Consider the following 56,410-nt stretch of genomic DNA (forward strand, 5'->3'; position numbering starts at 1 on the left):
GGTCGTTGGCGAAGGCGATCCAGGCCTTGCGGTGGAGCAGGGTATCGATGTTGATGAACGAGGCGATCACATCGTGGCCTTCGGTGGCGCATACCTTGGGTAACGACCTGGGTGGCCCCAAGGGCATCTGCGACACCGGAAAGCGCTGCAAGGTACCTTCCGCCGCTACCTCGTAGGCCTGCCAGATTTCCTGGTCGAGCAGTACGTAGACATAACCCTGGCGCAGGAGGCGCAACTGGTCGGTGTGCATCGGGTGGAAGATGATTTCGCTATCGTCTGCCAGGCGATAGGGGCGCCCTGTATCCGGGCGCGGGGCGTAGGCCTCGCGCAGCAGCAGAATCGGCAGGCCGGAGCGTTCGCAGGCATTACAGGTGCCGTAGGTGTTGGGGATCTCTTCCTGCATGGCGATGTGGATGGCTTTGCTGATGCTCATGAGTAACTCCTTGCCTTCGGCAGGCCGGCGACGATGTGCGACCAGGTGCAGTCGTCGTAGCTGGCGAAGCGGTCCGCCAGGCGCTGCTCGCCGGCCGCTGCCTTTTCCACCTCGTGCTGGATGGTCGGGTGCTGAAGGAGCAGTGGGTGGATCATGAGCATGTGCAGGCTCATGCACTGGATATCGGCGCGGTCGCGCAGGCCCTGCTTGAACGCCTTGAGGATCAGGTTCATGGCATGGGTGGGGGCGTTTTCCGGCAAGCCTGAGGAACCTGCGAAGTGCCAGGGTGCATGGGGATGCTGCACGGCACTCAGGCGATGCCAGGCGCCGAGCAGTTGAATGATCTGTGGTGCGACATGCTGGGTCGCCCTTACGGCCTCGGGGACGGCCAGTTCGCCAACCATGGGTTCTCGCTCGAATACCTCGCAACTGCCACAACCATCGGGATGTAGCCAGCTGCGAACAGGCCCGAGGACTTCGCCTGCGTTTTTCAGAGTCGCGCGTAGCAGCGCCAGCCGCACGGGTTCGAACCAGGCGGTGATACCGTGCGGTTCTGGTTGGTGCAGCACCTGACACTGCTGGCTGATGTGCTGGGCGATGAGGTCGGCGGGTTGATCGCTGGTCAGCCAGCCACACACGTAGTGCCAGGTAGCTGCCGATTCACGAGCGGCGCAGGTCGCACTTAATGGGGCAAGGGCTGTGGGCGCATCGCCGGGTTTGGCGAGCCGCACCAGAGCTGGCCAGCACTCAGGATCCTGCACCAGCCCGCTGCAGTCGACGCGCGTTACGGCATCACTACCCAGCGCTTCGTTGAGGGCAGCTATGGCCAGCGGGTGTTCAGGCGGGCAGCCGGCGAATGGGTCCAGTAAAAGGTAGAGGGCCTCTTCTGGTTGGCGCTGCTGGTTGGCGAAGTGATCGACCGACTGCACGTAGCCCTGCGCGGACTGGCTCGACATGAGAAGTTCCTTTTCTTCTTGATGGCGAGCAGAAACCTAACGGGGAATCAATGCCGCAGGTAGTTATTGGCTTCCTAACCAGTTGTAGGATTTTTCGCTTTCGGACGAGGCAGTCGTATCACTCAGGACCTCGGGGATTCTGTTTCAAAGCATTGGCGCATCACGTCAAGGTAACGCCGGGCGCCCAGGCCCAGCGGGCGCGACTTGACCCAGATGATGTCCACCCACAAGCGCAACCGGCTGGCCATGTTGTCGAAGCGCACCTCCGCCAGCGCGCCCGAAGCAATCAATGGCTCGACCAACGGCTGCGGCAGGTAGGCCCAACCGAGCCCCGATTGCACCAGGTCGAGCGTGGCCAGGTAGCTGTCGGTCAGCCAGATGCGCCGCGACAGCACCATGCGCGGGTCAGACCCGGTGGCCTTGCCCGAAGCCACGATGATTTGCCGCTGTTCGGCGAAAGCCTCTTCCGGCAACGGCATGCCGTTGTTCTGCCCGGCTGGATGACGGGGGGAGGCGACGGCCACCAGCAATTGGCTGTCGGCCTCCAGGAATGACTCGCGCTCGTCTATGCCAGGCCGTTCGAAGACCAGTGCCAGTTGCACGCTGCCGTCATGCAGCAGGCGGATGGCTTCTGCCTGGGTGGCCGAGCGCACTTCGATTTCCAGGCTGGGAAATTCCTGGGCGAGGGTTTCCAGCGGCTGGCTCCAGCGGCCGGTCTGCAGTTCGGGGGCCATGGCGATGGTCAGGCGCTTTTCCAGGCCCTTGTGCAGTTGCAGGGCCTGGGCGTCGAGCAGGTTGAGCTGGCAGATTACCTGCCTGGCCTGAGGTTCCAGGGCCAGGGCGGCGCTGGTGGGCAAGGCTTTGCGCGTGGCCCGGTCGAACAGCACCAGGTCCAGTTCCGCCTCCAGTTGGGCGATGGCCATGCTCACGGCCGAAGGCACACGCCCCAGCTTGCGCGCGGCGGCAGAGAACGAGCCTGCCTCCAGCACCGCGAGGAAGATTGCCAGGGAGTCGCTGGTAAAGGCCATTGTCAGTAAACCTGATGACGAGGAAGCGTTGTGGCCGAAAAGTATGAACACTCCTCGGCCAGCTTCGCAATGCTTTACAGGTCTTCGGAGAGCACCCGATCAATGCTGTCGACAAAGTAGTCCACGCTCGCCCGGGTGGTGCACATCGGCGGCTTGATCTTGAGGATGTTCAGGTAATCACCGGTCGGCTGCATGAAGATGCCCAGGTCACGCAGGCGGTTGCACAGGGCCATGGTTTCCTCGGTTGCCGGTTCCAGCGTTGCGCGGTCGCGCACCAGTTCCAGCCCCAGGTAGAAGCCCGAACCATGTGCCGCGCCGGCCAGCGGATGCTTGTCCACCAGTGCCTGCAGGCGCGCCTTGAAATAGCGCCCGGTGTCGCGGGCGTTGTCCCACAGGCCTTCTTCCTGCATCACATCCAGCACCGCCATGCCGATGCGGCAACTGACCGGGCTGCCGCCGGCCGAGGAGAAGAAGTAGCCCTCGGCCTCCAGCGCTTCGGCGATCTCGCGGCGGGTGATGACCACGCCCAGTGGCTGGCCGTTGCCCATGCCCTTGGCCATGGTGATGATGTCGGGCACCACGCCCTGTTCCTCGAAGCCCCAGAAGTACTCGCCCAGGCGGCCATAGCCGACCTGCACTTCGTCGGCGATGCACACACCGCCCCGGGCGCGGACCTTGGCATAGGCCTCGCGCAGGTAACCGGCCGGCAACGAAATACCACCGGCATTGCCGTACACCGGCTCGCAGATGATGCCCGCCAACTGGCGGCCACGGGCGTCGAGATCGGCCAGCTTGGCGTCGACGTCGCGCAGGTAGTCGGTGGCGCTGTCGGCGCCACGGAAGCGGCCGCGGAAGGTGTTCGGCGCCTCGACCGGGTGCACCCAGTCCGGGCGGGTTTCCAGGGCCTGCGGGTTGTCGGCGATGGAAGTGGAAATGGCATCGGTGGCCACCGACCAGCCGTGGTAGGCCTCCAGCACGCTGAGCAGGTCGCGCCCGCCGCTGTAGGCCCAGGCCAGGCGAATCGCCAGGTCGTTGGCTTCGGTGCCGCTGTTGACCATGAACACCCGGTCGAAGCCTTCGGGTGCCAACTCCAGCAGGCGTTCGGAGAACTCGGTGATGGCCGCGTAGTGGAAGCGCGAGTTGGTGTTCAGCAGCGACCACTGCCGTGCCGACTCGGCGACCATGCGCGGGTGGCCGTGGCCCAGCACCGCGACGTTGTTGAGCATGTCCAGGTACGAGCGGCCCTGCATGTCGATCAGGTAGTTGCGCCAGCCGCGTTCGATGTGAGGCGGTTGCGCGTAGTAGTGCTTCTGCGAGCGGGCGAAGCTGGCATCGCGGCGGGCCAGCAGGGCCTGTGGGTCGGGCAGCGGCTCGGCATTGCAGTCGAAGCCCAGCAACGCAGCTGGTGACGGGCACAGGGCCAGCCAGGCGGCCGCCTGGGATGGGGTGGCGAAGAACGGCGGCTGAATGCCGCTATCCAGGCACAGCTGCACGCTGAGGAAGCCACAACTGCTGCCCAGCGACTGGCCTTTTTCCACGGCCTGGCCATCTGCAGGCGCATCTTCCAGGCCTTGCAGCCACAACGCCCAGTGCGCGCTGCGCAGGCAGCCACGGCCGTCGCCATGGCGCTGCCAGGTGCCGGCATCTGGTGCTTGCACCAGGCTGCCGTTGGGTACATGCAGCTCGACGCCCAGGGCACAGGTGGCGGGCTCTTCGGGGCGGTCGATATGGGTTTGCGACAGGCGATACTGCCCGTGCAGGCTGCAGGCCGGGGCTGGTTGCGTGGTCAGCAGGTGCTGGTCGAAGCCTGGTTGCTCCCAGTTGCCCGCCTCGCAATGCCCGCTGAGCACGCCCAGGTCGACGCGCGTCACTGCGTGCCCATCCAGTTCCGGGAGCAGGGGGGCGCAGCCGCTCAGGTCCGGCGTGGCAGGCTGCAGGCCCGCAGCCTGCAGGATGGCCGCTTCCATCAATGCGAAGGGTACGGCGGTGGCAGTGTCGAAGATTTCCCATTCATGGGCGATGTTGTCGCGGGTGTACTGGTTGCCAGGGTCGACGGCGAGCTGTTGCTCGCTGCTCAGCACCAGCACGGCGGCGCGGTTGAGCACCAGTGGCCACAGCGCCCGCAGTTCGGCTTCGCTCAGAGGGTTGAGCGCCTGGTAGGCACGCACGGCCGGCAGGATGCGCAGCGGGTCGCCCTCGGCGTGATGCAGCAGCGCCGCGCAGGTCACCGACAGGTCGGCGATGCGCCAAGTGCGTAACAGGTCGCCGAAATCGATCACCCCTTGCAACTGCCACTGGCGCTCGCTGTCGCGGGCCCAGACGGCGTTGTCGTCGGTGATGTCCAGGTGCACGGCCTGGCTTGGCAGCTGGTCGACCAGCGGCGCCAGGTGCTCGGCGGCCAGCTGGGTGGCCTGCTCGATGCGGGCGCGATGCTCGGCGTTGCCCAGCACGGGCAGCAGGTGCTGGATCAGTGCCTGGGCATGTTGCGGGTCCCATTGCAGGGTGCGCGTCAGGCCCGGGTGGTCGAAAGTGGCCAAGGCCTTGTCCAGCCGCGCGCAGAGCCCGCCGAGTTCGGCCATCAGGCGTGGTTCCATGTGCTTGAGGCGGGTCAGTGGCTGGCCGTCGATGTAGTCGAGCAGGCGCATGCGCAGCGGTTGCCCGTCTATTTCCAACGCCAGCAGCATCTGGCCATCGCTGGCCGGGCGCACGGCGGGCACTGGCAAGCCCTGTTCGCGCAGGTAGGCCAGGGCCGCGTGCTGGGCCTCGAGTTCCAGCTGGGCGTAGCTGCCGTGGCAGGCCTTGAGCACGAAACGGCCTTGTGGTGCGTCTACACGGAAGTTCAGGTCCTGTTGGCTGCCCAGTGCCGTCAGGTTGCCGGCAATGCCGTAGTGCGTTTGCAGCACGGCATGTGCCTGGGCTTCGCCGAGCGCAGGGCTGGGCAGGCCGGAGCGCTGGATCAGCGTGGTCAGGGCAGGGGAGGCGGGCTGGTGTTGTGGGCTGGACATGGGGCTCTACCGTTGCTGCTGGGGTTGACGGTGGAGAATTTATGCCCGATCTGGCTGATGATGGAAGACGATTGTTGTCAGAAAATTTGATGATGGCTTTCGAGCCGACCTGCCTGTACACCGTTACATTAAATTATTCGCTGCCAATAATTATTGGTATTCAATAATTTCCAATAAAGCCATGATCAACATCTTCCCGCGCCGTGGATTGGCTGCCGACATGGCCAGGCAGCTGTTGAAACCGTCCGCCCTGGATATCGGCCTGAAATCAGGGCTTTTTTTTACGGGCTGCGCAGGACCAGCAGCCGCCGAACGCAGCGTTGATGCGATTACCGGCAGCACCTCATCCGGCCCCATCCCAGACGCAGGTGAGTGAACCAACTGCCGAAGTGCACGAATGAACTACTCGGGCCTGCTGCCCAGCGTTTTGAATGCCTGTGCCGCGACATCCAGCGACGGCAAGTTGCCCGGGCCATCTTTTGCGAGCCGCTTGAGCAAGAATTCGACATAGTCCCTGTCCGGCACGCTTGTGGCACCGGCAAAAGCCTGTTTACAGGACAGGGACCAAGTCGTTCTTAAAAAAGAGGTTTTGCCCTCAAAATTATCGACTGCCCGGACGGGCCCTTTCGCGGGTGAACCCGCTCCCACAGGTACTGCATCTACCTCAAGGCCTGTGGAGATCCTGTGGGAGCGGGTTTACCCGCGAAGAGGCCAGCCCAGGCAACGCAACACTAAAGCCTCAGTGCAAAGTCCGAGGCTCAGCGGGCATCTGCACCTGAACCAGTGCCGACTCAAGCAAAGTCCGAAGCACCTCCAGCTCATGCATCGAGGTCATCATCAGGATCGAAGCCGGCGATTTGGGCTGCAGTAGCAAGGCCTGATGCACCACGGTGGCCGCGCATAGCGCGTAGTCGGTGGCCTGGATTAGGGTGTCTTCGAGGGAATGGGTTCGGGCCGCTTTGCGGCCCATCGCCGGCAAGCCAGCTCCCACAGGGATAGCGCATGGCTTGAAGCCGGCGCGGTCGGTGTGGGAGCTGGCTTGCCGGCGATGGGCTGCGCAGCAGCCCCCAAAAGCTAACTAGCCGCATCCACTTCCAAGAACGCCGCCTCCAGCAACTGCCGGGTATACGGATGCTGCGGCGCATGGAAGATCGCCTGCGCATCCCCTTGTTCCACCACATGCCCATGCTTGATCACCATCAACTGGTGGCTCAACGCCTTGACCACCGCCAGGTCATGGCTGATGAACAGGTAGGTCAGGTTGTATTTCTGCTGCAGATTGCGCAGCAACTCCACCACCTGCCGCTGCACCGTGCGGTCCAGCGCCGAGGTAGGTTCATCCAGCAGGATCAGCGCCGGCTTCAATACCAACGCCCGGGCAATGGCAATGCGCTGGCGCTGCCCACCGGAAAACTCATGCGGATAGCGATGCCGTGTGCGGGGGTCCAGCCCCACTTCCTCCAGGGCCGCAATAATCGCCGCTTCCTGTTCCTGCGCCGTGCCGATGCGGTGGATGCGCAACCCTTCGCCGACAATGTCCTCCACGCACATGCGCGGGCTCAGGCTGCCGAACGGGTCCTGGAACACCACCTGCATTTCCCGGCGCAACGGGCGCACGGCCTTCTGGTTCAGCCCTTCCAGATCCTGCCCATGAAAGCGAATGCCGCCCTGGCTGGAGATCAGCCGCAAGATCGCCAAACCCAAAGTCGACTTGCCCGACCCGGACTCGCCGACAATCCCCAGCGTCTGCCCTTGCGGCAAGCTGAAGTTGATCCCGTCCACCGCCTTCACATGGTCGACCGTGCGCCGCAGCAGGCCCTTCTTGATCGGGAACCACACCTTGAGGTCATCCACCTCCAGCAATGGCGCGCCCACCGGGTTGTGCGCCGGCAGCCCGCTGGGCTCGGCATTGATCAGCATCTGTGTGTAGTGGTGCTGCGGGGCGCTGAACAGCCTGGCGCATTCGGCCTGCTCGACAATCTGCCCGTGCTGCATCACGCACACACGGTGGGCGATGCGCCGCACCAGGTTCAGGTCATGGCTGATCAGCAGCAGGGCCATGCCCAGACGCGCCTGCAGTTCCTTGAGCAGTTCGAGAATCTTCAACTGCACGGTCACGTCCAGCGCCGTGGTCGGCTCGTCCGCAATCAGCAGTTCCGGCTCGTTGGCCAGGGCCATGGCGATCATCACCCGCTGGCGCTGCCCGCCCGACAGCTCATGGGGCAGGGCCTTCAGGCGCTTGCGTGGCTCGGGAATGCCGACCATCTCCAGCAGTTCCAGGGTGCGAGCGGTTGCTTCCTTGCCGGTCAGGCCCTTGTGCAGCAGGAGGATTTCGTTGATCTGCTTCTCGATGCAGTGCAACGGGTTCAGCGAGGTCATCGGCTCCTGGAAGATCATTGCAATGCGGTTGCCGCGAATGCGCTGCATGGTCTTCTCGTTCTGCTGCAGCAGGTCCTTGCCCTCGTAGCGGATGCTGCCGCTGGGGTGGCGGGCCAGGGGGTAGGGCAGCAGGCGCAGGAGCGAGTGCGCGGTAACCGATTTGCCCGAGCCACTCTCGCCCACCAGTGCCAGCGTCTCACCCTTGCGGATGTCGAAGCTGATGCCGTTCACAACGCGGTGGGCCTGGTCCCCGGTGACGAACTCCACCGCCAGGTCGCGCACTTCGATCAGGTTCTGTTCACTCATGTCACTTCCTCGGGTCGAAGGCATCGCGGGCGGATTCGCCGATGAACACCAGCAGGCTCAGCATCAGCGCCAGCACGGCGAAGGCGCTGATGCCCAGCCATGGGGCCTGCAGGTTGGACTTGCCCTGGGCCACCAGTTCGCCCAGCGATGGTGCGCCCGGCGGCAGGCCGAAGCCGAGGAAGTCCAGGGCGGTGAGGGTGCCGATGGCGCCGGTGAGAATGAACGGCATGAAGGTCATGGTCGAGATCATGGCGTTGGGCAGGATGTGCCGGTACATGATCGCGCCGTTGCGCATCCCCAACGCGCGGGCTGCGCGCACGTATTCCAGGTTGCGCCCGCGCAGGAACTCGGCGCGCACCACGTCCACCAGGCTCATCCACGAGAACAGCAGCATGATGCCCAGCAACCACCAGAAGTTGGGCTGCACGAAGCTGGCGAGGATGATCAGCAGGTACAGCACCGGCAAGCCCGACCAGACTTCCAGGAAGCGTTGCCCGGCCAGGTCGACCCAGCCGCCATAGAAGCCCTGCAAGGCGCCGGCGATCACACCGACGATGGAACTGAGCAGGGTCAGCGTCAGGGCGAACAGCACCGAAATGCGGAAGCCGTAGATCACCCGCGCCAGCACGTCGCGGCCCTGGTCGTCGGTGCCCAGCCAGTTGTCCGCCGACGGTGGGGCCGGGGCGGGTACGCGCAGGTCGTAGTTGATGCTTTGGTAGCTGAACGGGATCGGTGCCCACAGCACGAAGCTGTCTTTCTTCTCCAGCAGTTCGCGGATGTACGGGCTCTTGTAGTTCGCTTCCAGCGGGAATTCGCCGCCAAAGGTGGTTTCCGGGTAGCGCTTGAACGCCGGGAAGTACCATTCGCCGTCGTAGCGCACGGCAATCGGCTTGTCGTTGGCGATCAGCTCGGCGCCCAGGCTCAGGCCGAACAGGATCAGGAACAGCCACAGCGACCACCAGCCACGGCGGTTGGCCTTGAAGCGCTCGAAGCGCCGGCGGTTGAGGGGGGACAAGGCCATGTCAGTGCTCCCGGCTGGCGAAGTCGATGCGTGGATCGACCAGGGTGTAGGTCAGGTCGCCGATCAGTTTCACCACCAGCCCCAGCAGGGTGAAGATGAACAGGGTGCCGAAGACCACCGGGTAGTCACGGTTGATGGCTGCCTCGAAACTCATCAGGCCGAGGCCGTCGAGGCTGAAGATCACCTCGATCAGCAAGGAACCGGTGAAGAAGATGCCGATGAACGCCGAAGGGAAACCGGCAATCACCAGCAGCATGGCGTTGCGGAACACATGGCCGTACAGCACCCGTGGCCGGCTCAGGCCCTTGGCCTTGGCGGTGACCACGTATTGCTTGTTGATCTCGTCGAGGAAGCTGTTCTTGGTCAGCAAGGTCATGGTGGCAAAGTTGCCGATGACCAGCGCGGTGATCGGCAGCACCAGGTGCCAGAAGTAGTCCAGCACCTTGCCGGTGGTGCTCAGCTCGTCGAAGTTGTTGGAGGTGAGGCCGCGCAGCGGGAACCAGTCGAAGTAGCTGCCGCCGGCGAACAGCACGATCAGCAGGATGGCGAACAGGAACGCCGGGATGGCGTAGCCGACGATGATCGCCGAACTGGTCCACACGTCGAAATGGCTGCCGTGGCGCACGGCCTTGGCAATGCCCAGCGGGATCGACACCAGGTACATGATCAGCGTGCTCCACAGCCCCAGCGAAATCGACACAGGCATCTTCTCGATGATCAGGTCGATGACCTTGGCATCGCGGAAGAAGCTGTCGCCGAAGTCCAGCCGGGCGTAGTTCTTGATCATGATCCACAGGCGCTCGGGCGGCGACTTGTCGAAGCCGTACATGCGTTCGATCTCGGCGATCAGTGCCGGGTCCAGGCCTTGGGCGCCACGGTAGTTGGAGCCGGCCACGGACACTTCGGCACCGCCACCGGCAATGCGGCTGGTGGCGCCTTCGAAACCTTCGAGCTTGGCGATCATCTGCTCGACCGGGCCGCCGGGGGCGGCCTGGACGATGATGAAGTTGATGATCAGGATGCCGAACAGGGTCGGGATGATCAGCAGCAGGCGGCGCAGGATGTAGGCCAGCATGTTATTCGGCCTCGTCCGCAGTGGTTTCGCTGACGGCCGGGGTTACGCCGGGCTTGATCCACCAGGTGTCGATGCCGATGTCGTACTTGGGCGAGACGTCCGGGTGGCCGATGTGGTTCCAGTAGGCCACGCGCCAGGTCTTGATGTGCCAGTTTGGGATCACGTAGTAGCCCCACAGCAGTACGCGGTCGAGGGCCCGGCAGTGGTCGATCAGGCTCTGCCGCGAATCGGCATTGATCAGCTGTTCCACCAGCTGGTCGATGGCCGGGTCGCGCAGGCCGATGAAGTTGCGGCTGCCGGGGTTGTCGGCGGCGGCACTGGACCAGAACTCGCGCTGCTCGTTGCCCGGCGAGTTGGACTGCGGGTAGCCACCGACGATCATGTCGTAGTCGCGCGAGCGCAGGCGGGTGATGTACTGGGACACGTCGACCCGGCGGATATTCAGGTCGATGCCAAGGTCGGCGAGGTTGCGCTTGAACGGCAGCAGGATGCGTTCGAACTCGGTCTGTGCCAGCAGGAACTCGATGCTCACCGGCTTGCCCTGGGCGTCGACCATCTTGTCGTCGACGATTTTCCAGCCGGCTTCCTGCAGCAGCTTGTAGGCCTGGCGCTGCTGTTCGCGGATCATGCCGCTGCCGTCACTGACCGGGTTGCGGAAGGCTTCGCTGAATACCTGCTCGGGGACCTTGCCGCGCAGCGGTTCGAGGATTTTCAGCTCGCTGGGGCCGGGCAGGCCGCGGGCGGCCATTTCCGAATTGTCGAAGTAGCTGCCGGTACGGGTGTAGGCGCCGTTGAACAGCTGCTTGTTGGTCCACTCGTAGTCCAGCAGCAGGCTCAGCGCCTGGCGCACGCGCACGTCCTGGAACACCGGGCGGCGGATGTTGAAGATGAAGCCCTGCATGCCCGTGGGGTTGCCGTTGGGCAACTCTTCCTTGATCAGGCGGCCATCGCGCACGGCGGGTACGTTGTAGGCGGTGGCCCAGTTCTTCGCGCTGACTTCCAGCGCATAGTCGAACGCCCCGGCCTTGAGTGCTTCCAGGGCGACGGTGGTGTCGCGGTAGGAGTCGAAGGTCATGACGTCGAAGTTGTAGAAGCCACGGTTGATCGGCAGGTCCTTGGCCCAGTAGTCCTTGACTCGCTCGTAGCGCACCGAGCGCCCGGCCTTGACCTCGGCGACCTTGTACGGGCCGCTGCCCAGCGGGATTTCCAGGTTGCCGCGGTTGAAATCGCGGCTTTCGTACCAGTGCTTGGGCAGTACCGGCAGTTGGCCGAGAATCAGCGGCAGCTCGCGGTTGTTCTTGTGCTTGAAGGTGAACAGCACCGTCAGCGGGTCTTCGGCGACCACTTCGGCGACGTCGGCGTAGTACTGGCGGTACAGCGGCGCGCCGTCCTTGATCAGGGCATTGAAGGTGAACACCACGTCGTCGGCGCGCATCGGGTGGCCGTCGTGGAAGCGTGCCTCGGGGCGCAGGTAGAAGCGCACCCAGCTGTTGTCCGGGGCCTTTTCGATCTTGCCGGCCACCAGGCCGTACTCGGTGAACGGCTCGTCCTGGCTCTGGCGCATCAGGGTGTCGTAGATGCTGCCGATGTTCTCGGCCGGCACGCCCTTGTTGATGAACGGGTTGAGGCTGTCGAAGCCGCCGAAGCTGGACTGGCGGAAGGTGCCACCCTTGGGTGCGTCAGGGTTGACGTAGGCGAAGTGCTTGAAGTCGGCGGGGTACTTGGGTGGCTCGTCGTACAGGGTGAGCGCATGTTGCGGTGCGGCCAGGGCGGGAAGGCTCAGGCAGGCAAGCAACAGGCTGCCGGCCAGCCGGCGCAGTCGGTGCGTTGGCGTCATTGGGCTTTCTCCGAAGTCTTGATCCACCAGCTGTTCAGCCCAAGGGTGTAGGGCGGCGTGGTGACGAAGGCGAACCGGTTGCGGTAGGCCAGGCGATGATTGTCGAGGTACCAGTTGGGGATCATGTAGTACTGCCATGAGAGCACGCGGTCCAGTGCGCGGGCGGCGGCGACCTGGTCATCGCGGGTACGGGCGGCGAGCAGGGTGTCGAGCAGATGGTCGACCACCGGGTCCTTGACCCCAGCATAGTTCTTGCTGCCCTTGGTCGTGGCCTGGCTGGAGTGGAAGTACAGCCACTGTTCGAGGCCGGGGCTCAGCGTCTGGTTCAGGGTCATCAGGATCATGTCGAAATCGAACTGGTCCAGGCGTTGTTTGTACTGGGCGCGGTCCACGGTACGCAAGCGCGCATCGATGCCGATGCTGGCCAGGTTTTCGACATACGGTTGCAGGATGCGTTCAAGGTTGGGGTTTACCAGCAGCAGCTCCATGCGCAGTTGCTGGCCCTTGCTGTCGACCAGGCGCTGGCCGTTCAGCTTCCAGCCGGCCTCGGCGAGCAGGCCGAGGGCCTGGCGCAAGGTCTGGCGGCTGATGCCACGGCCATCGGTCTGGCTGACCTTGTAGGGTTCGCTGAACAAGGCGGCCGGCAACTGGTCACGGAACGGCGCCAGCAGCAGCCATTCCTTGCCGGTAGGCAGGCCGGTGGCGGCGAACTCGCTGTTGGGGTAGTAGCTGGTCGAGCGGCGGTAGGCGCCGCTGAACAGCGCGCGGTTGGTCCACTCGAAGTCGAGCATCAGCCCCAGCGCCTGGCGTACCCGTGGGTCGCTGAAGGTGGCCCGGCGGCTGTTCATGAACAGGCCCTGGGTTTGCGTGGGGATGCGGTGCGGGATCTGCGCCTTGATCACCTCGCCCCGGCGCACGGCCGGGAAGTTGTAGCCGTTGGCCCAGTTCTTCGCCTGGTGCTCGATATAGATGTCGAACTCGCCGGCCTTGAACGCTTCGAAGGCGACCGTGGCGTCGCGGTAGAACTCGTATTCCACGCGGTTGAAGTTGTATTTGCCACGGTTTACCGCCAGGTCCTTGCCCCAGTAGTTCTTCACCCGTTCGAACACCAGCCTGCGCCCAGGCTGGACCTGGGTGATGCGGTAGGGGCCGCTGCCCAGCGGGGGCTCGAAGGTGGTGGCCTTGAAGTCGCGCTTTTGCCAGTAGTGCTTGGGCAGCACCGGCATTTCGCCCAGGCGCAGGATCAGCAGCGGGTTGCCGGCGCGCTTGAACACGAAGCGGATGCGCAGCGGGCCGAGGATGTCCACCCGCTGCACTTCCTGCAGGTTGGTGCGGTAGATCGGGTGGCCATCCTTGAGCAGCGTGCGGTAGGAGAAAGCCACGTCTGCCGAGGTGATCGGCTTGCCGTCATGCCAGTGGGCTTCCGGGCGCAGGTTGAACACCACCCAGCTACGGTCCTCGCTGTACTCCACCGAGCGGGCGATCAGGCCGTAGCTGGAGGTCGGCTCGTCGCCGGACGGGTCGTACTGGCCGGTGCCGACCATCAGCGGCTCGTTCAGCTCGCTGATGCCGTATTGCTGGAAATTGGGCGTGGTAATCGGGCTCGACCCCTTGAAGGTGTAGGGGTTGAGGGTGTCGAAGGTACCGAAAGCCATGGCCCGCAAGGTGCCGCCCTTGGGCGCTTGCGGGTTGACCCAGTCGAAATGGGTGAATGTGGCTGGGTACTTGAGCGTGCCGAACTGCGCGTATCCGTGGCTTTCGCTCACCATCGCGGCTGCGGGAAAGCTCAAGGCCAGGCTGAGTGACAGCAGGAGGGGACGTATCAAGTCGGCATCCGATCCAGAGGCGTTGGGCTTTGATCGGGGTACAGTAACAGCTTGGTGGGGTTGGAAAAAGAGAGGTTTTGAAGGTGGGGCGAGTGGTTCAGCCAGTTGCCGGTCGCTGCGGGTGACGCGGTACCTGTGGGAGCGGCCTTGCGTCGCGAAAGGGCTGCATGGCAGCCCCGGCAGTTTACGCGGCGAAGCTGAAATCCTGGGGCCGCTTCGCGCCCCTTTCGCGACACAAGGCCGCTCCCACAGGGCCGCGCAAAGGCCCCGGGCTTCGTATCAATGCGAGAGGTAAACGGTGAGGGTCTGGCCTGGCTTCAGGGCATGGCCGCTGCGCGGGTTCCAGCGTTTGAGGTGCTTCATTTCCACGTTGAAGCGCTTGGCCACCAGGTACAGCGAATCGCCCTTGCGTACCTTGTACTGCGTGGAGCGCTGCCCGGAGGCGGCTACCCGATTGCCAGCAGCGCTTGGCGCGCTGCCACCGCGCAGGGCCAGGACCTGGCCAGCGCGCACGCTGTTGCCGGAGAGGCGGTTCCAGCGCTTGATGTCCTTGACCGAAACGCGGTTGGCCTTGGCGATGGCGCCCAGGTTGTCGCCGCGCTTGACCCGGTAGCTGCGCGCCGCCACCGGGGCCTTGGCTTCGGCCACGGCGCGGGCGAACACCGCCTTGTTCGGCTGCAGGCTGACCAGTTGCTCGGGCTTGAGGTTGGACAGGCTGTCGCTCAGCAGCTGCGCCTTGGCGGTGGGTACCAGCAGCTGCTGCGGGCCATCCACGGTCATGCGCTTCTTGAATGCCGGGTTGAGCTGGATCAGCTCGTCTTCGTCGATGTTGGCGAAGGCCGCTACCCGCGACAGGTCGAGGCGGTCGTTGATGGCCACCGCCTCGAAGTAGGGTTCGTTGGCGATCGGGTTCAGGTTCACGCCATAGGCTTCCGGCGTGAGTACCACCTGCGACAGGGCCAGCAGCTTGGGCACGTAGTCGCGGGTTTCCTGCGGCAGCGGCAGGTTCCAGTAGTCGGTGGGCAGGCCGAGCCGTTCGTTGCGCTCGATGGCGCGGCTGACCGTGCCTTCGCCGGCGTTGTAGGCAGCCAGGGCCAGCAGCCAGTCGCCGTTGAACATGTCGTGCAGGCGGCTGAGGTAGTCGAGCGCGGCGTTGGTCGAGGCGGTCACGTCGCGACGGCCATCGTAGAAGTTGGTCTGGCGCAGGTTGAAGTGGCGGCCGGTGGACGGAATGAACTGCCACATGCCCGCGGCATGGGCGCGCGAGTAGGCCATCGGGTTGTAGGCGCTCTCGATGGCTGGCAGCAGGGCCAGCTCCAGTGGCATGTCACGTTCTTCGAGGCGCTCGACGATGTAGTGCAGGTAGAGGCTGCCACGCTCGCCGGCGCTTTCGATGAAGCTTGGGTTGCTGGCGAACCACAGGCGCTGCTGCTCGATGCGCGGGTTGACGTCGATGTTGTCCTGCAGGGCAAAGCCCTGGCGCATGCGTTCCCACACGTCCTGTGGTGCCTGCTCGGCCGGCTTGACCAGCAGTGGTGAAGGCTTGTGCTTGATCCGCGCCTGGTAGTTGTGCGCGCGAACGCTATCGGATTCGTCGAGCTGACGGGTGCTCTGGCAGCCCACCAAAGTGGCGGCCAGGGCCAGCGCACTGATTTGGGCCAGGCGCGTCAGGGCGACGGAATGAGAGGTTCTGCGGCTACGGGAAGACATCGGCTGACACAGGTTTCCGGGCGAAAAATTTCGGCGATTCTAGAAACCGCTCCGGGCCTGGTCAACCTTTGACCATCGCTTGCGATATATCTTGAGGTTATCAGAAGGCGTCCTTCCAAGACCTCAAGGCAGCAAAAACAGCGACATGCGAGGGGTTTGAATGTCCCTTCCATTCGTCTGCTTTTTGTTTAACTAATGTTTCAGAGGTGCGCAGGAAGGGGTTGGTCAGGCGCTCCAGACCGATCGTTGATGGCAATGTGATGCGATTGTCGGCACGCAAACGGGTAACGTCCTCGAACCGCTGCTGAACGTGCGGGTTGTCGGGTTCCACCGCCTTGGCGAAACGCAGGTTGCTCAGGGTGTATTCGTGGGCGCAGTACACCTCGGTCTGCTCTGGCAGGGCTGCCAGGCGGGCGAGGGCTGGCTGCATCTGTTCGGGGGTGCCTTCGAACATGCGCCCGCAACCGGCGGCGAACAGCGTGTCGCCACTGAACAGCACCGGCGTTGCCGGCTGGTCGCTGAACAAGGCGATATGCCCCAGGGTATGGCCGGGCACGGCCAGCACCTGGAAGGTCACGCCAAGCACCGTCACCTGGTCACCTTCGTCCAGCGCCAGGTCACGGCAGGGAATGCGCTCGTGGGCCGGGCCGCAGACCCGCGCGCCGGTCAGTTGCTTGAGCCGTTCCACGCCGCCGACGTGGTCGTTGTGGTGGTGGGTGACCAGGATGTCGCTCAGTACCCAGCCGGGGTTGGCCGACAGCCAGCGTTCCACTGGGCCGGCGTCACCCGGATCGACCACCGCGCAGCGGCGTTTGGCAGTATCCTGTAACAACCAGATGTAGTTGTCGGAGAAAGCGGGGAGAGCATCGATCTGTATCATGGTGCGGATCCGATTCGCCTAGCGTGGCACATGAAGGCATCTTATCCGCGATGGCGCGGTGCGAGAACCTTCGAGGGAGAGCGCAATGACCGACCAAGCCTTTGCCCAGGCCGACCCGGACTGGGTCAAGCTGATCAGCCTGGCCCGTGAGTGGTTCAACGGCCCACTCGGCCAACTGATGCTCAAGGAGGAGGAAAAACTGCTGGAAGAAGAGCTCGGGCGCTTCTTCGGGGGTTACCTTGTGCACTACGGGCCCTGCTCCGAGCCACCGCCCAGCGCGCCCCAGGTGCAGCGCAACGTGCGCCTCGGTGCCCCGCTGCCGGGGGTGGAGATTGTCTGCGAAGAGCAGGCCTGGCCGCTGAGCGAGCACGCCGCCGACGTGGTGGTGCTGCAGCATGGCCTGGATTTCTGCCTTTCGCCCCACGGCCTGCTGCGCGAGGCGGCCAGCGCGGTGCGCCCGGGCGGGCACCTGCTGATCGTCGGGATCAACCCCTGGAGCAGCTGGGGCATGCGCCATTTCTTCAGCCACGGCGCCTTGCGCAAGGCCCGTTGCATCTCGCCGTCACGGGTGGGCGACTGGCTCAACCTGCTGGGCTTCGCGCTGGAGAAACGCCGCTTCGGGTGCTATCGTCCGCCGCTTGCCTCACCGGCCTGGCAGCAGCGCCTGGCGGGCTGGGAACGGGTGGCCGGCGGCTGGCAGGGCTCCGGTGGCGGGGTGTACCTGCTGGTAGCGCGCAAGATGGTGGTGGGTCTGCGGCCGTTGCGCCAGGAGCGTCGCGAGCCGATGGGCAAGCTGCTGCCGCTGCCACTGGCCAAGGTCAACCGCGCGGCAGCCAACCCGGATACTGAAAAGCACTGAACATGAGTGGTACATGAGCGAAAACGTCGAGATGTTTACCGATGGTGCCTGCAAGGGCAACCCTGGCCCTGGCGGCTGGGGCGTCCTTATGATCTACAAGGGCGTCGAGAAGGAACTGTGGGGCGGCGAACGCGAAACCACCAACAACCGCATGGAACTGATGGCCGCGATCCAGGGCTTGATGGCGCTGAAGCGCGAATGCGAAGTGGTGCTGACCACCGACTCGCAGTACGTGATGAAGGGCATCAACGAATGGATGACCAACTGGAAGAAGCGCGGCTGGAAAACCGCGGCCAAGGAGCCGGTGAAGAACGCCGACCTGTGGCAGCAGCTGGATGAGCAGGTCAACCGCCACAAGGTGACCTGGAAGTGGGTACGCGGGCATATCGGCCACCCCGGCAACGAACGCGCCGACCAGTTGGCCAACCGTGGGGTCGATGAGGTGCGCGCCAAGCGTTGAGCTGGGGTACAATTCCGGCCTTTGTAACTGATGCAAGTTGGAGCGCCCCGCGTGGAGCAGCAGCAAGATAAACGGTTCGTCATTCTCGATACCGAAACCACGGGTATGCCGGTCAGCGAAGGCCACCGGATCATCGAGATCGGCTGTGTCGAGGTCATCGGCCGGCGCCTGACCGGGCGGCACTTCCACGTCTACCTGCAGCCGGACCGCGAGAGTGACGAGGGCGCCATCAACGTCCACGGCATCACCGATGCCTTCCTGGTCGGCAAGCCACGCTTTGGCGATGTTGCCGAGGAGTTCTTCGAGTTCATCCAGGGCGCCACGCTGGTCATCCACAACGCGGCGTTCGACGTTGGCTTCATCAACAACGAATTTGCCTTGCTGGGCCAGCAGGACCGCGCGGACATTTCGCAGCACTGCACCATCCTCGACACCCTGCTGCTGGCGCGCTCGCGCCACCCGGGGCAGCGCAACAGCCTGGATGCGCTGTGTAAACGCTACGACATCGACAACTCGGGCCGTGAGCTGCACGGCGCATTGCTCGACTCGGAACTGCTGGCTGACGTCTACCTGGCAATGACCGGTGGCCAGACCAGCCTGTCGCTGGCCGGGCATGGTGCAGAGGCCGGGGATGAAGGGGCGGGTGCTGGTGGCAGCGAGATTCGCCGTATTACCGGGCGGGCGCCCGGGCGGGTGATCATGGCCAGTGCCGAGGAGCTGGAGGCGCATGCCGAGCGCCTGGCGGCCATTGCCAAGTCGGCGGGTGGGCCATCCATGTGGCAGGCTCTGACCGAGACACCTGCTGGCTGATTTTTCGCCTGCTCCGGCCCTTTCGCGGGTGAACCCGCTCCCACAGGAAATCGACTGGCCTTGAATGCAATGCGGTCCCTGTGGGAGCGGGTTCACCCGCGAAGAGGCCTGCACAGGCAATACAAGGCTCAACTACCCTGAAATGGACGTCATGTCCTTCGGAGGTAGCCACCTGATGTACAAGGACCTCAAGTTCCCCATCCTCATCGTGCACCGCGCCATCAAGGCCGACAGCGTCGCTGGCGAGCGTGTGCGGGGCATCGCCGAGGAACTGCGTCAGGACGGCTTTGCCATCCTCGCCGCCGCCGACCATGCCGAGGCCTGCCTGGTCGCCGCCACCCACCATGGCCTGGCCTGCATGCTGATTGCCGCCGAGGGCGTCGGCGAGAATACCCACCTGCTGCAGAACATGGCCGAGCTGATCCGCCTGGCCCGCCTGCGTGCCCCCAACCTGCCGATTTTCGCCCTGGGCGAACAGGTGACCCTGGAAAACGCCCCCGCCGAAGCCATGAGCGAGCTCAACCAGCTGCGCGGCATCCTCTACCTGTTCGAAGACACCGTGCCGTTTCTTGCGCGCCAGGTGGCGCGTGCCGCACATATCTACCTGGGCGGCCTGCTGCCGCCGTTCTTCAAGGCCCTGGTGCAGCACACCGCGCAGTCCAATTATTCCTGGCACACCCCGGGCCACGGCGGCGGCGTGGCCTATCGCAAAAGCCCGGTGGGCCAGGCCTTTCACCAGTTCTTCGGGGAAAACACCCTGCGCTCGGACCTGTCCGTTTCCGTGCCGGAGCTGGGCTCGCTGCTCGATCACACCGGCCCCTTGGCCGAAGCGGAAGCCAGGGCCGCGCGCAACTTTGGCGCCGACCACACCTTTTTCGTCATCAACGGCACCTCCACGGCCAACAAGATCGTCTGGCACGCGATGGTCGGCCGCGACGACCTGGTGCTGGTGGACCGCAACTGCCACAAGTCGGTGGTGCACGCGATCATCATGACCGGTGCCATCCCCCTCTATCTGTGCCCCGAGCGCAACGAACTCGGGATCATCGGCCCGATCCCGCTCAGCGAGTTCAGCCCCGAGGCGATCCAGGCGAAGATCCAGGCCAACCCTCTCGCCCGTGATCGCGGGCAGCGCATCAAGCTGGCGGTGGTGACCAACTCCACCTACGACGGCCTGTGCTACCACGCCGGCTTGATCAAGCAGACCCTGGGCGCCAGTGTCGAGGTGCTGCACTTCGACGAGGCCTGGTTCGCCTATGCGGCGTTCCACGAGTTCTTCACCGGGCGCTATGCCATGGGCACGGCCTGCGCGGCAGACAGCCCGCTGGTGTTCAGCACCCATTCCACCCACAAGCTGTTGGCCGCGTTCAGCCAGGCCTCGATGATTCATGTGCAGGACGGGGCCAGGCGCCAACTGGACCGTGACCGCTTCAACGAAGCGTTCATGATGCACATCTCGACCTCGCCGCAGTACAGCATCCTCGCTTCGCTGGACGTGGCTTCGACCATGATGGAAGGGCCGGCCGGGCGTTCGCTGCTGCAAGAAATGTTCGACGAGGCGCTGAGCTTTCGCCGTGCCCTGGCCAACCTGCGCGAGCACATCGCCGCCGACGACTGGTGGTTCAGCATCTGGCAGCCGCCGAGCGCCGAAGGCATCCACCGCCTGGCCGCGCAGGACTGGCTGCTGCAGCCGGGGGCGGAGTGGCATGGCTTTGGCGAAGTGGCGGACGACTATGTGCTGCTCGACCCGCTGAAGGTGACCCTGGTAATGCCAGGCCTGAGCGCGGGCGGTGCGCTGGGCGAGCATGGCATCCCGGCGGCAGTGGTCAGCAAGTTCCTCTGGGAGCGGGGGCTGGTGGTGGAGAAAACCGGCCTGTACAGCTTCCTGGTGCTGTTCTCCATGGGTATCACCAAGGGCAAGTGGAGCACCTTGCTCACCGAGTTGCTGGAGTTCAAGCGCCACTATGACGGCAATACCGCCCTGAGCAACTGCCTGCCGAGCGTGGTGGCTGCCGATGCCTCACGCTACCAGGGCATGGGCCTGCGCGACCTGTGCGACCAGTTGCATGGCTGCTACCGCGCCAATGCCACGGCCAAGCAGCTGAAGCGGCTGTTCACGCGCTTGCCGGAGGTAGCCGTGAGCCCGGCCCGGGCCTATGACCAGATGGTGCGCGGTGAGGTGGAGGCGGTGCCGATCGAGGCGCTGCTGGGGCGGGTGGCAGCGGTGATGTTGGTGCCGTACCCGCCTGGTATTCCGTTGATCATGCCGGGGGAGCGGTTTACCGAGGCGACCCGCTCGATAGTCGATTACCTGGCGTTCGCCCGGGCGTTCAACCAGGGCTTCCCAGGTTTCGTCGCCGACGTGCACGGCCTGCAGAACGAAAGCGGCCGCTACACGGTGGATTGCATCAGGGAATGCGAATGATCTCGACGCCGCTGCGCGCCAGTTCGAAGCGGTTTTCACCCAGGTGGTTGACCTTGTCGCCGATGGCCAGGCGATAGGTGGTGATGGGGGCGCCCAGCGTGCTGCCGTCGGTTTGCAGGGTCGACTCCTGGAACTCGTGCACGGGGTAGATGCGGCCTTCGGCGTCACGGGCGTGGAATTGGCCGACCATTACTGCTGCCATTTGGGTGGAAACCTCTGAATTACGTGAGAAATGTCTGCAGGCATAGACCGTGGAACAGCGTCGGAAGTTTTCGCCTTGCGGAAAAAAAACCAAAGCGCCGAGGAACGGTCATCTATAACTACAACGTCCCTTTACCCAGCAGAGGTTGGAAATTGCCATGAGCCAGGTGTATTCGGTAGCAGTGGTCGTCGGTAGCTTGCGCAAGGACTCCTACAACCGCAAGATCGCCCGCGCACTCTCGGAGCTGGCGCCGTCCAGCCTTGCCCTGAAGATCGTCGAGATTGGCGATTTGCCGTTGTACAACGAGGATGTCGAGGCCGAAGCGCCGCCGGAAGCGTGGAAGCGTTTTCGCGACGAGATCCGCCGCAGTGATGCGGTGCTGTTCGTTACCCCGGAGTACAACCGCTCGGTACCTGGCGGCCTGAAGAATGCCATCGATGTGGGCTCGCGGCCTTACGGGCAAAGCGCCTGGAGTGGCAAGCCGGCGGCGGTGGTCAGTGTGTCGCCTGGGGCCATTGGTGGCTTTGGTGCCAACCATGCCGTGCGCCAGTCGCTGGTGTTTCTGGACATGCCGTGCATGCAGATGCCCGAGGCCTACATTGGCGGCGCGGCTAGCCTGTTCGACGATGCGGGCAAGCTCAGTGACAAGACCCGGCCGTTCTTGCAGGCGTTTATCGACAAGTTCGCTTCCTGGGTGAAGTTGAACAGGGCGGTTTGAGGCCTGTTCATTCGGTGTCAGCTTTCAAAGGGGCTGCTCCGCAGCCCATCGCCGGCAAGCCAGCTCCCACACCGACCGCGTTGGCTTTGGAGATTTGCTTCTTCAGGAAATTCACATGGATTGAGAGCGATGCGGTCGGTGTGGGAGCTGGCTTGCCGGCGATGGGCCGCACAGCGGCCCCGGCGGCCTAGCGGAAGCTGTAGGAAACCCCGGCATACACGCCAAAGCCTTCGCCTGGCGTCGAACGGGCCTCATCCTTTCCAGCATCGTTGTAGCCAGGTGTCACCGTCGCCGCATAACGCTTGTTGGTCAGGTTGCGCAGGTCCAGCCAGGTCTGCCAGTCCTGCTTCGGTGAATCCCAGCCCAGGCGTGCGCCGAGCAGGGCATATTCATCGGCGTGGTAACTGTTGGCGTAGTCCACCTGCACCTTCGACGCCATCTGCGTGTTCACCCCCGCGTAGAAACCGCTCGGCCAGTCATAGCGCAGCTCGGCCTGGTAGTAGTGCATCGGGATGCCCGGCAGGCGGTTGTCGCCGAACTTGTCGTCATCGCGGTAGTGGAAGTCACTGAAGGTGTAGGCCTGGCGCAAGCTCAGCTTGCCAGTGCCGGCACGTTCCCACAGGGTACTGTCGAGGCCGGCTTCCACGCCTTGGTGCACGGTGGCGCTGGCGTTGAATTCCGAGGTGAAGTTCGGCACCACTTCCACGGCCAGCAGCTCGTGGCGCACTTGCGAGTAGTACCAGGCCAGGTCCCAGCGGCCAAGCGCCGAATCGCCACGCGCGCCCAGCTCCAGGGTCGTGGCGGTCTGGTTCTGCATCTCGATCGGCTGGATCTGCTTGCCGCCTACTTTGGGCGAGCTCCAGATCAGCGACCACGGGTGAGGTGGCTCTACCGAGCGGCTCAAGTTGCCATACACCTGCAGGTCCGGGCTGATGTCATAGCGCAGCCCCACGCGTGGCGCATAGTCCCAGTTGTGCATGCTCACCTTGCCACCCTCGGCAGGGTAAGTGACATCACTTTCACGACGGGTATAGATCATCGCCAGGCCTGTGGTCAGCCACAGGTTCGGTACCAGCTCCAGGTCATTGCCCACATGCAGCACGGTGTCCGAGCCCTGGTAGGTGAAGTCACGTGTACGCTTGCCGAACACGTCGCCCGTGCGTTCGAACTGTGAAGCACCGCTGTTGGGCAGGTGCTTGGTGGTGCGCCAGCCGACGGTGGTCTTGCTCTCGTGGCCGAACAGGGTGTCGCGGCGGAAGTAGTTCAAGGTGCCGCTCACATCGGTATAGGCCACCTTCAGGCGCATCGGGCCTTCGCGCAGGTCCATCGGGTAGTCGTGGTAGACCAGGCCAGCTTCCAGGCGCGCATCGTCGTCGAGGTAGAAGGTGGTCTTGTTGCCCACCCAGGTACTGCCCGGTTGCGGGCGGCTGTCGTCGCGGGCCAGGTAGGCCGGGTTCGCGGCGCGGGGGTGGTGCTTGATCTGCTCCTTGGTCAGGCGCCCGGCCAACTCGTTCTCGGTTTCCCGATAGCGCAGGTAGAAGCGGGTTTCCAGGTTCGGGTTGAAGCGGTAGCCGACGTTGGCGGCAACCCCCTTGGCGCTGCCGCTGCTGTGCGCCTGGTAGCCGTCATATTCCGAATCGGTCAGGGCCACGTAGTAGTCGAGGTTGCCCAGCACCTGCCCCGAGCTGATGTGCCGGTGCTGGTAGCCGCGGCTGCCGACTTCGTAGCGCACCTGCAGCGGCGCGGCGTCGTAGCCGGTGTGGGTGACGTAGTTGATCGCACCGCCAAGGGCGAGGGACCCGTGGTCGAAGCCGTTGGCGCCGCGCAGCACTTCGGCACGGCTCAGCCACAGCGGTTCGAACAGTTCGTAGGGCGTACCGCCCGGGCCGGTCAGGGGCAGGCCGTCGAACATCGTGTACACCCCGGAACCGTGGGCCCCCGGTGCGCGGTTGATGCCCGAACCGCGGATCGACAGCTTGATGCCATCGTTGCCCGCCGATTGCGCGAATACCCCGGGCTGGTAGGCAAGTACATCCTGGTTGCTGGCAACCCGGCCTTGCCCTACACGCTGCATGTCCACCAGGTTGCTGGCGCCCGGCACTTCGTGCAGGCGTTCGCTGGCGGCGGTCAGGTCGTTCTGCTCCTCATCGGTGATCAGCACCTGGCCCAACTCGACCGAAGGTGCCGCCAGGGCGGGCTGGGAGGCAGCGAAAGCAGCCAGCAGGCCGAGGCAGGATGGTGGGGGCAAAACGCAACGCATTGTACGACTCCAGGCGAAAGGCGAATGGACAACGGCGTTGAGACGAGCGAAATGCCGCTTGGAGCACGAGGAAAGTCGACAAATATCGCGCAACCTTCGTCAGACGGTTTTGTACGAAAGTTCTTTACAAGCCGTAGCGATGGAGCAGGGCGACCCGCGCTTCGTAAGGTGATTGCAGACCGGCAGCGATGCCTCGCTCAATCACCCGTGGAGTTCAAACATGACTGACAACGCACGACACTCGCAGCCCCCCCTGGCGGACGCCCCGGTTCGCCTGACGCCACGTGAACGGCAAGTGCTGTTGTGGTGTGCCTACGGCAAGAGCTCGTGGGAGATTGGCCGGATCCTGGAATGCAAGGAATCGACGGTGAACTTCCATGTGTCGAACATCCTGCGCAAGTTCGATGTGCCCACGCGGGTGGCTGCGGTGATCAAAGCCATTCGCTACGGCATGCTGGCCGAGCAGTGAGGGGGTGAAGCATGGGCAACGATCCTCGGTTACCGCGTTTTGCCGACTGCCATGACCCGTTCTGGCCACGGGTGGACCTGGGCAGGCTGCGTGAGCGCCTGAACCTGCAGCGGCCTGTCAGTGAGGCTGCGCTGGAGGTGGCCGCACGCTGCGCGGCCATCGACGCGGCACGCGAATTCGCGCGCTGGCGCGCGGTGTTGCGAGAACGGGGCTACAAGCGCCTCGAGGATGTGGCCGGGCATGACCAGGGGCGTGCATTGCGGGTGTGCTACATCCGCTTTGTCGAAGCCGCGGTCATGCATAGCCTGGGCTCGACCGCCTACCTGCCCGCCGCACACAGAGGGGCTGCCCATGACTGAAGAATCTGTTTTCGACAGCCTGGCCCCGGCGTTGGTGGAGTTGCTGGGCGTGGATGGCAATGTCCTGTTTGCCGCGCTGCTGGGGGCTTTGCTGGTGAGCGCGGCGCGCGACCGGTTGATCACCAACAAGGCCAGGCGCCTGACGCTGGGCAAGAAACTGTTGCTGGTATTCGTGACCGTGGGGGTGGGCCACCTGTTCGAGCCGCTGGTCTCGTCACTGGTGCCCCTGCTGAGCCGTGGCATGGCGGCGTTCGTGGCTGCCGTGGTGGTGATCCCCATCAGCCTCAAGGTGATGGTCTGGCTGGATACCCTGGACCCGCGCGAACTCATCCAGCGCTGGCGCCGCCGGGGTTAGCCGCTGGCGGCATTGGGCGGGCGACTGGTCAGCGCGCTCAATTGCCGTTCCAGCTGCTGGATGCGTTGCTTGTCCTGGACCAGCAGGAGAACGGCCTGGCGATCGGCAAGCGACAAGGTGCGCAGGCGCGCGAGCATGTCGTGTTCCCAGCCGTCTTCGTCCAGGCCTGCGCGATGTCGTTCGGGTTCACCCAGCAGAAGCCAGTCCAATGAGCATGCGTATTGCCTGGCGATGTCTATGCATAGTGAATAAGGAATGCTGTCGCGCACCTTCCAGCTGCTCAATGTCTGCGGGCTGATCGAAAGCGCTCTGGACAGCTCGGCATCGGATTCCGTAGCGGTCAGAAGCTTCAGCCTGGCCAGCACCGAAGCAAGTACGTGGGTACTCATAACAAATATCCATGACTGGTTTAATGATATTCCATGGGCTTAAACTACTCGTTATGAATACAGCCCTGCGTTTTAAGGAGCGTTCCTGCAATGAGAAGCATCAAACTGAAGAATACACCTATATATGCAGCCAATACTGACAAAACCGGACGATTATTCTCACAGAAGGTAAGCCTGAACAATGTTTGCAGGTATTTGCCGTGAGTACATACAAGCTGGTTTGCCCGCATTGCCACAGCCGGATGCGCATACGCACCAGTGAAGGGCGTCATATTTTCCTGCGGATCGCCTATTTGCAATGCACCAACGAGGCATGTGGCTGGTCGGTGCGCGCCGAGTTCGAAATGACCCATGAACTCTCGCCCAGCGGCATGCCCAACCCGGAAGTGTACCTGCCTTCGGCCAATGGTGATTTACGCAAGGCAGCGCTGCCGGGGTCCGCGCAGGACAATCCCGGTAAATGAGCCTTCATGCTCACGGATAAAAAGCGCGCAGATAAAAAAACACCCCGCATGAGCGGGGTGTCTTGTTTTACCGGGGCGCGATTAGCCGATCAGTTGCAGGCCGGCTTGCTGGACCATTTCCAGCAGCGGTTGCGGGTACACACCCAGCACGAAGGCGAGAATGGCGATGGCCAGCAGCATGACGCCGCCGGTGCGCTGTTCCCACTTCAGCGGGGCGTCGTGGCGACGCAGGTTCGGCTCGACCAGGTACAGGGTGACCATGACGCGCAGGTAGTAGTAGACACCGATGGCGCTACCGATCACCAACGCACCGACCAGCCACCACAGGTGCGACTCGACGCCAGTGGCAATGATGTAGAACTTGCCGATGAAGCCGGCGGTGAGCGGGATGCCCGCCAGCGACAGCATCATCACGGTCAGTACCGCAGTCAGGTACGGACGACGCCAGAACAGGCCGCGGTACTCGTACAGTGCATCGGCGTCACGGCCGCCGTAAGGCGAGGACATCAGGGTGATGACGCCGAAGGCGCCCAGGCTGGTGATCACGTAGGTGACCAGGTACACGCCCATTGCTTCCAGTGCCAGGCCCTTGTTGGCGACCAGGGCGATGACCAGGTAACCGAAGTGGGCGATGGACGAGTAACCGAGCAGGCGCTTGAGGTTGCTCTGGGTCAGTGCCAGCAGGTTACCGATCAGGATCGAGGCCACGGCAATCACCGCCAGCACGGTGCTCAGCACGCCGCTGCTGGCAGCAGGGGAGAGCATGAACAGGCGCACGACCACGGCGAACACCGCAACCTTGCTGGCGGTGGCCAGGAAGGCGGCGACCGGTGCCGGGGCGCCTTCGTACACGTCCGGGGTCCACAGGTGGAACGGTACCAGCGACAGCTTGAAGGCCAGGCCGACCAGCATCATGCCCAGGCCCAGCTGGGCCACCAGGCTTGGCATGCTGGTGGCGGCCAGGGCCTTGCCGATCTGGTCGAAGCTCAGGCTGCCGGCGTCGGCGTAAAGCAGGGCCATGCCGAACAGCAGGAAGGCCGAGCCAGCGGCCGACAGCACCATGTACTTGATGCCGGCTTCCAGCGAGCGCTTGTTGAAGAAGGCATACGCCACCAGGCCGTAGACCGGTACCGACAGCAGCTCCAGGCCGATGAACAGGCCGGCCAGGTGGTTGGCGCTGACCAGCACCAGGCCACCGAGGGCCGACATCAGCAGCAGCAGGTACAGTTCTTCACGGTTGCCCGGGAAGCCCTTGGAGCCTTCGCCGAGGTAGGCGTGGGCGAGGGTGACGCAGGCCAGCGTCGCCACCAGGATGATCGCCATGTACAGGCAGGCGAACTTGTCGATGGTGATCAGCGGGGTGACCGCCAGCGGCGCAACCTTCAGTGCCGGCAGGATCGACAGCAGGGCCAGGTTGAGGCCCACGGTGGACAGCAGGAAGGTCTGCGAGTGGTTGCGCTTCCAGGCGATCGCCAGCATCACCACCACCGTGGTGATGGTGGTGATCAGCATCGGCGCCAATGCGATGAAGTGTTGAGTGGTGAATTCCATAGCGCTCTTACCGGGCCGAAGCGAGTTGAGTGAAAGCGGAACCGAGCCACTGCTGCACACCACTCATGGTGGCGGCAGAGGTGTCGAGGAACGGCTGCGGATACACGCCCAGCAGGATCAGCAGTACCGCCAGACCCAGGACCATGATCAGCTCGCGACCGTCCATGCCGGCCAGCACGGTGTCGGTCTTGGCCGGGCCGAAGTAGGCGCGGTGGATCATGATCAGCGAGTACACCGAACCGAACACCAGGCCAGTGGTGGCGATCACGGTGATCCACGGCACGCTGGCGAAGCTGCCGATCAGGATCAGGAACTCGCCGACGAAGTTGCCGGTACCGGGCAGGCCCAGGGAGGCGGCGGCGAAGAACAGGCTGATGGCTGGCAGGTAGGCGATGCGGTGCCACAGGCCACCCATCTGGCGCATGTCACGGGTGTGCAGGCGCTCGTACAGCTGGCCGGCCAGGATGAACAGCGCGGCAGCGGACAGGCCGTGGGCCAGCATCTGGATCACCGCGCCTTGCAGGGCCTGCTGGCTGCCGGAGTAGATACCGATCAGTACGAAGCCCATGTGCGAGACGCTGGAGAAGGCGACCAGGCGCTTGATGTCGGTTTGCGCGAAGGCCAGGAAGGCACCGTAGAAGATACCGATCAGGCCCAGGGTCATGGCGATTGGCGCGAACTCTGCCGAGGCGTTCGGGAACAGCGGCAGGGCGAAGCGCAGCAGGCCGTAGGCCGCAGTCTTCAGCAAGATACCGGCCAGGTCCACGGAGCCTGCGGTCGGTGCCTGGGCGTGAGCGTCAGGCAGCCAGGAGTGGAACGGCACCACCGGCAGCTTCACCGCGAAGGCGATGAAGAAGCCCAGCATCAGCAGGTACTCGGTACCGGCTGGCAGTTCGGCCTTGAGCAGGTCGCTGTAGTTGAAGGTGATCACGCCGGTGTTGGTGTAGTTGACCAGCACCAGGCCGAGGATCGCCACCAGCATGATCAGGCCGCTGGCCTGGGTGAAGATGAAGAACTTGGTCGCCGCGTAGATCCGGGTCTTCTTGCCGTCCGACGAGCTGTGACCCCAGAGCGCGATGAGGAAGTACATCGGCACCAGCATCATTTCCCAGAAGAAGAAGAACAGGAACAGGTCCAGGGCCAGGAACACACCGACCACGCCGCCGAGGATCCACATCAGGTTGAGGTGGAAGAAGCCGACGTGACGCTGGATCTCTTTCCAGGAGCACAGTACCGACAGCACACCGAGCAGGCCGGTGAGCAGGATCATCAGCAGCGACAGGCCGTCGAGGGCCAGGTGGATGCTGATGCCGAAGCGCTGGATCCACTGGACTTTGTATTCCAGGGCCCAGGCAGGCTCGGCGCCCGGAGCGGGGGCCAGGGTGTAGTCGCCGTTACCCCACAGCCACAGGCCGATGCCGAGCAGCAGGGACATGGTCAGCAGCGCGATCCAGCGCGGCAGGGTGGCGCCGAAGCGCTCACCCAGCCAGCACAGGAAGCCGCCGATGAAGGGGATCAGGATCAGCCAAGGCAAAATCATGACGGGTTCGTTTCCTTTTGCAGGGTCGCAAGGTTCGCAAGGTTCATGGTCATACCGCGGCCACTACCACAGCGCCGAGTACCAGCACTGCGCCAACGGCGATCGAAGCGGTGTACCAGCGCAGCTGGCCGGTCTCGGTCTTGCTCATGGCGACGTGGCCGCCGCGAGCCAGGCGAGGGATCAGGCCGATGCTGCGGTCAACCGGGTCCTTGCGCAGGATGTGGCTGATCAGCAGGTAAGGTTTGACGAACAGCTTGTCGTAGATCCAGTCGAAGCCCCAGGCGGCGAACCACCAGGCCGACAGGACACGACCGATACCGCTGTTGGCGACGGCGCTGACGAAGCGGCGCTTGCCCAGGAACAGCAGGGCCGACAGCAGGATACCGGCGATGGCGATGGCGCCCGAAGTGAGCTCCAGCGCGTGCTTGGCTTCGCCACCGGCGTGGCCGGCGCTTTCAGGCAGCACACCTGCCAGCGGCGGGGTGATCCAGGCGCCGACGAAGGTCGACAGCACGATCAGCACGCCCAGCGGCAGCCAGTGGCTGATGCCGTGGCCAGCGTGGGCTTCGGTCTTGGCTTCGCCGTGGAAGGCGATGAAGATCAGGCGGAAGGTGTACAGCGAGGTCATGAACGCACCGACCAGGCCGGCGTACAGCAGGCCGGTGTTGCCGCTGGCGAAGGCTTCCCAGAGGATTTCGTCCTTGGAGTAGAAGCCCACGGTCACGATCGGCAGTGCAGCCAGGGCAGCGCCACCGACCAAGAAGCTGGCGTAGGCCAGCGGCAGTTTCTTCCACAGGCCGCCCATCTTGAAGATGTCCTGCTCGTGGTGGCAGGCAACGATCACCGCACCGGAGGCAAGGAACAGCAGGGCCTTGAAGAAGGCGTGGGTCATCAGGTGGAAGATCGCCGCGTCCCAGGCGCCAACGCCCAGGGCCAGGAACATGTAGCCGATCTGGCTCATGGTCGAGTAGGCGAGGATACGCTTGATGTCGGTCTGTACCAGCGCGGCGAAGCCGGCCAGTACCAAGGTCACGCCACCGACCACGCCTACCAGGTGCAGGATGTCCGGCGCCAGCAGGAACAGGCCGTTGGTACGGGCGATCAGGTACACGCCCGCGGTCACCATGGTTGCCGCGTGGATCAGTGCGGAGACCGGAGTAGGGCCGGCCATCGCGTCGGCCAGCCAGGTCTGCAGTGGCAGCTGGGCCGATTTACCGACCGCACCACCCAGCAGCATCAGGGTTGCCAGCACCATCCAGGTGTCGCCAGCCTGGAACTTCTGCGGGGCCAGCACCAGCAGCTCCTGCACGTTCAGGGTACCCAGCTGGACGAACAGGATAAACAGGCCGATGGCCATGAACACGTCGCCGATACGGGTGACGATGAATGCCTTGAGTGCCGCGTTACCGTTGTTGCGGTTGCTGTAGTAGAAACCGATCAACAGGTACGAGCACAGGCCCACGCCTTCCCAGCCGAAGTAGATGAACAGCAGGTTGTCGCCCAGCACCAGGAACAGCATGCTGGCGATGAACAGGTTGGTGTACGCGAAGAAGCGCGAGTAGCCGGCTTCGCCACGCATGTACCAGGAGGCGAACAGGTGGATCAGGAAGCCGACACCGGTGACCACGCCGAGCATGGTGACCGACAGGCCGTCCAGGTACAGGGTGAAGTTCGGCGCGAAGCCGTCCACCGACATCCACTGCCACAGCAGCTGGCTGTACGCGCCGCCTTCAGGCGGGGCGACGTTGAATTGCCAGATGACGTAGGCGGCGGTGGCGGCCGAAAGGCCTACCGAGCCGACGCCGATCAGGGCGGACAGGTTCTCCGAGAACCGCCCGCGCGAGAACGACAGCAGCAGGAAGCCGACGAGGGGGAAGACGAAAGTCAGGAAGAGAAGGTTCATCCGCGCATCTCACTGGCAGCATCGATGTCGAGAGTGTGGAAGCGGCGATACAGCTGCAGCAGGATGGCCAGGCCAATACTGGCCTCGGCGGCTGCCAGGCTGATCACCAGAATGAACATCACCTGGCCGTCGGGCTGGACCCAACGGGCACCGGCGACGACGAACGCCAGGGCAGAGGCGTTCATCATGACTTCCAGGCTCATGAGCACGAAGAGGATGTTGCGGCGGACCATCAGGCCAACCAGACCTAAGCAGAACAGGATGCCGGCGACTGCCAGACCATGCTCGAGAGGGATAGCACCCATGATTTACTCCTTCGCCTCGTTGCGGCCCAGGTGGAAGGCGGTGACGGCCGCGGCCAGCAGCAGCATCGAAGCCAGTTCGACCACCAGCAGGTAGGGGCCGAACAGGCTGATGCCGACTTCTTTCGGGCCCACGGTGGTACCGCTGATGCCGGCGCCGCTCGGGGTGACGAACAGCACGTACAGCAGCTCCAGCAGCAGCAGGGCGGCGAGGATCACCGGCCCGGCCCAGATACCGGGCTTGAGCCAGCCCCGTTCCTGGGCGACCGAAGCCGGCCCGAGGTTGAGCATCATCACCACGAACACGAACAGCACCATGATGGCGCCGGCGTAGGCGATCACTTCCAGGGCGCCGGCGAACGGCGCACCCAGGGCGAAGAAGATCATGGCCACGGAAATCAGCGAAATGATCAGGTAAAGCAAGGCGTGCACGGGGTTGGTGCCGGTCACCACCCGAAGGGTGGAGACCACGGCGATCCCGGATGCGAAGTAGAAAGCGAATTCCATCTTTCTGTCCTTATGGGAGCAAGCTCTTCACGTTGATCGGCTCGGCTTCGTTCTGTGCAGAGCCCTTCGGCTTGCCAGCGATTGCCATGCCGGCAACACGGTAGAAGTTGTAGTCAGGGTTCTTGCCGGGGCCGGAGATCAGCAGATCTTCTTTCTCGTACACCAGGTCCTGACGCTTGAACTCGGCCATTTCGAAATCCGGAGTCAGCTGGATCGCGGTGGTCGGGCACGCTTCTTCACACAGGCCGCAGAAGATGCAGCGCGAGAAGTTGATGCGGAAGAACTCCGGGTACCAGCGGCCGTCCTCGGTCTCGGCCTTCTGCAGCGAGATGCAGCCGACCGGGCAGGCCACCGCGCAGAGGTTGCACGCTACGCAGCGCTCCTCGCCATCGGGGTCGCGGGTGAGGACGATGCGGCCGCGGTAGCGCGGCGGCAGGTACACGGGTTCTTCGGGGTACTGCAGGGTGTCGCGCTTGCGGAACCCGTGGGAGAACACCATTGCCAGGCTGCGCAGCTGGGTGCCGGTGCCCTTAACGATGTCGCCGATATACTTGAACATGGGTCAAATCCTCACTGGGCCGCGACGGCTGGCGTGTTGTAGAGCACGATCGCAGCGGTCACCAGCAAATTGATCAGGGTCAGCGGCAGGCAGAACTTCCAGCTGAAGTCCATCACCTGGTCATAGCGTGGGCGCGGGATCGAGGCGCGCAGCAGGATGAACAGCATGATGAAGAACGCGGTCTTCAGCGCGAACCACAGGAACGACAGTTGCGGCAGGATGCCGAACGGGCCGTGCCAGCCGCCGAAGAACAGGGTTACCAGCAGCGCCGAGATGAGGATGATGCCGATGTACTCACCGACGAAGAACATGCCCCATTTCATGCCGGCATACTCGATGTGGTAGCCGTCGGCCAGTTCCTGTTCCGCTTCTGGCTGGTCGAACGGGTGACGGTGAGTCACGGCGACGCCAGCGATGAAGAAGGTGCAGAAGCCGAAGAACTGCGGAATGATGAACCACAGGTTCTGGGCCTGGTATTCAACGATGTCGCGCATGTTGAACGAACCCACCTGCACCACCACGCCCATCAGCGCCAGGCCCAGGAACACTTCGTACGACACGGTCTGTGCCGAGGCACGCAAGCTGCCCAGCAGGGCGTACTTGTTGTTCGACGACCAGCCGGCGAACAGCACCGCGTAGACCGACAGGCCGGCCATGGCGAAGAAGAACAGCAGGCCGATGTTCAGGTCGGCGACGCCCCAGGTCGGGGTGATCGGGATGACCACGAAGGCGATCAGCAGGGCGCTCATGGCCACTACCGGTGCCAGGGTGAAGATCACGCGGTCGACGAAGGGCGGGTTCCAGTCTTCCTTGAAGAACATCTTCAGCATGTCGGCAGCGATCTGGAACATGCCGAACGGGCCGACGCGGTTCGGACCGTAACGGTCCTGCCACCAGCCCAGCAGGCGGCGCTCGACGAAGCTGAGCAGCGCGCCGCAGACCACCACCGCCAGCAGGACCACGATGGCCCGCAGCACGGTCAGGATCACATCGATCACTTCGGGGGTGAACCAGCTCATTGTGCTGCCTCCTGCAGACCTTCGACGGATGCACCGAAGATGGCAGGCGGAATGCCGGCCAGGCCTTTCGGCAACGCGACCAGGCCAGCGCCCAGCTCTTCATTGATACGCAGCGGCAGGCGCAGGGCCACACCGGCAACGTTCAGGCTCAGCAGGGCACCGTCGTTGACGCCCAGGCGGTCGGCTTCGGACTTGGCCAGGGCCACGTAGGCTGCCGGGATGCGCTCTTGTACCGGTGCGGCGCGCGAGGAGCTTTCTTCGCTGCCGAACAGGTGGAAGAACGGTACGGCAGTCCAGGTGCCACGGGCCGGGTTGAAGGCGCCCGGAATGGCGTTGAACCAGTGCAGGCGGTCGCCTTGCGATTCGATCAGGCGTACGCCCGGGTCACCGGCACGCAGGTGGCCACCGACCTCGTCCTGGAACTTGTTCCAGGCTTGCGGCGAGTTCCAGCCCGGCGACCAGGCGAACGGCACCTGCTGGCGCGGTTCGGCCGAACCCGAGTAGCCTTCCATGGAGAAGGCGAACGCGGTGTCCTTGTCTTGCGGGGTACGCGGCTCGTGCACGCTGATGTTGGCGCGCATGGCGGTACGGCCGGAGTAGCGCAGCGGCTCACGGGCCAGTTTCATGCCCTTGATGCGGAACGCGGCGCTTGGCGCGGCGTTGACGATGCCGGCCAGTTGCGGGGCGGCTTCGGCGCAGGCGCTGGTGACGTGGTCCAGCTGGGTCCAGTCGACCGGCTTGTTCAGCAGGGTGGCACGCAGGGCGTGCATCCAGCGCCAGCCTTCGTGGATCTGGATGCTGCTGTCCAGGTATTGCGGGTCGAATACCTGGAAGAAGCGCTGGGCGCGGCCTTCCTGGCTGACCAGGGTACCGTCGCCTTCGGCGAACGAGGCGGCCGGCAGCACCAGGTGGGCGCGGTCGACAGTCGGGGTTTTCGAGTGGTCGGCAACGATCACTACCTTGGCCGCGGCCAGGGCTGCATCGACCTTGGCGGCCGGTACGCGGGCGTACAGGTCGTTTTCCAGCACGACGATGGCGTCGGCCTTGCCGCTGATGACCGCGTCCAGCGCGGCATCGACCGACTCGCCACCGAGCATGGCCAGGCCGAGGCTGTTGGCTTCAGGCACCACCAGGCTCAGCGAGCCGTTCTTCTCGCGCAGTTTCAGCGCCTTGGCGATGTTGGCGGCAGCTTCGATCAGCGCCGGGTCGGCCAGCGAGGTACCAGCTACGACCAGTGGGCGCTTGGCCGCGACCAGGGCGTCGGCGATGCGCTGGGCCAGGGCTTTCGCTTCGGCGTCCAGGCCTTCTACGGCAGGGGCGCTCGGGTCGATGGCGTGGGCCACGGCGAAACCGATGCGGGCCAGGTCGGCCGGGGCGGCGTGCACGCATTCTTCGGCGACGTCGTCCAGCTTGGTTTCAGCCAGCGAAGCGATGAACAGCGGGTACAGCGCGTGCTGGCCGATGTTCTTCACGGCGGCGTCGAGCCACGGCTGCACCTTCATCGCTTCGGCCATGGCCTCGGCCTTGCCCTTGGTGGCCTGGCGCACGGCCAGGGCGACGCGGGCAGCGGTCTGGGTCAGGTCTTCACCGAGCACGAACACGGCGTCGTGGTCTTCGATGTCGCGCAGGGTCGGCACCGGCAGCGGGCTGTTGTTCAGCACGTTCAGGGCCAGGCGTACGCGGGCCAGTTCACCGGCTTCCATGCCCGAGTAGAAGTACTCGGCACCGACCAGCTCACGCAGGCCGTAGTTGCTTTCCAGGCTGGCGCGTGGCGAGCCGATACCGACGATGGTACGGCCGCGCAGCAGGTCGGCGGCCTTGTCCAGGGCGGCGTCCAGGCCCAGCTTGGTGCCGTCGGCCAGGTGTGGCTGGCGTGGGCGATCCTTGCGGTTGACGTAGCCATAGCCGAAGCGGCCACGGTCGCACAGGAAGTACTGGTTGACCGAACCGTTGAAGCGGTTTTCCACCCGACGCAGTTCGCCGTAGCGCTCGCCCGGGCTGATGTTGCAGCCGCTGGAGCAGCCGTGGCAGATGCTCGGGGCAAACTGCATGTCCCACTTGCGGTTGTAGCGCTCGGAGTGGGTCTTGTCGGTGAACACGCCGGTCGGGCAGACCTCGGTCAGGTTGCCGGAGAATTCGCTTTCCAGCACGCCGTCTTCGACGCGGCCGAAGTACACGTTGTCGTGGGCGCCGTAAACGCCCAGGTCGGTACCACCGGCATAGTCCTTGTAGTAGCGCACGCAGCGGTAGCAGGCGATGCAGCGGTTCATCTCATGGGCGATGAACGGGCCGAGGTCCTGGTTCTGGTGGGTACGCTTGGTGAAACGGTAGCGGCGCTCGTTGTGGCCGGTCATTACCGTCATGTCCTGCAGGTGGCAGTGACCGCCTTCCTCGCACACCGGGCAGTCGTGCGGGTGGTTGGTCATCAGCCATTCGACGACGCTGGCGCGGAACGCCTTGGACTCTTCATCGTCGATGGAGATCCAGGTGCCGTCGGAGGCAGGGGTCATGCAGGACATGACGATACGACCGCGGGTGTCGTTCTCGTCGGTGTACTGCTTGACCGCGCACTGCCGGCAGGCGCCAACGCTACCAAGCGCCGGGTGCCAGCAGAAATAAGGGATGTCGAGGCCGAGCGACAGACAGGCCTGTAACAGGTTGTCTGCACCGTTGACTTCGAGCGCTTTGCCGTCTACGTGGATAGTGGCCATTGTTCAAAGTTCTTCGTTGGCCCGCGTGAGCGGGCGTGGCTAATGGAAATCGGTGAGCTTGTGACACGCCACGATTTCTCGGGCCTGCCGCCAAGCTGGCGAGTGGCACGGACCACCCGCCTAATCATCTTGTTATGCGCCGACCACGATCGGCTTCGCCAGGTTCGGACGCAGCGCATCGCCAGCACCAGCTGGAGCGACACCTGCCTCGAATTCCGAGCGGAAGTATTTGATGGCACTGCCCAGCGGCTCGACGGCACCTGGTGCGTGAGCACAGAAGGTACGGCCAGGGCCGAGGAAGTTGACCAGGCCCAGCAGCGTCTCGATGTCTTCGGCGCGGCCCTGGCCTTTTTCCAGTGCGCGCAGCATCTTCACGCTCCACGGCAGGCCGTCACGGCATGGAGTGCACCAGCCGCACGACTCGCGGGCGAAGAACTCTTCCATGTTGCGCAGCAGCGAAACCATGTTGATGCTGTCGTCCACCGCCATGGCCAGACCGGTACCCATACGGGTGCCGACCTTGGCGATGCCGCCGGCGTACATCTGCGCGTCGAGGTGCTCGGGCAGCAGGAAGCCGGTACCGGCGCCGCCTGGCTGCCAGCACTTGAGCTTGAAACCGTCGCGCATGCCGCCGGCATAGTCTTCGAACAGTTCGCGGGCGGTGACGCCGAACGGCAGTTCCCACAGGCCCGGGTTCTTCACCTTGCCGGAGAAGCCCATCAGCTTGGTGCCGTGGTCTTCGCTGCCTTCGCGGGCCAGCGACTTGTACCAGTCGTTGCCGTTGGCGACGATGGCCGGGACGTTGCACAGGGTTTCGACGTTGTTCACGCAAGTCGGCTTGCCCCACACGCCAACGGCGGCAGGGAAGGGCGGCTTGGAGCGCGGGTTGGCGCGGCGGCCTTCCAGCGAGTTGATCAGTGCGGTTTCTTCACCACAGATGTAGCGGCCGGCACCGGTGTGCACGAACAGCTCGAAATCGAAACCGCTGCCGAGGATGTTCTTGCCCAGCAGGCCGGCGGCCTTGGCTTCCTCGATGGCGCGGTTGAGGTTTTTCGCTGCGGTGGTGTATTCGCCACGCAGGAAGATGTAGCCACGGTAGGCCTTCAGGGCGCGGGCGCTGATCAGCATGCCCTCGACCAGCAGATGGGGCTGTTGCTCCATCAGCATGCGGTCCTTCCAGGTGTTCGGCTCCATTTCGTCCGCGTTGCACAGCAGGTAGCGGATGTTCATGGATTCGTCTTTGGGCATCAGGCCCCACTTCACGCCAGTGGGGAAGCCCGCACCACCGCGGCCCTTGAGGCCGGAGTCCTTGACGCTTTGCACGATGTCGTCGGCCGACATCTGCGCCAGCGCCTTGCGGGCGGCAGCGTAGCCGTTCTTCGATTCGTACTCGGCAAGCCAGACTGGCTCGCCGTCGTCACGCAGGCGCCAGGTCAGCGGGTGGGTTTCGGCCGTGCGCGCGATGCGGTTGGCCGGGCCGAAGGAAGTAATGGTCATACGTAACCCTCCAGCAGTTTGGAAACGCCAGCCGGCTGCACGTCACCGAAGGTGTCGTCGTCGATCATCAGCGCCGGGGCCTTGTCGCAGTTGCCCAGGCAGCATACCGGCAGCAGGGTGAAGCGCCCGTCGGCGGTGGTCTGGCCCAGGCCGATGCCCAGTTCGCTTTGAATCTGGCTGACCACGGATTCATGGCCGCCGATGTAGCAGACCATGCTGTCGCACACGCGGATGATGTGGCGGCCGACCGGCTGACGGAAGATCTGGCTGTAGAAGGTGGCGACACCTTCGACGTCGCTGGCCGGGATACCCAGTACTTCGCCGATGGCGTGGATGGCGCCGTCCGGCACCCAGCCACGTTCCTTCTGGACGATCTTCAGGGCTTCGATGGACGCCGCGCGCGGGTCCTCGTAGTGATGCATTTCGTGCTCGATGGCCGAGCGCTCGGTTTCGCTCAGGGCGAAACGGTCTGTCTGGATAAGCGTGCTGTTCATGCTTAGCGGTCCACGTCAGCCATAACGAAGTCGATACTGCCCAGGTACGCAATGAGGTCGGCGACCATGCTGCCTTTGATCACCGAAGGGATCTGCTGCAGGTGCGGGTAGCTCGGGGTACGGATCCGGGTGCGGTAGCTCATGGTGCCGCCATCGCTCGTCAGGTAGTAACTGTTGATGCCCTTGGTCGCCTCGATCATCTGGAACGACTCGTTGGCCGGCATGACCGGGCCCCACGAGACTTGCAGGAAGTGCGTGATCAGGGTTTCGATGTGCTGCAGGGTGCGCTCTTTCGGCGGCGGCGTGGTCAGCGGGTGATCCGCCTTGTACGGGCCTTCCGGCATGTTGCGCAGGCACTGGTCGATGATGCGGATACTCTGGCGCATCTCTTCGACACGGACCATGCAGCGATCGTAGGCATCGCCGTTGTGGGCCAGCGGTACTTCGAACTCGAAGTTCTCGTAGCCGGAGTAGGGGCGGGCTTTACGCAGGTCGAAGTCGCAACCGGTGGCACGCAGGCCGGCACCGGTGGTACCCCAGGCCAGGGCTTCCTTGGTGTTGTACGCGGCAACGCCGATGGTACGGCCCTTGAGGATGCTGTTCTGCAGGGCAGCCTTTTCGTACTCGTCGAGGCGCTTGGGCAGCCATTCGACGAAGTCCTTGACCAGCTTGTCCCAGCCGCGTGGCAGGTCGTGGGCGACGCCACCGATGCGGTACCAGGCCGGGTGCAGGCGGAAGCCGGTGATCGCTTCGATCACGGTGTACGCGCGCTGACGGTCGGTGAAGGTGAAGAACACCGGGGTCATGGCGCCGACGTCCTGGATGTAGGTACCCAGGAACAGCAGGTGGCTGGTGATACGGAAGAACTCGGCCAGCATCACGCGGATGGTGTCGACCTTCTGTGGCACCTTGATGCCGGCCAGCTTCTCGACCGCGAGCACGTACGGCAGGTTGTTCATTACCCCGCCGAGGTAGTCGATGCGGTCGGTGTAGGGGATGAAGCTGTGCCAGGACTGGCGCTCGGCCATTTTCTCGGCGCCACGGTGGTGGTAGCCGATGTCCGGTACGCAGTCGACGATCTCTTCACCGTCCAGCTGCAGGACGATACGGAACGCACCGTGCGCGGAAGGGTGGTTGGGGCCGAGGTTGAGGAACATGTAGTCCTCGTTGGCGCCCTGGCGCTTCATGCCCCAGGCTTCCGGGTTGAAGCGTGCCGATTCCTCTTCAAGCTGCTGCTTGGCCAGGGTCAGGCTGTAGGGATCGAACTCGGTGGCGCGGGCCGGGTAGTCCTTGCGCAGCGGGTGGCCTTCCCAGGTGGGCGGCATCATGATGCGGCTGAGGTGCGGGTGGCCGGCAAAGTCGATGCCGAACATGTCCCAGACTTCGCGCTCGTACCAGTTGGCGTTCGGCCAGATACCGGTCACGGTCGGCAGGTTCAGGTCGCCTTCGCTGAGCGACACCTTGATCATCACATCGCTGTTACGCTCGATCGACAGCAGGTGGTAGAACACGCTGAAGTCGGCAGCTGGCAGGCCGCGGCGCTGGGTGCGCAGGCGCTCGTCGACGCCGTGCAGGTCGTACAGCATGCTGTACGGTTTGGCCACGCCGCGCAGGAAGCTGAGCACTTCCTTGAGCTGCTCGCGCTTGACCCACAGCACGGGCATGCCGGTGCGGGTTTCCTGGGCGACGAATGCTTCGGCGCCAAAACGGTTGTGCAGTTCGACGACCACATCCTGGTCGTCAGCCTTGTAGGGCGGAATGAAAATAGCGTTGTCCGCTGTCATGGTCTCGGTCGCTTTGGGTCAACGTTAAGAATGAAGCCAGGCCGCCGGCTCCAGGGGAGCGGGCGGCAGGTCGCTGGATCAGACTTCGTCGGGGCTGCGCAGGTTGGTTACTGCAATGCGCTGCTCACGACGCAGGTCTTTCTGGGCTGGCATCTCGGCACGGTAAATACCTTGATCACCAACAACCCAGGAAAGCGGGCGTCGTTCTTGGCCGATCGACTCCTGCAGCAGCATCAAGCCTTGCAGGAAAGCCTCAGGGCGTGGCGGGCAGCCAGGCACATAGACGTCCACGGGGAGGAACTTGTCGACCCCCTGAACGACCGAGTAGATGTCGTACATGCCGCCGGAGTTGGCGCACGAACCCATGGAGATGACCCATTTCGGCTCGAGCATCTGCTCGTACAGGCGCTGGATGATCGGCGCCATCTTCACGAAGCAGGTACCGGCGATGACCATGAAGTCGGCCTGACGCGGCGATGCCCGGATGACTTCGGCGCCGAAGCGGGCGATGTCGTGGGGTGCCGTGAAGGCCGTGGTCATTTCCACGTAGCAGCAGGACAGGCCGAAGTTGTACGGCCAGAGGGAGTTCTTGCGACCCCAGTTGACCGCGCCACGCAGCACATCTTCAAGCTTGCCCATGAAGATGTTCTTGTGGACCTGGTCCTCCAGCAGTTGATCGGTGACGGTTTCCCGTTCACCGACCGGGTACTGCTCGTTGGGCGCATCCGGATCGATTCTGGTGAGATTGTATTGCATGCCAAAGCCTCATTGTTTCAGCTTCGCTTGCCGCTTGCGGCGACCTTCGGGAGCCCAATCAAGTGCCCCGACGCGCCATAGGTAGACAAGACCAGCCAACAGAATTGCTATGAAAACGAGTGCTTCGACGAATCCGGTCCAGCCGCTTTCGCGGACGGACACAGACCATGCAAAGAGAAAGAGGGCTTCGATATCGAAGATCACGAACAGCATCGCGACCAGATAGAATTTGGCGGACAGGCGCAGGCGGGCGCTGCCGACGGGCAGCATGCCGGATTCGAAGGGTTCGTTCTTGGCGCGGCCCCAGGCCTTGCTACCGAGCAGGCTGGACAGGCCGAGCATGAAGGCGCACAGGCCGACGACACCCAGGAGGAAGATGGCAAAGCCCCAGTTGTGGGCGATGAGTCCTGCCGAATCGGACATGCTAGAGATCCTTATACAGAGACCCAGCTCTGCAGTCTGAAATAAGTGTAGAGCGGCGACTTGGTGTCGCACATGCAGTGACCAAATGTCGCAGCTGAATCAATCGCGCTGATTTTATGGGTAAACCCCGTGCAAGTAAAATTTCTGTCGCAAATTTATTCGTAGGATTAAGTACAAAAGCCGCTTGTAACTGGCTGAAAGCCTTGAGATTCGGGCATTGCGTGCGGTTTTGTTAATTATGTTTCTTGCGACGGGTAACGAATTGCAAGTTTCGTAATGATAATTGATATCATTTGACCTGGTGCCTGATAATTTCCCTGTTCTGCGTCTTGTAAAGTTCATCTGGCGATTCCCCCTACTTGCAAATGCGAAAAACGCCTGTTCTAGCAGCTTCCGACGCCGCTTGCCCCGCCCTGGGTCAATACTTTATCGATTGATCGATGACTGGCTGATGAAGCGATCGCCCACTGGCCGAGCCAGTAGGTGAGGATGATCAGGTACGGCGCGGCGGCGAACGGGCTGACGAAGCGGTCGATACCGATCAGGCTGTCGGAGAGCACGAACAGGCAGGCGCCGAGCGCGGCGAGCCCGCCGCAGGCCAAGGCGCGCCAGAGCATGGCGCTGATGGCCAAGGCATAGAGCACGACCGGGATCAGTAGCGGGCCGAGGCCGTGGCTGGCCAGTACGCCGAGCAAAGTGATACCGGTGATGGCGCTCAGCAGCAGTGCGGGCAGGGCTGGGCGCAGGGTCTGGCTGCAATAGGCGCGCAGGTAGGCCAGGTGGGCGCAGAGGAAGGCAGCCAGGCCGAACACGAACAGGTCGGCGGGGATGGCCAGCAGGATGTCGCCGAGTACCGAGAATGCCAGGCCGAGGGTGATCCAGCGGCGATAAGGTGTGGCGGGAACACTGCGCAGCCAGGCGATCAGGGCCAGTACCGGGATCGGTTTGGCCAGCAGGGCGAGCAGGGTGTTGTCGCTGGCCAGTGCATATATATAGAGGGCGGCGGCGACCAGGGCGAGAATCATCAGGTGGCTTGGACGAAGCATGGGCGGTCCTTGCGGCTGTGCTGCCTCAAGCATAGACCTGATCGTGGGTTTTGCTTCCTCCTGTACCGGCCCTTTCGCGGGCATGCCCGCTCCCACAGGATCACCACAGTCATCAAGACTTACACAGGCCCTGTGGGAGCGGGTTTACCCGCGAATAGGCCGGTGCAGGCGCTGCCGAAGTGCGGCATAAAACAGATTTGTCCCCTTCCATGTAGGCCATTTCCCAAACATACTCCTGTCGCCTTTTTTCCGTTGCGGCTGTTGTGGCAGCGCTCTAGTCTCGGCGTGTCGTTGCACATCAACGACACGGCTTTGACAGGCCGGAATTGAAAGAAGGTGCACTCGCTTTGCCTCAATGGCGGCTGTGCGTGTGGGCACGCTCGCGTGCGCCGGTCTTTCTTTCTTTCCACCGGTCTGTCAACCCGCGCATAGCTGCCACCCAACCGTTTGACAGCGGGCGGATGGTAGCCAAACAGGAAAGAAAGGAGCGAGTCATGCTGAAAGTTGTCCCCGATCCACCCCACAACCCCCATTCCCTCGAAGACACCCTGATCCAGGCCACCGACTACGCGCTGTGCGCGGCGACCGTGGTGCATCAGGCCTTGCTGCTGCAGCCCAAATCACCGGCGTCGATCCTGATGATGACCTCGATGCATGAGCTTGAGGCGCTGCGGGCTTTGCTTGAGTCGGCAGTGATCCAGGTGCAGATGTCCGCAGAGCCTCGGACTTTGCACTGAGGCTTGAGTGATGTGTTGTCTGGGCGGGCCTCTTCGCGGGTGAACCCGCTCCCACAGGATCACCTCAGTCTTCAAGGCTTGCACAGTCCCTGTGGGAGCGGGTTTACCCGCGAAAGGGCCCGTCCAGGCAGTCGAGAATTTTCAGGGGATTCAAAAATGACCACAGAAGACACCCAATTCACTGTCGGCAAGACCACGTTCTACCAAGGCGAAAACGGCACCCACCCACTGTTCCGCATCGAACCAGGCATTCCCTGTCGAGACGCCCGCGAGCAGTCCTCGGAATTGATGGGTTACGTGCGCGAACTGACCATCACCGGCCTGATGGATGAGAAACCGATGATGATCTGGGCCGCCCACTATCTGAGCGCGATGGCCAAGGCGCTGATGGATGATGCGGAGCTGGGCATGAAGCACTGAGGTACTACCGACAGGCGCGATTTCTCCTGTGGGAGCGGCCTTGCGTCGCGATTGGGGTGCGAAGCGCCCCCGGGATTTATGCATCATCGCAAGATTGCCGGGGCCGCTTTGCGGCCCTTTCGCGACGCAAGGCCGCTCCCACATGTTCGGCGCTAACCTGTTGTCCTTGAAGGGTGTGATACAGACCAAAAAGAAAGGCCCGGGGCTTCAGCAAGGCTCGGGCCTTTCTTCAACAGCAACCCACTATCAGTGGAACTGCTCTTCCTCGGTCGAACCGGTCAGTGCAGTCACCGACGATGCGCCACCCTGAATCACGGTGGTCATGTCGTCGAAGTAGCCAGTGCCCACTTCCTGCTGGTGCGCCACGAAGGTGTAGCCTTTGTTGGCGTCAGCGAATTCCTGCTCCTGCAGCTTCACGTAGGCGGTCATGTCGTTGCGGGCGTAGTCGTGCGCCAGGTTGAACATGCCGTGCCACATGTTGTGGATGCCGGCCAGGGTGATGAACTGGTGCTTGTAGCCCATGGCCGACAGCTCGCGCTGGAACTTGGCGATGGTCGCGTCGTCCAGGTTCTTCTTCCAGTTGAAGGAAGGCGAGCAGTTGTACGACAGGATCTGGTCCGGGTACTCCTTCTTGATCGCTTCGGCGAAGCGACGGGCTTCGTCCAGGTCCGGCTTGGCGGTTTCGCACCAGATCAGGTCGGCGTACGGCGCGTAGGCCAGGCCGCGAGCGATGGCCTGGTCGAGGCCGGCGCGTACCTTGTAGAAGCCTTCACGGGTGCGCTCGCCAATCACGAACGGCTGGTCATACGGGTCGCAGTCGCTGGTCAGCAGGTCGGCGGCGTTGGCGTCGGTACGGGCCAGGATGATGGTCGGCACGCCCGATACGTCAGCTGCCAGGCGCGCGGCCACCAGCTTTTGCACGGCTTCCTGGGTCGGTACCAGCACCTTGCCACCCATGTGGCCGCATTTTTTCACCGAGGCCAGCTGGTCTTCGAAGTGCACGCCGGCGGCGCCTGCTTCGATCATGTTCTTCATCAGCTCGTAGGCGTTCAGTACGCCACCGAAACCGGCTTCGGCGTCGGCCACGATCGGTGCGAAGTAGTCGATGTAGCCATCGTCGCCCGGGTTCTTGCCAGCTTTCCACTGGATCTGGTCGGCGCGGCGGAAGGCGTTGTTGATGCGCTTGACCACGGTCGGTACCGAGTCGACCGGGTACAGCGACTGGTCAGGGTACATGGACTCGGCCGAGTTGTTGTCGGCGGCAACCTGCCAGCCGGACAGGTAGATGGCCTGGATGCCGGCCTTGACCTGCTGCACTGCCTGGCCGCCGGTCAGGGCGCCCATGCAGTTGACGAAATCTTTTTCTGGGCGGAAGGACGGGTGGGCACCTTCGGTGACCAGCTTCCACAGTTTTTCTGCACCCAGGCGGGCCAGGGTGTGCTCCGGCTGCAGGGAGCCACGCAGGCGAACGACATCAGCGGCGGTGTAGGTACGGGTCACGCCTTTCCAGCGCGGGTTCTCGGCCCAGTCTTTCTCGAGGGCTGCAATTTGCTGTTCGCGTGTCAGTGCCATGGAAATAAACCTCGTCGCATCGATCTTGGGGTAATTGTGCTGATGCTCGGAGCAGATCAGGAGCTGGCGGCTGTCCTGTTCGCAGGAGTGCGGCGGCGAACGCGAAGGCTCGAAGGGGAAGGGTGTGCAGGCCAGGCGAAAGGGTGCTCCGGCAGGTTGGCTCGTGGTTGCCTTGCTGCGGTGCTACGCGATTGCCAGTACTGCGGTGATGCGCTTCCGTCCCTCGGGACAACTTCTTCGTTGCAGTCGCAATCCCGTCGAACCGCCTTGTGGGCCGTATAGACACGAGACGCCTCCAGGGGTGGGAGGAGTGCGCCTCGAAGGCCCTTGCCAGGGCCCCTGATTAGCGGGAGCGAGGCCATCATGCCCTTGGGAAAAAGACCCTGTCAAATGTTTTGTAGTGGTTTTTTTCACTTACTACATCTTTGGTCTAATGCGACTTGGCAGTCAGTTTCAAGGCCTTTGGTCGAGGCCTTGAATTGCCTGGGATCAGTCGAGAAGGTCGACTTTGACACGCAAAGTCATGTTTTCACCCCGTTGGGTGCTGTAACTGTGGCTTGACGCGCTACGGTCGGCTTGGCTCTGCTGGTTGTAGCCGGCCAGGGTGATCCATTCTCCGAGCTTGCCGGTGATTGTCGTGTCGGTGCTTTGCACTTTCACTACATCAGCACGTTCCTGGCTGATGCTGTCATTATTGGTGCTTATTTGCAGACGAACCGTATCGCCGCTCAAGCTGGGCGTGACGTAGAAACCCTGGGTCACGTTGCGGTATTCGGTGTTGCTCTGGATGCGCCCGTAGCCGTCGGTGCTGGTGCTGGTGATCGGGATGCTCTGGCCAACCTGAATCAGCGCCGGCTGGCCTTCGCTGGCCTGAATCTGCTGCATGCCGCCGTCACGGTTGCTGGTGCCGTAGTGGATGACACGTGCGTTGCCACGGTTGTCCTGGAAGTTGCTGTCGTTGTTGTCGACGCTGATCAACAGGCGCTTGGGTGCGGTGTCCAGCTGTTGCAGCAGGGTGCGCAGGTCGTCGATGCGCTCGGGGCTGGCGTTGACGATCAGCTTGTTCTCGAAGGCGCTGACCGTGCCATCCTTGCCGATGAAGGCCTGGGCGGCGGGCAGCAGTTCGGCGCTGCTGCGGTGTTGTAGCGGCAATACCTCGGTGGCGGCCTGGGCGGTGAGGCTGGCGGCCAGCAGCAAGGCGGCGAATAGGGGGCGTAGCGGCATGTCCATGATCTCCGCAGGTGGAATCAACATGATGGCAAATTTAGCGGCTGGCTGCCGGATCTGGATCACGTCGGTGATGTGGCTGAATGGGTGATTTATCGGGTTTTATCTTGTAGGCTATAAATTATAGTCATCAAGATAATTGAGGGTAATTGCATGTCACCCATCCGCCCGCTTCTACGTCGTGATCAGTTGGCCAAGGCTCTGGGCCAAGACCTGGCCGGCGAGTCGCTGGTCGATTACAGCTCGGGCATGTTCCTCGCCGCGCCCCGACGTACGGGCAAGAGCACCTTCCTCAACAACGACTTCATTCCGGAATGCGTACAGCGCGGCTGGCTACCGGTCTACGTCGACCTGTGGTCGGACCGCGACGCCGCGCCGGCAGAACTCATCAGTGGCGCCATCGGTGCTGCGCTGGGCAGCTTCGAAGGTGCGCTGGCCAAGGCTGCGAAAAAGGCCGGTATCGACAAGATAAACCTGCTGCGTACCCTCAGCTGGGATTTTACTCGCCCGCAACTGCCTGAGGGGACTACCTTGGCTCAGGCACTTGCCGTGTTGCATCAAGTGTCGGGGCAGATGGTGGTACTGATCATCGACGAGGCCCAGCATGCCCTCAACAGCGAAGATGGCCTGAATGCGATGTTTGCGCTGAAAGCCGCGCGTGACCACCTCAACCGTGGCGACCGCCCGGACGGCTTGCGTCTGGTGTTCACTGGCTCCAGCCGCGACAAGCTGGCCAACCTGGTGCTCAAGAGCAAGCAACCCTTCTTTGGGGCCAGCATCACGCCATTCCCCTTGCTGGGGCGTGAGTATGTCGAGTTCATCACTGATTTGTGGAACCGGCGCCTGGCCGCCAGCAACCAGTTCAAGGTCGAGGACCTTGTGTACGCTTTCGAGTTGGTCGGGCGCCGCCCTGAAATGCTCAACAAGCTGTTGGCCGAAGTGAGCGTGGGCCTGGGTGAGGCGGGCAACCTGGGTGAATTACTGCGCACAGGGGCGCTCAATCATCAGGCGGGCGTTTGGAGTGACTACGAAAGCGCCTGGAACGACCTGTCAGCCTTGCAACAGGCAGTGCTTGAGGTAATGGCCGAGCGCACGTTGGGCCGGCAGCCGTTTTCGCCATTTACCGAGCAAACCCTGGGGGATGTGAGCCGTAAGCTAGAGCAGGCCCGGGCGGAAATCAACGCCAGCACGACCAGCGTCCAGAAGGCCCTCGATGCCCTGCGTGACAAGGAGCTGGTATGGAAGGCCAATCGCGGAGAGTACGCGCTTGAGGATGCTTCCATGGCTGAATGGCTTGCACGGGACAAGGCGGCGGGCAGCAGCTGAACCTTTGATCTACCCCGCCAGTCGCACGCACAGGGATTGAGTGGGGCTGAGTGCATGAAGCGTGTTCTGATCTTGTTGTTGTGCCTGTGCAGCCTTTGTGCCGAGGCTGCAGCTGATTCGTTGCGCATCAAGCAGTTGCAGCGTTGTGGCGACCTGTTTGGCGATGGCCAGCAGCAATGGTGCCTGCGCGCCGAGGGGCTCGGGGCGCAGCTGCCGACGGTCTGGCTCGGTGGTGTGCGGCTGCCGACAGCCGATTTCGAGCGGCAAGGTGACCGGCTTACGCTGAAATTGGCCGAACAAGCCCTGCGCAGTGCTCCGCTGTGGCTGGAGGACGGCGAGCGCACCAGCAACCCGGTTTGGCTGACCCGCCAGCGCAGCCATGTTGTGGCCGCCGGGCCTGATGAAGTGGCGAAGAACATGGATGGCCTCACCACCTATGTGGACCTGGTAAGCCTTTTGATCGAGGAAAAACATGATGGCCTCGGCGAAGCCCGACGGATCGCCGGGAAGTACGGCGCCCAGGTCGTGGGTGCCATACCGCCGCTGAATGTCTACCAGTTGCGCTTGCCGGTGGGCGACCTGGTGCAGCGCGACGCGATGATCCTGCGCATGGGCAGTGAAGTCAGCGTGGATGCAGTGATTGTCGAGGAGTCTGCCCCGGAGCGTGGCGAGGAAGGCAGCGGGCGTGACGCCCTGGCCATCGATCAGGCGGATGAGTGGGCCTCCAACCGCTTCATGGACGCGCTGTACTACTACCAGCGGCGAATTGCCGCTTCCAGCTTGCCGGTGCAACCGGTGCGGGTCGGGGTGATCGAGCGAGAGGTGGACTTCGACGCGCCAGGCTTCAGCCATTATCAAGGGCGCTGCGAGCAGGCGCAGACGTGCCTGTATGCGCGCGACGGTGACCGCCCAGGCAGTCACGGCAACCATGTGGCCGGTATCCTGGCGAACCCGGATGAAGGCTTTTTGCCAAGGCTGGGCAAGCACAGTCCTGGCTTCGAGGTGATTGTCGAGCGCAACTCGGATGCCGGTATCACCGCCAACATCGCTGCATCGGTGAACCTGGTCGAGGATGGGGTGCGGGTGTTGAACTGGAGCTGGGGCATCCATCGGGTAGGGGCGCGCGATGTCAAAGGTGACGAAGTCGATTCGCTGGTGCGTTCCGGGCTGGCCATGAGTGGCTATGAGGAACTGCTCGAGGAGTTCTTCCTGTGGCTGCGCGCCGAGCACCCTGATGTGGTGGTGGTCAACTCGGCGGGTAATGGTGCGTCCTGGTCGGGTACCGATGAATATCGCCTGCCATCGTCGTTCATCACCGAACAATTGCTGGTGGTGGGCGGGCACCAGCGCAGTGACAGGTCAGTGGCGGTCGAACACCCTGGCCATGTGCGCAAGCGTCATAGCTCCAACATCGACATGCGCGTGGATGTCAGTGCGGCGGCCTGCATTCGCCCGGGTGCGGGCGCTGCGCATTGTGGCACGTCGTACGCAACACCGCTGGTGACCGCAACCGTGGCGACGATGCTGTCGATCAACCCGGCGCTGACCCCCGAACAGGTGCGCATGCTGTTGCGGCGCAGCGCCTTGACCCTGGGCGCAGAGCAGGATTTCGAAGCGATGGACGCCGAGGACCTGACGGCGCCGATCCTGCCGTCTGAGCGTGGCGGCCAACTGAACCACCCCGACCTGGGGCGTTCGGCGCGCCTGGACATGCAGCGCGCTCTGGACCTGGCCGTGCAAAGCCGGGAGCGGGTGCGCTGAACGGTGGCCGCTGCCAGACAAATTCCGTAACATCGCGCCCGCTTGTTTTCGATCCGTCCATCCGGACTGCACCACAGGATGCCCATGAAACCCGCCCGACTTCGCGCCGACGTGCTCGCCGGCCTGACCACCTCATTCGCCCTGGTGCCCGAGTGCATCGCCTTTGCCCTGGTGGCTCACCTCAACCCGCTGATGGGCCTGTATGGCGCCTTCATCATCTGCACCCTGACGGCGCTGTTCGGTGGTCGGCCGGGGATGATTTCCGGTGCCGCCGGCTCGATGGCGGTGGTGATCGTTGCGCTGGTGGTGCAGCACGGTGCGCAGTACCTGCTGGCCACGGTTTTGCTGGGCGGCGTGGTGATGATCCTGTTCGGCTTGCTGCGCCTGGGCAAGCTGGTGCGGTTGGTGCCGTACCCGGTGATGCTCGGCTTCGTCAACGGCCTGGCGATCGTCATTGCCATGGCCCAGCTGGAGCACTTCAAGGAGGGCGGGCACTGGCTCGGCGGCACGCCGCTGTACCTGATGATCGGCCTGGTGGCGCTGACCATGGCGGTGGTCTACGTGCTGCCGAAGTTGACCCGTGCGGTGCCGCCAGCGCTGGTGGCGATCCTTGGCGTTGGTTTGCTGGTGTACCTGCTCGGCCTGCCCACACGCACCCTGGGCGACATGGCGCGCATCGCCGGTGGCCTGCCGCAGCTGGCCCTGCCGGACGTGCCGTGGAACCTCGATACCCTGAAGATCATCGCCCCCTACGCGGTGCTGATGGCCATGGTCGGCCTGCTGGAAACCCTGCTCACGCTCAACCTGACCGATGAAATCACCGAGAGCCGCGGCTACCCGGACCGCGAGTGCGTGGCGCTGGGCGCGGCCAACATGGTTTCCGGCCTGTGCGGTGGCATGGGTGGTTGCGCGATGATCGGCCAGACGGTGATCAACCTCAGCTCCAATGGCCGTGGCCGGCTGTCGGGTGTGGTGGCCGGGGTGATGGTCTTGCTGTTCGTGCTATTCCTGTCGCCGCTGATCGAGCGTATTCCGCTGGCGGCGCTGGTCGGGGTGATGTTCGTGGTGGCGCAGCAGACCTTTGCCTGGGCGTCGTTGCGGGTGCTGCACAAGGTGCCGCTGAGCGATGTGCTGGCGATCATTGCCGTGACCGTGGTAACGGTGCTCACCGACCTGGCGGTGGCAGTGCTGTTCGGCATCGTCATCGCGGCGGTGAACTTTGCCTGGCAGCATGCACGGGAGCTGTATGCCGACAGCCATGAGGATGCAGAGGAGGGCAAGCATTACCAGGTGCATGGCACGCTGTTCTTTGCCTCGACTACGGTGTTCCTGAACCAGTTCGACCCGGCTAACGACCCGGCCAAGGTGACCCTGGATTGCCAGCATTTAAGCTTTGTCGATTATTCGGCGATTGCCGCGTTGAAGACCTTGCGGGAGCGGTATGCGAGGGCGGGCAAGCAGTTGCGGGTGGTGCATCTGTCCGAGCGCTGCAAGAAGCTGCTGAAGCGGGCTGGGGAGCAGCATTGAGAAAGGTTGTTGCCTGTGCGGGCCTCTTCGCGGCTAAAGCCGCTCCTACAGGGGTTATGCATTCCCTGTGGGAGCGGCTTTAGCCGCGAAGAGGCCAGCACAGGCGAACGAATCACTCCCCGCGGTTCTTCTTGACGATGGCATCGGCAATGCTCGCCGGTGCCTCGGCATAACGGGTGAACTCCATCGAGAAGCTGGCCCGGCCCTGGGTCATGGAGCGCATCGAGGTGGCATAGCCGAACATCTCGCCCAGCGGCACCTCGGCACGGATCACCTTGCCGGCCGGCGTTTCGTCACCGTCCTGGATCATCCCGCGGCGCCGGCTCAGGTCGCCGAGGATGTCACCCTGGTACTCCTCCGGGGTCACCACTTCCACCTTCATCACCGGCTCCAGCAACACCGCCCCACCTTTCTGCGACAGCTGCTTGGTGGCCATCGAGGCGGCGATCTTGTAGGCCATTTCGTTCGAGTCGACATCGTGGTACGAGCCATCGAACACCGCCGCCTTCAGGTTGATCAGCGGGTAGCCGGCCAGCACGCCGTTCTTCATCTGCTCCTCGATGCCTTTCTGGATAGCCGGGATGTATTCGCGTGGTACCACGCCGCCAACGATCTCGTTGATGAACTCCAGGCCCTCCTTGCCCTCGTCGCCGGGGGCGAAGCGGATCCAGCAGTGGCCGTACTGACCTCGGCCGCCGGACTGGCGGACGAAACGGCCCTCGATCTCGCAGGTGTTGCGGATTTTCTCGCGGTAGGCCACCTGCGGCTTGCCGATGTTGGCCTCGACGTTGAACTCGCGGCGCATGCGGTCGACGATGATGTCCAGGTGCAACTCGCCCATGCCCGAGATAATGGTCTGGCCGGTTTCCTCGTCGGTGCGCACGCGGAATGACGGGTCTTCCTGGGCCAGTTTGCCCAGGGCGATGCCCATTTTTTCCTGGTCGGCCTTGGTCTTGGGCTCCACTGCCACGGAAATTACCGGGTCGGGGAAGTCCATGCGTTCGAGGATGATCGGCTTGTCCATGTCGCACAGGGTGTCGCCGGTGGTCACGTCCTTCATGCCGATCAGCGCGGCGATGTCGCCGGCGCACACATCCTTGATTTCAGCCCGCTGGTTGGCATGCATCTGCACCATGCGGCCGATGCGTTCCTTCTTGCCCTTTACCGAGTTGAGTACCGCGTTGCCGGAGCTGAGCACGCCGGAGTAGACCCGGGCGAAGGTCAGGGTGCCGACGAACGGGTCGGTGGCGATCTTGAATGCCAGGGCCGAGAACGGCTCGCTGTCGTTGGCGTGTCGCTCCAGGTGCTTTTCTTCGTCATCCGGGTCGGTGCCCTTGATGGCCGGAATCTCCGACGGGGCTGGCAGGTAGTCGATGACTGCGTCGAGCATCAGCGGCACGCCCTTGTTCTTGAACGACGAGCCGAGGATGGTCGGCACGATTTCATTGGCGATGGTGCGTTGGCGCAGTGCGGCCTTGATCTCGTCGATGCTCAGTTCCTCGCCATCGAGAAACTTCATGGTGAGCTCGTCATTGGCTTCGGCGGCGGCCTCGATCATGTGCGCGCGCCATTCGTCGGCCAGTGCCTGCAGCTCGGCGGGTATGTCTTCTTCGCGGTAGCTGGTGCCCTGGTCGGCATCGTTCCAGTAGATGGCCTTCATCTTCACCAGGTCGATCTGGCCGATGAAGTTCTCTTCGCTGCCGATGGCCAGCTGGATCGGCACCGGGTGGTGGCCCAGGCGCTGGTCGATCTGCTTGACCACGCGCAGGAAGTCGGCGCCCTGGCGGTCCATCTTGTTGATGTAGGCCAGGCGCGGCACGTGGTACTTGTTGGCTTGGCGCCATACGGTCTCGGACTGCGGTTCGACCCCGTCCGCGCCGCTGAACACCACTACCGCGCCATCGAGCACGCGCAGCGAGCGCTCCACCTCGATGGTGAAGTCGACGTGGCCCGGGGTGTCGATGATGTTGAAGCGGTACTTGTGGGCGAACTGCTTGGTCGAGCCCTGCCAGAAGGCAGTGGTCGCCGCCGAGGTGATGGTGATGCCGCGCTCCTGCTCCTGGGCCATCCAGTCCATGGTCGCGGCACCATCGTGCACTTCGCCCATCTTGTGGTTGACCCCGGTGTAGAACAGGATCCGCTCGGTGGTCGTGGTCTTGCCGGCGTCCACGTGGGCGACGATACCGATATTGCGGTACAGCTCGATGGGCGTTGTACGGGCCATGGCGGACTACCTGCGGATGAGCGGATTCTCCCACGGTAGCAGAACGGGAGAATCCTGCTTTACCGCCGGGCCGTCAGTCGGCCTGGGCTTGCAGCAGCCACTGGCCATCCACTTCGCGGGCCAGGCCGCTGGCAGGCAGCAGGGCCAGCAGGCGCGTGTGCAGGGCGGCTTCGGTGAAGGTCTTGAGGGTGGCCAGGTCCAGTGCGCCGATCAGGTTGAGATCGGCCTTGGTGTACGAAAGCCAGGCCTTTTTCAGGGCCTGGGCGACGTCGCTGCCGGAGGTGCTGGCAAAGCGGCGGTGCCATTGGCGGCCGTCGAAGGTGAAGGTGTGGGCGTGGCTGTAGGTGCCTTGGTCGCCACCTTCGGTGCAGCGATGGCAACGGCACGGGCCTTCGCCGAAGGCGTTGCGCAGGTAGCTGTTGAAGTCCACCACGGGCTTGAGGGACAGGCGTTTGTCGACCTCGAACAGGTCGGCGATCAGGGGTTCTTCGGCGCTCACTCGGGATCCTCGTGTGGTGTGGCGTGCATCGGCGGGCACCCTAACAGATCGGGCCCTTCAGATCACCTTTTGCAGGCCCGGCCTCTTCGCGGGCTCGCCCGCTCCCACAGGGACCGCACATTGCCCAAGGCGTGCGCAGTACCTGTGGGAGCGGGCGTGCCCGCGAAGAGGCCGGTAGAGACAATGGAGATCACCTGCCGTACTCTACGCGCCCATACGCCTACACACCCACAGAGGTAACCCGCTTGAGCACCAAGTACCCGTACATCGCCACCATCACCGTCAGCGCCGAAGACCGCGGCGGCGACGCCGAGGCCTCGGAAAACCCCAACATGCGCGTTGGCCTGGAAGCGGTGACCGAAACGCTGAAGAAGGTGCATTTCGTCGGTACGCTCGCAGCCCCCGAAAAGAACGCCACGCACATCTGCGTGACCCTGGAGAACGGCCTGACCTACTACGGCCCGATCGTCAACGGCCACGCCGAACTCGAAGGCGGCTGGATTGCCTTCGAGTCCGACATGCTCACCCCGCAGGAACTGGGTCTTTAAGCCCCCGTTCCTCTCAGGCGCCCAGCTCCGCCAGGCACTGCTCGAGGATATCCAGGCCTTCCTCGAGCACTTCGGCCTCGATGGTCAGCGGTGCCAGCAGGCGGATGATGTGCCGCGCCTTGCCGCTGGGCATCAGCAACAGGCCCTTGGCCCGCGCCGCTTCCATCACCTTGGCCAGTTGCGCCGGTGCCGGGCTGCCGTCGGCGTTGACGAACTCGATCCCGCGCATGGCGCCGACGCCGGTCAGGCGGCCGATGAACGGGCTCAGACCCGAGGCCTTCCAATGCTCGAAACGGCGCACGATTGCCTGCTCCTGGCGCTCACCCCAGGTAGCGATGTTCTCGTCGGTCATCTGCGCCAGGCTGGCCAGGGCCGCTGCGCAGGCGATCGGGTTGCCTGAATAGGTGCCACCCAGGCCGCCCTTGGGCAGCGCTGCCATCAACTCCTTGCGCCCGACCACCGCTCCCAGCGGCATGCCGCCGGCAATGCTCTTGGCCAGCAGCAGCAGGTCGGGCTCGATGCCCAGACGCGGGAAGGCGAAGCGCTGGCCGGTGCGGCCGAAGCCCGACTGGATCTCGTCGATGATGATCAGGATGCCGCGCTCGTCGCAGAAGCGGCGCAGGGCCTGGGCGAAGGCTGGGTCAAGGGCGAGGAAGCCGCCTTCGCCCTGCACCGGCTCGAAGATGAACGCCGCGACGTCCTCCACTGCCAGCTCGACGCTGAACAGGCGGTCCATGGCCTTGAGGGCCTGTTCGCAGGTAACCCCGGTGTCGGCGCTGGGGTAGGGCAGGTGGTACACCGGCCCCGGCAGCTCACCGACCCGCTGCTTGTACGGGGCGACCTTGCCGTTGAGGTTCAGGGTGGCCAGGGTGCGACCGTGGAAGCCGCCGTCGAAGGCGATGATGGCGCGTTTGCCGGTGGCACCACGGGCCACTTTCAGGGCGTTTTCCGCAGCTTCCGCGCCGCTGTTGGTGAGCATGCCGGCCAATGGGTAGCTGACCGGTACGAATTGGCTCAGTTGTTCCATCAGCGCCAGGTATGGGCCGTGGGGGGCTGCGTTGAAGGCGTAGTGGGTCAGGCGAGCGGCCTGGGCCTGGATCGCCTCGACCACGGCCGGGTTGCAGTGGCCCAGGTTGAGTACACCGATACCGCCGACTAAGTCGATGTAACGTTTGCCGTCAGTGTCCCAGACTTCGGCATTACGGCCATGGGAAAGTGTGATCGGGTGAACGATGGCAATGGATTGGCTGATACTTTCCTGGTTCATGGGCACGCGGACCTTTGTTCGAATTTCTTATTATCCAAGCGTGTTGGCAGGTTATTCCGCAAACGAATTATTCGATTGCGGTCATTCCCTGGATTCTTGATCTTGGCTGATTTTGTATTGCTGGCACTGGCCTCTTCGCGGGTGAACCCGCTCCCACAGGTACGGCGCCACGCTTGAAAGGTGTGCGATCCCTGTGGGAGCGGGTTTACCCGCGAAGAGGCCCGCCCAGGTGATATCAATCCCCCTCGGCCACCCGCTCCCGAATCCACTGCACGAAGGCCCTGACCTTGGGCACTTCGGCCGCATGCTCGGCATGGGCGATGAAGTGCCGGCCATTGCTCGCCACCGGGTGGTCCCAGGCCACCACCAGTTTGCCCTCGCTCAGCTCTTCGGCCACCAGGTAGCGCGGAATCAGGGCGATACCGCAGCCGGCAATGGCTGCGCGGATGCACAGGTAGAACGTGTCGAAGCGGGGCCCGTGGTAGCTGTTCTGGCTATGCAGCCCCAGCCCCAGGAACCATTCGTGCCAGGCCTCCGGGCGCGACACGCACTGCAGCAGGCGGTGTTCGGTCAGCGCCTGGGCGCTGTCGAACCGGTGGTTGGCCAGCAGCTGCGGGCTGCACACCGGCACCACTTCCTCGCTGAACAGCTCGATGCAGGTTGCCCCGGGCCAGGTGCCCTGGCCGAAGAAAAACGCAATGTCGGCCTTGGCCTGCACCAGGTCGAACGGCTCCAGCTCATTGCGGATATCCAGGTGAATGCGCGGGTAGCGGTCGCCAAAACCCTTCAGCCGGGGTACCAGCCAGCGCGCGCCGAAGGTGGGCTGGGTGGCGATGCGCAGCACTTCGGTCTCGTCGCCGTAGCTGAGGATGTAGCGGCTGGAAATGTCGATCTGGGTGAGGATCTTGTTCACTTCGGTGAGGTACAGCGCGCCTGCCGGGGTCAGGTGCAGGCGCCGGCGAATACGCTGGAACAGCGAGTGCG

Annotated in this window: 51 protein-coding genes and 1 pseudogene (1 of these 52 cut by a window edge); 16 read left to right on the forward strand and 36 right to left on the reverse strand. The window is 63.6% G+C overall.

Annotation, left to right across the window (positions count from 1 at the left end; translation table 11 throughout):
• The 4 genes from RYH74_RS19365 to RYH74_RS19380 form a co-directional block, all read right to left on the reverse strand.
• On the reverse strand, positions 1-433 hold a 433-nt coding region (locus RYH74_RS19365; protein ID WP_317409938.1), incomplete at its 3' end, for a toxin VasX.
• Positions 430-1,389, reverse strand: coding sequence for a hypothetical protein (locus RYH74_RS19370; RefSeq protein ID WP_317409939.1), 960 nt, complete (start codon positions 1,387-1,389; stop codon positions 430-432). The genes RYH74_RS19370 and RYH74_RS19365, both read right to left, overlap by 4 nt.
• A 122-nt stretch (positions 1,390-1,511) precedes the next feature.
• Positions 1,512-2,417, reverse strand: a complete 906-nt coding sequence (locus tag RYH74_RS19375; RefSeq protein WP_317409940.1) for a LysR family transcriptional regulator — start codon at positions 2,415-2,417, stop codon at positions 1,512-1,514.
• A 74-nt stretch (positions 2,418-2,491) separates the two neighbouring features.
• The gene (locus tag RYH74_RS19380; protein ID WP_286100225.1) at positions 2,492-5,422 is read right to left on the reverse strand and encodes an aminotransferase; all 2,931 of its coding nucleotides are present in this window, start codon (positions 5,420-5,422) and stop codon (positions 2,492-2,494) included.
• Positions 5,423-5,603: 181 nt separating this feature from the next.
• Between RYH74_RS19380 and RYH74_RS19385 the strand changes: the two genes are divergently transcribed.
• Positions 5,604-5,798: a hypothetical protein gene (locus RYH74_RS19385; RefSeq protein ID WP_237140949.1), complete on the forward strand. Its 195-nt coding sequence runs from the start codon at positions 5,604-5,606 to the stop codon at positions 5,796-5,798.
• Here RYH74_RS19385 and RYH74_RS26580 read toward each other — a convergent pair.
• The 9 genes and pseudogenes from RYH74_RS26580 to gloB all read right to left on the reverse strand — a co-directional run.
• Positions 5,723-5,971, reverse strand: a pseudogene (locus RYH74_RS26580) (ATP-binding protein); the annotation flags it as partial. The gene RYH74_RS19385 and the pseudogene RYH74_RS26580 overlap by 76 nt on opposite strands.
• A 190-nt stretch (positions 5,972-6,161) precedes the next feature.
• The gene (locus RYH74_RS19390; protein ID WP_075045822.1) at positions 6,162-6,392 is read right to left on the reverse strand and encodes a hypothetical protein; all 231 of its coding nucleotides are present in this window, start codon (positions 6,390-6,392) and stop codon (positions 6,162-6,164) included.
• A gap of 104 nt (positions 6,393-6,496) precedes the next feature.
• Positions 6,497-8,107: an ABC transporter ATP-binding protein gene (locus tag RYH74_RS19395; protein WP_038409989.1), complete on the reverse strand. Its 1,611-nt coding sequence runs from the start codon at positions 8,105-8,107 to the stop codon at positions 6,497-6,499.
• Position 8,108: 1 nt separating this feature from the next.
• Positions 8,109-9,128: an ABC transporter permease gene (locus RYH74_RS19400; protein WP_013973404.1), complete on the reverse strand. Its 1,020-nt coding sequence runs from the start codon at positions 9,126-9,128 to the stop codon at positions 8,109-8,111.
• 1 nt (position 9,129) lies between these two features.
• Positions 9,130-10,203, reverse strand: coding sequence for a microcin C ABC transporter permease YejB (locus tag RYH74_RS19405; protein WP_009686399.1), 1,074 nt, complete (start codon positions 10,201-10,203; stop codon positions 9,130-9,132).
• 1 nt (position 10,204) lies between these two features.
• Positions 10,205-12,040: an extracellular solute-binding protein gene (locus RYH74_RS19410; protein WP_317409941.1), complete on the reverse strand. Its 1,836-nt coding sequence runs from the start codon at positions 12,038-12,040 to the stop codon at positions 10,205-10,207.
• On the reverse strand, positions 12,037-13,866 hold the full coding sequence (locus tag RYH74_RS19415; protein WP_212734927.1) for an extracellular solute-binding protein: 1,830 nt from the start codon (positions 13,864-13,866) through the stop codon (positions 12,037-12,039). Before RYH74_RS19415 ends, RYH74_RS19410 begins: the two co-directional genes overlap by 4 nt.
• Before the next feature lie 279 nt (positions 13,867-14,145).
• A complete protein-coding gene (locus RYH74_RS19420) occupies positions 14,146-15,576 on the reverse strand; it encodes a lytic transglycosylase domain-containing protein (protein WP_046615577.1) in 1,431 nt (476 codons plus the stop codon).
• Between the two features lie 100 nt (positions 15,577-15,676).
• Positions 15,677-16,456 carry a hydroxyacylglutathione hydrolase gene (gloB, locus tag RYH74_RS19425; protein ID WP_075045819.1) on the reverse strand — a complete coding sequence of 260 codons (780 nt, stop codon included), beginning with the start codon at positions 16,454-16,456 and terminating at the stop codon, positions 15,677-15,679.
• Between the two features lie 85 nt (positions 16,457-16,541).
• On the opposite strand from gloB, the gene RYH74_RS19430 reads away from it, so the two are divergent.
• From RYH74_RS19430 to RYH74_RS19445, 4 genes are all read left to right on the forward strand, one after another.
• The gene (locus tag RYH74_RS19430; RefSeq protein ID WP_317409942.1) at positions 16,542-17,315 is read left to right on the forward strand and encodes a class I SAM-dependent methyltransferase; all 774 of its coding nucleotides are present in this window, start codon (positions 16,542-16,544) and stop codon (positions 17,313-17,315) included.
• Between the two features lie 13 nt (positions 17,316-17,328).
• Positions 17,329-17,775: a ribonuclease HI gene (gene rnhA / locus RYH74_RS19435; protein WP_317409943.1), complete on the forward strand. Its 447-nt coding sequence runs from the start codon at positions 17,329-17,331 to the stop codon at positions 17,773-17,775.
• Positions 17,776-17,826: 51 nt separating this feature from the next.
• Positions 17,827-18,585, forward strand: coding sequence for a DNA polymerase III subunit epsilon (dnaQ, locus tag RYH74_RS19440; RefSeq protein ID WP_085590408.1), 759 nt, complete (start codon positions 17,827-17,829; stop codon positions 18,583-18,585).
• A 175-nt stretch (positions 18,586-18,760) separates the two neighbouring features.
• A complete protein-coding gene (locus RYH74_RS19445) occupies positions 18,761-21,010 on the forward strand; it encodes an Orn/Lys/Arg decarboxylase N-terminal domain-containing protein (protein WP_286101895.1) in 2,250 nt (749 codons plus the stop codon).
• Here the strand turns inward: RYH74_RS19445 and RYH74_RS19450 are convergent.
• Positions 20,994-21,212 carry a hypothetical protein gene (locus RYH74_RS19450; protein WP_003261019.1) on the reverse strand — a complete coding sequence of 73 codons (219 nt, stop codon included), beginning with the start codon at positions 21,210-21,212 and terminating at the stop codon, positions 20,994-20,996. The two genes, RYH74_RS19445 and RYH74_RS19450, sit on opposite strands and share 17 nt — an antisense overlap.
• 157 nt (positions 21,213-21,369) lie before the next feature.
• Here RYH74_RS19450 and RYH74_RS19455 point away from each other — a divergent pair, with 157 nt between their 5' ends.
• Entirely contained in the window at positions 21,370-21,930 is a 561-nt protein-coding gene (locus RYH74_RS19455) for an NADPH-dependent FMN reductase (RefSeq protein ID WP_075045816.1), read from the forward strand.
• A 187-nt stretch (positions 21,931-22,117) separates the two neighbouring features.
• Here the strand turns inward: RYH74_RS19455 and RYH74_RS19460 are convergent, their stop codons facing one another.
• A complete protein-coding gene (locus RYH74_RS19460) occupies positions 22,118-24,190 on the reverse strand; it encodes a TonB-dependent receptor family protein (RefSeq protein ID WP_317409944.1) in 2,073 nt (690 codons plus the stop codon).
• 220 nt (positions 24,191-24,410) lie between these two features.
• Between RYH74_RS19460 and RYH74_RS19465 the strand changes: the two genes are divergently transcribed.
• Genes RYH74_RS19465 through RYH74_RS19475 form a run of 3 tightly spaced genes read left to right on the forward strand, consistent with a single transcriptional unit; the run spans position 24,411 to position 25,373 of the window.
• The gene (locus tag RYH74_RS19465) at positions 24,411-24,659 is read left to right on the forward strand and encodes a helix-turn-helix domain-containing protein (protein WP_317409945.1); all 249 of its coding nucleotides are present in this window, start codon (positions 24,411-24,413) and stop codon (positions 24,657-24,659) included.
• 11 nt (positions 24,660-24,670) lie between these two features.
• A complete protein-coding gene (locus RYH74_RS19470) occupies positions 24,671-25,018 on the forward strand; it encodes a head completion/stabilization protein (RefSeq protein ID WP_075045813.1) in 348 nt (115 codons plus the stop codon).
• Entirely contained in the window at positions 25,011-25,373 is a 363-nt protein-coding gene (locus RYH74_RS19475; RefSeq protein WP_075045812.1) for a hypothetical protein, read from the forward strand. Before RYH74_RS19470 ends, RYH74_RS19475 begins: the two co-directional genes overlap by 8 nt.
• Here the strand turns inward: RYH74_RS19475 and RYH74_RS19480 are convergent.
• On the reverse strand, positions 25,370-25,762 hold the full coding sequence (locus RYH74_RS19480) for a helix-turn-helix domain-containing protein (RefSeq protein ID WP_075045811.1): 393 nt from the start codon (positions 25,760-25,762) through the stop codon (positions 25,370-25,372). The genes RYH74_RS19475 and RYH74_RS19480 overlap by 4 nt on opposite strands.
• A gap of 200 nt (positions 25,763-25,962) precedes the next feature.
• On the opposite strand from RYH74_RS19480, the gene RYH74_RS19485 reads away from it, so the two are divergent.
• The gene (locus tag RYH74_RS19485; RefSeq protein ID WP_075047021.1) at positions 25,963-26,226 is read left to right on the forward strand and encodes an ogr/Delta-like zinc finger family protein; all 264 of its coding nucleotides are present in this window, start codon (positions 25,963-25,965) and stop codon (positions 26,224-26,226) included.
• An 81-nt stretch (positions 26,227-26,307) separates the two neighbouring features.
• Here RYH74_RS19485 and nuoN read toward each other — a convergent pair whose 3' ends face one another.
• The 14 genes from nuoN to RYH74_RS19555 all read right to left on the reverse strand — a co-directional run bounded on the left by nuoN (position 26,308) and on the right by RYH74_RS19555 (position 42,318).
• On the reverse strand, positions 26,308-27,777 hold the full coding sequence (nuoN, locus tag RYH74_RS19490) for an NADH-quinone oxidoreductase subunit NuoN (protein ID WP_317409946.1): 1,470 nt from the start codon (positions 27,775-27,777) through the stop codon (positions 26,308-26,310).
• A 7-nt stretch (positions 27,778-27,784) separates the two neighbouring features.
• A complete protein-coding gene (gene nuoM / locus RYH74_RS19495) occupies positions 27,785-29,317 on the reverse strand; it encodes an NADH-quinone oxidoreductase subunit M (protein ID WP_015271056.1) in 1,533 nt (510 codons plus the stop codon).
• A 49-nt stretch (positions 29,318-29,366) separates the two neighbouring features.
• The gene (nuoL, locus tag RYH74_RS19500) at positions 29,367-31,220 is read right to left on the reverse strand and encodes an NADH-quinone oxidoreductase subunit L (protein WP_317409947.1); all 1,854 of its coding nucleotides are present in this window, start codon (positions 31,218-31,220) and stop codon (positions 29,367-29,369) included.
• Positions 31,217-31,525, reverse strand: coding sequence for an NADH-quinone oxidoreductase subunit NuoK (nuoK, locus tag RYH74_RS19505; protein ID WP_003251446.1), 309 nt, complete (start codon positions 31,523-31,525; stop codon positions 31,217-31,219). Before nuoK ends, nuoL begins: the two co-directional genes overlap by 4 nt.
• 3 nt (positions 31,526-31,528) lie before the next feature.
• The gene (gene nuoJ / locus RYH74_RS19510; RefSeq protein WP_003261007.1) at positions 31,529-32,029 is read right to left on the reverse strand and encodes an NADH-quinone oxidoreductase subunit J; all 501 of its coding nucleotides are present in this window, start codon (positions 32,027-32,029) and stop codon (positions 31,529-31,531) included.
• A 10-nt stretch (positions 32,030-32,039) separates the two neighbouring features.
• Positions 32,040-32,588 carry an NADH-quinone oxidoreductase subunit NuoI gene (gene nuoI / locus RYH74_RS19515; protein WP_003251442.1) on the reverse strand — a complete coding sequence of 183 codons (549 nt, stop codon included), beginning with the start codon at positions 32,586-32,588 and terminating at the stop codon, positions 32,040-32,042.
• An 11-nt stretch (positions 32,589-32,599) separates the two neighbouring features.
• Positions 32,600-33,607, reverse strand: coding sequence for an NADH-quinone oxidoreductase subunit NuoH (gene nuoH / locus RYH74_RS19520; RefSeq protein WP_003251440.1), 1,008 nt, complete (start codon positions 33,605-33,607; stop codon positions 32,600-32,602).
• On the reverse strand, positions 33,604-36,318 hold the full coding sequence (nuoG, locus tag RYH74_RS19525) for an NADH-quinone oxidoreductase subunit NuoG (RefSeq protein ID WP_075045810.1): 2,715 nt from the start codon (positions 36,316-36,318) through the stop codon (positions 33,604-33,606). The genes nuoH and nuoG overlap by 4 nt, the downstream gene beginning before the upstream one ends.
• Positions 36,319-36,450: 132 nt before the next feature.
• A complete protein-coding gene (gene nuoF, locus RYH74_RS19530; protein ID WP_025339923.1) occupies positions 36,451-37,815 on the reverse strand; it encodes an NADH-quinone oxidoreductase subunit NuoF in 1,365 nt (454 codons plus the stop codon).
• Positions 37,812-38,309, reverse strand: coding sequence for an NADH-quinone oxidoreductase subunit NuoE (gene nuoE / locus RYH74_RS19535; protein ID WP_003251433.1), 498 nt, complete (start codon positions 38,307-38,309; stop codon positions 37,812-37,814). The genes nuoF and nuoE overlap by 4 nt, the downstream gene beginning before the upstream one ends.
• A gap of 2 nt (positions 38,310-38,311) precedes the next feature.
• A complete protein-coding gene (gene nuoC, locus RYH74_RS19540) occupies positions 38,312-40,093 on the reverse strand; it encodes an NADH-quinone oxidoreductase subunit C/D (protein ID WP_013973384.1) in 1,782 nt (593 codons plus the stop codon).
• 78 nt (positions 40,094-40,171) lie between these two features.
• Positions 40,172-40,849, reverse strand: coding sequence for a NuoB/complex I 20 kDa subunit family protein (locus RYH74_RS19545; RefSeq protein ID WP_003251429.1), 678 nt, complete (start codon positions 40,847-40,849; stop codon positions 40,172-40,174).
• A 9-nt stretch (positions 40,850-40,858) separates the two neighbouring features.
• Complete coding sequence (locus tag RYH74_RS19550; RefSeq protein WP_003251427.1) at positions 40,859-41,272, reverse strand: NADH-quinone oxidoreductase subunit A; 414 nt, start codon at positions 41,270-41,272, stop codon at positions 40,859-40,861.
• Positions 41,273-41,655: 383 nt separating this feature from the next.
• Positions 41,656-42,318 (reverse strand): lysoplasmalogenase, encoded by a 663-nt coding sequence (locus RYH74_RS19555; RefSeq protein ID WP_084785232.1) that lies wholly within the window; start codon positions 42,316-42,318, stop codon positions 41,656-41,658.
• Positions 42,319-42,812: 494 nt separating this feature from the next.
• On the opposite strand from RYH74_RS19555, the gene RYH74_RS19560 reads away from it, so the two are divergent.
• Entirely contained in the window at positions 42,813-43,055 is a 243-nt protein-coding gene (locus tag RYH74_RS19560; RefSeq protein WP_317409948.1) for a hypothetical protein, read from the forward strand.
• 156 nt (positions 43,056-43,211) lie between these two features.
• The gene (locus RYH74_RS19565; RefSeq protein ID WP_023660664.1) at positions 43,212-43,475 is read left to right on the forward strand and encodes a DUF3077 domain-containing protein; all 264 of its coding nucleotides are present in this window, start codon (positions 43,212-43,214) and stop codon (positions 43,473-43,475) included.
• Positions 43,476-43,721: 246 nt separating this feature from the next.
• On the opposite strand, the gene aceA is transcribed toward RYH74_RS19565, so the two are convergent.
• Positions 43,722-45,047 carry an isocitrate lyase gene (gene aceA, locus RYH74_RS19570; RefSeq protein WP_013973380.1) on the reverse strand — a complete coding sequence of 442 codons (1,326 nt, stop codon included), beginning with the start codon at positions 45,045-45,047 and terminating at the stop codon, positions 43,722-43,724.
• A gap of 489 nt (positions 45,048-45,536) precedes the next feature.
• Complete coding sequence (locus RYH74_RS19575) at positions 45,537-46,301, reverse strand: secretin N-terminal domain-containing protein (RefSeq protein ID WP_317409949.1); 765 nt, start codon at positions 46,299-46,301, stop codon at positions 45,537-45,539.
• Positions 46,302-46,427: 126 nt separating this feature from the next.
• On the opposite strand from RYH74_RS19575, the gene RYH74_RS19580 reads away from it, so the two are divergent.
• The 3 genes from RYH74_RS19580 (at position 46,428) to RYH74_RS19590 (ending at position 50,888) form a co-directional block, all read left to right on the forward strand.
• Positions 46,428-47,600, forward strand: a complete 1,173-nt coding sequence (locus RYH74_RS19580) for a hypothetical protein (protein WP_286100217.1) — start codon at positions 46,428-46,430, stop codon at positions 47,598-47,600.
• A 54-nt stretch (positions 47,601-47,654) separates the two neighbouring features.
• Positions 47,655-49,361 carry a S8/S53 family peptidase gene (locus tag RYH74_RS19585; protein ID WP_317409950.1) on the forward strand — a complete coding sequence of 569 codons (1,707 nt, stop codon included), beginning with the start codon at positions 47,655-47,657 and terminating at the stop codon, positions 49,359-49,361.
• An 84-nt stretch (positions 49,362-49,445) separates the two neighbouring features.
• Positions 49,446-50,888: a SulP family inorganic anion transporter gene (locus tag RYH74_RS19590; RefSeq protein WP_286100215.1), complete on the forward strand. Its 1,443-nt coding sequence runs from the start codon at positions 49,446-49,448 to the stop codon at positions 50,886-50,888.
• 112 nt (positions 50,889-51,000) lie between these two features.
• Here the strand turns inward: RYH74_RS19590 and fusA are convergent, their stop codons facing one another.
• Positions 51,001-53,112: an elongation factor G gene (gene fusA / locus RYH74_RS19595; RefSeq protein WP_075045804.1), complete on the reverse strand. Its 2,112-nt coding sequence runs from the start codon at positions 53,110-53,112 to the stop codon at positions 51,001-51,003.
• 73 nt (positions 53,113-53,185) lie between these two features.
• Positions 53,186-53,611 (reverse strand): hypothetical protein, encoded by a 426-nt coding sequence (locus RYH74_RS19600; protein ID WP_039613107.1) that lies wholly within the window; start codon positions 53,609-53,611, stop codon positions 53,186-53,188.
• A gap of 245 nt (positions 53,612-53,856) precedes the next feature.
• On the opposite strand from RYH74_RS19600, the gene RYH74_RS19605 reads away from it, so the two are divergent.
• Positions 53,857-54,159 carry a hypothetical protein gene (locus tag RYH74_RS19605; protein WP_013973376.1) on the forward strand — a complete coding sequence of 101 codons (303 nt, stop codon included), beginning with the start codon at positions 53,857-53,859 and terminating at the stop codon, positions 54,157-54,159.
• 13 nt (positions 54,160-54,172) lie between these two features.
• Here RYH74_RS19605 and RYH74_RS19610 read toward each other — a convergent pair whose 3' ends face one another.
• Entirely contained in the window at positions 54,173-55,426 is a 1,254-nt protein-coding gene (locus RYH74_RS19610; protein ID WP_075045802.1) for an aspartate aminotransferase family protein, read from the reverse strand.
• A gap of 235 nt (positions 55,427-55,661) precedes the next feature.
• Positions 55,662-56,410 carry the 3' portion of a transcriptional regulator GcvA gene (gcvA, locus tag RYH74_RS19615; protein WP_015271044.1) on the reverse strand. Its footprint extends 148 nt past the window's final position, so the window shows 749 of its 897 coding nt (coding positions 149-897); its start codon lies beyond the right edge, outside the window — the gene reads right to left on this strand; the stop codon is at positions 55,662-55,664.

It is taken from the genome of Pseudomonas sp. LSJ-87 (genome assembly GCF_032971465.1).
Classification (GTDB): domain Bacteria; phylum Pseudomonadota; class Gammaproteobacteria; order Pseudomonadales; family Pseudomonadaceae; genus Aquipseudomonas; species Aquipseudomonas putida_Z.

Bases quoted from the DNA above. Each gene is read 5' to 3' on its own strand.
- RYH74_RS19450 (WP_003261019.1), bottom strand. From the start codon at position 21,212: ATGGCAGCAGTAATGGTCGGCCAATTCCACGCCCGTGACGCCGAAGGC.
- nuoN (WP_317409946.1), bottom strand. From the start codon at position 27,777: ATGGAATTCACCACTCAACACTTCATCGCATTGGCGCCGATGCTGATC.
- RYH74_RS19545 (WP_003251429.1), bottom strand. From the start codon at position 40,849: ATGCAATACAATCTCACCAGAATCGATCCGGATGCGCCCAACGAGCAG.
- RYH74_RS19555 (WP_084785232.1), bottom strand. From the start codon at position 42,318: ATGCTTCGTCCAAGCCACCTGATGATTCTCGCCCTGGTCGCCGCCGCC.
- RYH74_RS19380 (WP_286100225.1), bottom strand. From the start codon at position 5,422: ATGTCCAGCCCACAACACCAGCCCGCCTCCCCTGCCCTGACCACGCTG.
- RYH74_RS19560 (WP_317409948.1), top strand. From the start codon at position 42,813: ATGCTGAAAGTTGTCCCCGATCCACCCCACAACCCCCATTCCCTCGAA.
- RYH74_RS19475 (WP_075045812.1), top strand. From the start codon at position 25,011: ATGACTGAAGAATCTGTTTTCGACAGCCTGGCCCCGGCGTTGGTGGAG.
- nuoE (WP_003251433.1), bottom strand. From the start codon at position 38,309: ATGAACAGCACGCTTATCCAGACAGACCGTTTCGCCCTGAGCGAAACC.
- RYH74_RS19585 (WP_317409950.1), top strand. From the start codon at position 47,655: ATGAAGCGTGTTCTGATCTTGTTGTTGTGCCTGTGCAGCCTTTGTGCC.
- nuoK (WP_003251446.1), bottom strand. From the start codon at position 31,525: ATGGGTGCTATCCCTCTCGAGCATGGTCTGGCAGTCGCCGGCATCCTG.
- RYH74_RS19410 (WP_317409941.1), bottom strand. From the start codon at position 12,040: ATGACGCCAACGCACCGACTGCGCCGGCTGGCCGGCAGCCTGTTGCTT.
- fusA (WP_075045804.1), bottom strand. From the start codon at position 53,112: ATGGCCCGTACAACGCCCATCGAGCTGTACCGCAATATCGGTATCGTC.
- nuoC (WP_013973384.1), bottom strand. From the start codon at position 40,093: ATGACAGCGGACAACGCTATTTTCATTCCGCCCTACAAGGCTGACGAC.
- RYH74_RS19405 (WP_009686399.1), bottom strand. From the start codon at position 10,203: ATGCTGGCCTACATCCTGCGCCGCCTGCTGCTGATCATCCCGACCCTG.
- RYH74_RS19480 (WP_075045811.1), bottom strand. From the start codon at position 25,762: ATGAGTACCCACGTACTTGCTTCGGTGCTGGCCAGGCTGAAGCTTCTG.
- RYH74_RS19400 (WP_013973404.1), bottom strand. From the start codon at position 9,128: ATGGCCTTGTCCCCCCTCAACCGCCGGCGCTTCGAGCGCTTCAAGGCC.
- RYH74_RS19590 (WP_286100215.1), top strand. From the start codon at position 49,446: ATGAAACCCGCCCGACTTCGCGCCGACGTGCTCGCCGGCCTGACCACC.
- RYH74_RS19455 (WP_075045816.1), top strand. From the start codon at position 21,370: ATGAGCCAGGTGTATTCGGTAGCAGTGGTCGTCGGTAGCTTGCGCAAG.
- RYH74_RS19430 (WP_317409942.1), top strand. From the start codon at position 16,542: ATGACCGACCAAGCCTTTGCCCAGGCCGACCCGGACTGGGTCAAGCTG.
- RYH74_RS19390 (WP_075045822.1), bottom strand. From the start codon at position 6,392: ATGGGCCGCAAAGCGGCCCGAACCCATTCCCTCGAAGACACCCTAATC.
- RYH74_RS19575 (WP_317409949.1), bottom strand. From the start codon at position 46,301: ATGTTGATTCCACCTGCGGAGATCATGGACATGCCGCTACGCCCCCTA.
- nuoM (WP_015271056.1), bottom strand. From the start codon at position 29,317: ATGATTTTGCCTTGGCTGATCCTGATCCCCTTCATCGGCGGCTTCCTG.
- RYH74_RS19550 (WP_003251427.1), bottom strand. From the start codon at position 41,272: ATGTCCGATTCGGCAGGACTCATCGCCCACAACTGGGGCTTTGCCATC.
- RYH74_RS19565 (WP_023660664.1), top strand. From the start codon at position 43,212: ATGACCACAGAAGACACCCAATTCACTGTCGGCAAGACCACGTTCTAC.
- RYH74_RS19395 (WP_038409989.1), bottom strand. From the start codon at position 8,107: ATGAGTGAACAGAACCTGATCGAAGTGCGCGACCTGGCGGTGGAGTTC.
- RYH74_RS19470 (WP_075045813.1), top strand. From the start codon at position 24,671: ATGGGCAACGATCCTCGGTTACCGCGTTTTGCCGACTGCCATGACCCG.
- nuoI (WP_003251442.1), bottom strand. From the start codon at position 32,588: ATGTTCAAGTATATCGGCGACATCGTTAAGGGCACCGGCACCCAGCTG.
- RYH74_RS19460 (WP_317409944.1), bottom strand. From the start codon at position 24,190: ATGCGTTGCGTTTTGCCCCCACCATCCTGCCTCGGCCTGCTGGCTGCT.
- RYH74_RS19420 (WP_046615577.1), bottom strand. From the start codon at position 15,576: ATGTCTTCCCGTAGCCGCAGAACCTCTCATTCCGTCGCCCTGACGCGC.
- nuoH (WP_003251440.1), bottom strand. From the start codon at position 33,607: ATGAGCTGGTTCACCCCCGAAGTGATCGATGTGATCCTGACCGTGCTG.
- RYH74_RS19445 (WP_286101895.1), top strand. From the start codon at position 18,761: ATGTACAAGGACCTCAAGTTCCCCATCCTCATCGTGCACCGCGCCATC.
- RYH74_RS19465 (WP_317409945.1), top strand. From the start codon at position 24,411: ATGACTGACAACGCACGACACTCGCAGCCCCCCCTGGCGGACGCCCCG.
- RYH74_RS19375 (WP_317409940.1), bottom strand. From the start codon at position 2,417: ATGGCCTTTACCAGCGACTCCCTGGCAATCTTCCTCGCGGTGCTGGAG.
- RYH74_RS19370 (WP_317409939.1), bottom strand. From the start codon at position 1,389: ATGTCGAGCCAGTCCGCGCAGGGCTACGTGCAGTCGGTCGATCACTTC.
- RYH74_RS19610 (WP_075045802.1), bottom strand. From the start codon at position 55,426: ATGAACCAGGAAAGTATCAGCCAATCCATTGCCATCGTTCACCCGATC.
- nuoG (WP_075045810.1), bottom strand. From the start codon at position 36,318: ATGGCCACTATCCACGTAGACGGCAAAGCGCTCGAAGTCAACGGTGCA.
- RYH74_RS19385 (WP_237140949.1), top strand. From the start codon at position 5,604: ATGATCAACATCTTCCCGCGCCGTGGATTGGCTGCCGACATGGCCAGG.
- nuoJ (WP_003261007.1), bottom strand. From the start codon at position 32,029: ATGGAATTCGCTTTCTACTTCGCATCCGGGATCGCCGTGGTCTCCACC.
- gloB (WP_075045819.1), bottom strand. From the start codon at position 16,456: ATGATACAGATCGATGCTCTCCCCGCTTTCTCCGACAACTACATCTGG.
- aceA (WP_013973380.1), bottom strand. From the start codon at position 45,047: ATGGCACTGACACGCGAACAGCAAATTGCAGCCCTCGAGAAAGACTGG.
- RYH74_RS19580 (WP_286100217.1), top strand. From the start codon at position 46,428: ATGTCACCCATCCGCCCGCTTCTACGTCGTGATCAGTTGGCCAAGGCT.
- nuoL (WP_317409947.1), bottom strand. From the start codon at position 31,220: ATGAACCTTCTCTTCCTGACTTTCGTCTTCCCCCTCGTCGGCTTCCTG.
- nuoF (WP_025339923.1), bottom strand. From the start codon at position 37,815: ATGACCATTACTTCCTTCGGCCCGGCCAACCGCATCGCGCGCACGGCC.
- rnhA (WP_317409943.1), top strand. From the start codon at position 17,329: ATGAGCGAAAACGTCGAGATGTTTACCGATGGTGCCTGCAAGGGCAAC.